A 57,671-nucleotide genomic window follows, 5' to 3' on the forward strand; every position below is an offset into this window, starting at 1 on the left:
AACGTCACGTTCGCTGTGTCCACACTGGTTACCGCCCTGCTGGTGGCGGCGTTGATGTGGGTGCCATCTCCCTACGTTGTGCGCACGCCCGGTCCGACAAAGGACGTGTTGGGTGAGGTGAACTCGCGCCCATTGATTTCGATTTCCGGTGAAGATACCTTCGACCCCAGTGGGGAGTTGCTCCTCACGACTGTCGGGGTTCAAGGTGGCCCCTCTGCTTCCGTCTCATTTGCTCAGGTCATCCAAGGATGGCTAGACCCGAAACGGGCCGTCTATCCCGTGGAAACTGTGTACCCCCCTGAATCAACACAAGAGGAAATCGAGACAGTAAACACGGCCCTGATGGTCACCTCACAGGAGAACGCCACCTACGCCGCGCTGTCTCAATTAGGGTATTCAGTACCAACAACTCTTGCTATTCAAGAGGTTCTTGAAGAATCAGAAGCGACCGGTACTCTGCAGTCCGGTGATGTGTTGGTTTCCCTCAATGGCCAAGCAACTGACACCTATGAGTCATTGGTTGCTCAACTTGATGCAATGGCTGGTGGGGATGAGGTTGACGTTGTTGTGGAGCGAGACGGTGAGCTTGTCTCTGCTCGTTTCCCAACCATTGCCTCGAGCACCTCTGAGGGCGCCCGCCTTGGCCTGACGCTTGACATCACCTTTGATTTTCCCGTGGATGTAGACATTGAGATTGACAACATTGGTGGTCCCAGCGCAGGAATGATCTTCGCGCTGGGGATCATGGACATGATGACGTCAGAAGATGAGCTCAACGGAGAGAAAATTGCGGGCACGGGCACGATGGACACAACCGGTCAGGTTGGGGCCATCGGGGGAATCAGGCAAAAACTGAACGGCGCAGTACGCGATGGAGCGTCCTACTTTTTAGCCCCTGCCAGCAACTGCGAAGAGGTTGTGGGGTACATCCCTGAAGGGCTGGACGTCATTGCTGTCGACACCCTTAGTAGTGCGTGGGACGCAGTCCAAGCTATCGGCGCCGGTGACACCTCTGAATTAACTCGATGCCAATAAAGATGGCCCAGTGTTGGTAACACCAGGCCATCGAAGGTCGCTGCGATATGGGTAACGCACTACACCACGACATCTGCCAGTGTTGATCTCACTGCATCAACGAGTCCTGGAACCAGAGTTGGCCCATGCGCCACGTCAAGGTCATCGTCATTATCACGAGTGCGGATCGCACACCAGGACGGACCAGAGCGCAAAGCGCCTACCGCCATTCGCACATCCTGTCGTTCTGGGTGGGACGTAATGTAGGCAAGCGCAGCGGTGGGATCTTCAGGGATCTCCTCCTCAGCAGTCGGAGGGAGAATGAACCGTTCGGTGACTACTGCGCAACCAGCGACAGTCGGTGGGAAAACAATCGAACCGAGAAGTTCCTCTAACGAATCCACTGCGGGAAGGTTCTCCTGTTCCACCGAGGTGAGATGGTGAGGGTCACGAGCCGCAGCGTCGAGCGCCGATTGGGGGAGTTGGGATGCCACGTCAGGGTCAGCGGCGATGGCATCACGTGTTGAAATTAACGCAAAAAGACGGATGTCACCGTCCCATCCAGCGCGAGCAACATGTCGTTCGATCTCCGACACAGCATCAGCAAGTGCGGCAACGTCTGCAGGCAGGTCAGAGGCATGGGGGCGATTCATAGAACAAGGATGACATGGCGCGAAGAAGTTCGCGTCCTCCGCGCGTCTGACATCTGTGAAGGATCTGTGGGAACCTTTAAGACATGGTCAGAGTTGATCTCTGTGAAGACAATCATCTGACGGTCCACGGATCATCAAGGAGCGAGGAAGCACTGTGGCATTTGCCGCCCAACCACGCAAACAAGCCCCCAAGTCGTCGAGAAAAATAAATCCGCTAGCGGTCACGATCACTGCGGCTGGTGTCCTCATCGCCGCAATTTTCCTTGCCGCTCAATACTGGACTGAGGTTCTCTGGTTCCAGTCGCTGGGTTATCAGCAAATCCTGTTCACAGAGTGGGGCACTCGTATTGTGCTGTTCTCTATTGGGTTCACGTTGATGTCCCTGCCGGTGTATCTTTCCCTATTCTTGGCGTACCGCAATAGGCCCATCTACGCACCATCGACACCTGAGCAGGCGACTCTCGATCAATATCGAGAGGCCATCGAACCGCTACGCAAAGTTGTGATGGTCGGCGCGCCATTGGCCATCGGGTTCTTTGCCGGGTTAGCGTTCCAAGCGCAATGGGACACAGTGCAACTGTGGCTCAATGCCAGCGACTTTGGAGTTACGGACCCAGAGTTCTTCCGTGACTACTCGTTCTACGTCTTTACACTGCCTGTGCTTCGTTTCCTCGCCAACTTCCTCATGGCAATTTTTATTGTCAGCGGAATCGGCGCACTCCTGACTCACTACCTTTACGGTGGAGTGACCTTAGGCATGGAGGGGCGCTCCTCGAGCGCCACGAAGACAGCACGCATCCAACTGTCACTCATTGCAGCTGGTGTCGTCTTAGTGATGGGCGTGAACTACTGGTTGGACCGCTACAGTGTTCTCCTGAAATCGGGAGACCGTTTTGATGGGGCAACCTACGCGGATGTCAACGCTGTCGTCCCGGCAAAAGCCATCATGGCCGGGGTCGCAGTCCTTGTGGCACTCATGTTTATCTTGACAGCTATTCGAGGCAACTGGCGGCTCCCCGCTACCGGTGTGGGCCTGATGATTGTCTCTGCTGTTGCTATTGGAACGGTGTACCCCTCAATAATTGACCGGTTCCAAGTAGACCCCAACCGGCAGCAATTAGAGTCACCATTTATTCAACGCAACATTGACGCTACGCGCTTTGCATTCGGCCTCGATAACATCGAAGTAGAACCCTACGAGGCGAAACAAGTGGCGGAAACTAATGCACTCCGTGAAGATGCTGACACCACAGCGTCAATTCGTCTTCTTGACCCCACGATTGTTAGCCCTTCGTTCAGGCAGTTGCAGCAGCAGCGTGGGTACTACGCTTTCTCCGAAAATCTGTCTGTAGACCGCTATGACATCGACGGGGAAAGCCGGGACACCGTTATCGCAGTGCGTGAACTTGACCTTCGAGGTCTGAGCGACAACCAACGAAACTGGGTCAACGACCACACGGTCTACACGCACGGGTATGGAATTGTTGCTGCCTACGGTAACCAGATTGGTAACGACGGGCGCCCGGCATTCTTTGAGGGGTCTATCCCCACTGAAGGTGCCCTGACAGACATGAATGATGAGCCATACGAACCGCGCATCTACTTCAGCCCACAAGCACCTGAATACTCCATTGTGGGAGCTGAAGAAGGCGCGCAACCTCGCGAACTTGACTACCCCACAGATGACGGCACGGGGCAAGTGAACTACACCTTCCCCACAAGTGAAACAACAGTTGGCCCATCAGTGGGTAATCTGTGGAACAAATTGCTTTACGCGATTCGGTTCCAAGCTGAGCAAATTGTGCTGTCAGACTTGGTCAATGAAGAGTCACAGATCATTTATGAACGTGACCCGGCAGACCGTGTCAAAAAAGTAGCGCCCTTCCTCACCCTAGATAACCGCGTCTACCCTGCAGTGGTCGATGGTCGCGTTGTGTGGATCTTGGACGGTTACACCACAAGCAACGACTTGCCATACTCCACCTCGGAGGCATTGGACGAGGCCACAGCAACAGCAGTGGGCGGCGGAGTGCAAGCACTGCTCCCACAAGAGGTCAACTACATTCGTAACTCTGTGAAAGTCACTGTTGATGCATACAGCGGTGAAGTCACCTTGTACGAATGGGACACACAAGACCCCATTCTCAAGGCGTGGCAGAACGTTTTCCCTGACACGATCAAGCCAATCGATGACATCTCATCGGATCTGATGAGCCACATTCGATACCCAGAAGACCTGTTCAAGGTGCAGCGGACGCTACTAACCCGCTACCACGTGGACACAGCAGAAGAGTTCTTCTCTGGTCAAGACTTCTGGCGAGTACCTGAGGACCCATCAGCAGCGCAAGCCGTCGACGGCTTGCGCCCCGCGCAACCTCCGTACTACTTGACCTTGCAAATGCCAGGTCAGCAGGAGTCTGCGTTCTCATTGTCTACCTCCTTTATCGCAGGTGGCACCAATGACAGAAACGTTCTCACGGGTTACCTTGCAGCAAATGCCGAAGCGGGGAACGTTGCCGGGAAACCAAACGAGGACTTCGGGAAACTCAGGCTCCTTGAGCTACCGCGTGGATCGATTGTTCCTGGTCCAGGACAGGTGCAAAACAACTTCTCCTCAGACTCTGGGATCGCCCAGCAACTCACGTTGCTGAAAAACAACCAGACTGATGTCGTGAACGGTAACCTGCTCACGCTCCCTGTTGGAGGTGGGTTGCTTTACGTGCAACCGGTCTATGTCCAAGCAGCATCTGGTACACAGTTCCCGCTTTTGCGTAAGGTGCTTGTTTCCTTCGGTGACAGGGTAGAAATTGCTGACACTCTCGATGAAGCCTTGGACTCTGTCTTCGGTGGAGAGTCGGGTGCCACCGCCGGTGACGCTGAAGTAGCAGAAGACGACATCGACATCGATGATTCAGCCATTGATGAACCGGCTGCGCCAGGTGGCGCCGATGGTGACGGCGATGGTGAGCAACCAGCAGAGCCAACGCAAGAACCAACGGATTCAACTCCAAGTGAGGAGCCAACGCAGGAGCCAACAGACGCGACACCGCCAGCCGGTGATGCAGACTTGCGTGCCCAACTGGATACAGCACTGCAAGACGCACGCAAAGCCATGGAGGACTCCCAAAAGGCTCTGACAGATGGTGACTTCGCTGCTTACGGTGAAGCCCAGGATCGCCTGCAAGACGCTGTTGAACGAGCGGTTGCTGCTGAAGATGCACTTGAGTAGCACGCGCATCTGACTCACAAGGTCGATGAAGAGGGTGGTCACCGCACATGTGGTGACCACCCTCTTTGCCGTGGGCACACAAGGACACAGGGACGTCTGTCACCGTGAGGTGGTGGGAAAACACGTAGACTTCACAGTGGAAAACACGACTTGCCTGACCATCGGGGCTCAGGTGATAACTCGACAGAAGTGGAACTGCATCAGATGAGCAATGCGTCAACCGACAACACTGTGGTGACCAGTGAGTTGGACTCTCTTCCCACCTATGTACTCACACATGGCGCGAGCGGTTCGCGCGTAGTTATCGCTCGCCGCGGAGCGACTGTCCTATCGTGGGCTGCCCCCTGGAAAGGGGAGATGGGGGACTTCATGGAAGGGTTCATCTCCGAAGAAGACTTCACCGGCCAAGCAGGTATGCGTAACGGTTTGCTCTTCCCCTTCGCCAATAGGCTCCGCGACGCCTCATACACGTGGGATGGCGTCACCTACACAGTGCCGATGCAGTGCGCCGGTGACCCAGAAACCATCCACGGTTTTGTTCGCCTCCACGACTGGGAGCTCGTTGCGTCTGAACTTGACTCTCCAGAAGCGGCGAGACTCACTTTCACGTATTCAATCCGAGAAGGCGAGTACGAGTGGTACCCCTTCTCGCTGGACATTGCAGTGACCTATGAATTGACTGCCACCTCATTGAACGTGTCTTTCGCATACAAGAATGTCGGCACCTCCGATGCCCCCGCGAACTTTGGGTGGCACCCGTACTACAAGATCCCAGGGCACGACGTCATTGATGACCTTGCGCTGCGGGTTCCCGCACACACCCAGGTGGAAACTGATGAAGCCCTCATTCCGCTACCAGGCGACGCTGCGTATTCACCGCTGCCTGGGGAGCTATGGCACGAGACCCTCGAAGATGTTCACTACGACACCGCCTTCGCTGACCTTGTAGCCGACGGCGACGGCATTGTGCGCACCTACCTCACCGAGGGGGACAGGGGCGCAGGGCTCTCCCTGTGGCAAGAACGTGGGACGGTGTTGGTGTACACGGAAGGTAAGTTTCCGCACTACCGTGGCTCCATCGCCATTGAACCAGTTGAGTCAACAACGGATGCGTTTAACCGTGAAGACCGCGATGCAGAGGTGCGTCTAGCGCCTGGTGCAGAGCGGATATTCCGCTTTGGGGCAACGGTTATCGGAGAGTAAACAGGACGCGTTTTCGCTGGTGGTGTGAGTCACAGAGGTGAGGATCACACCGCCAGCGGCTCGTTCTCGATTGATTGCGAAGGCCCAACGTGCCTATAGTGGTCAAGCCGACGCGGGGTGGAGCAGTTCGGTAGCTCGCCGGGCTCATAACCCGGAGGTCGCAGGTTCAAATCCTGTCCCCGCTACGAAAGAGAATTTGTTTGCGGTTCTCTCACGAATGAAAGTTCGTGCTTCAGCAAACTGACGCGGGGTGGAGCAGTTCGGTAGCTCGCCGGGCTCATAACCCGGAGGTCGCAGGTTCAAATCCTGTCCCCGCTACCACCTCAAAAGGGCCGAGAGATTTTCTCTCGGCCCTTTTGCGTGCTCCGATGCAGGGATGGGGACCTACGTCCCCCCGATCGCCATACCCCCGGGCGTATGCTTCAAAAATGGTTGTATCAAAATCTGTTGAAGTGTTTGTGGCCTCGGCAGCGACACTGCAAGCGATAGCTGATCCAGTTCGCCTATCACTCCTCGCGCAGCTCAATGAGGCCGAGAGTAAGTGCGTGTGTGACCTGCAAACCGAACCCCCTATTGCGCAGAACCTTTTGAGCTACCACCTCAAGGTCCTCAAAGAAGCAGGACTCATTAGCGCCACGAAACGGGGGAGGTGGATTGACTACTCGCTCGCCCCAGAAGCACTCGATCGTTTGAGAACTTGCCTTCCGGGTTTGGGTGAGCAAAGCACCGCGCGACGATACATCCAGTTATCGGAAGACTCTCAGAACCTTAATCAGAGTGTGGGCCAATAATCATGGTCCGCCACACTGTCCAACGATTACCGATCGCTGTGCGCCTTGTCCTCCTGGCCCTTGGGGCAGTTGCTCTTTACACATTCAACGAACAGGTGTGGGACGCAGCGTTTGACCTTGCAGGCTGGAACTACAACGGTATGGGTTTTGTGCCAGCGGCCCACTTTTTCTTGTATGACACCGCGAAAATATTCCTCCTGCTCACCGCGATAGTTTTCGCAGTTGGCCTACTACGCGCATCGTTGAACACAGACCGAGTCCGTGACTGGCTAGAAGGTAAAGGATTAGTCGTTGGGCTACTCCTCGCTATCGTGCTTGGCGTCGTTACCCCATTTTGTTCCTGTTCCTCAATCCCGCTATTCATCGGCTTTGTGGCTGCAGGAATCCCGTTATCAATCACGTTGACGTTTCTCATCGCCTCCCCTCTGGTCTCAGAAATCGCTGCTGTTCTCATTGCGACCCACTTTGGGTGGCAGATCGCCGTGGCTTACGTTATGGCCGGGGCTACCATTGCGTTTGTTATCGGGTTGACCCTGTCTCGCTTTCACCTGGAGCCACTCCTGGAACCGCTCGTCACACGGCGTCCGGCTCCGGTCTCACAAGTGAGCGTGCCTGCGGAAACAGTCATAGGGGCGAGCGCAACGAAAATCGCACAGCCACGGGTGACCTGGGCTCTGCGCACCACCATGGCTTGGGATGATGTCAGAGACATTGTGGGCAAAGTATGGCCTTGGATCATCGTGGGAGTAGGGATCGGGGCAGCAATTCACGGCTGGGTTCCTGGGAACTTCTTTGCTCACATAGCAGGGGCTGACAATATCTTTGCAGTCCCGCTGGTGTCGCTTGCTGCTGTTCCGTTGTATGCCAATGGTGGTGCAGTTATTCCCATCGCCGAAGCGCTCTGGGTTAAAGGACTACCAGTAGGCACAATGTTGGCCTTCATCATGAGTGCGATTGCTCTGTCAATACCAGAAGCCATCATGCTCCGGAGGGTCATGAAGCCGCGACTTCTTGCCATCTTTTTCGGTTCAGTAACCCTCGGGATCATCGTGACCGGATACTTCTTCAATCTTGTTTTTTCGTGATCAGCTACCTGTCTGATACTCCAATCCGCAACACCGTGAAAGGGCAACAAACCATGATGACACTCACCGTACTTGGCCCAGGATGCGCTAACTGCACCAAGCTAGAAAAAGAAGTGCACAAAGCCGTGGCCGCAGCAGGAATCGAAGCAAACATCAAGAAAATCACTGACTACACGGACATCGCAGCAGCCGGTGTCACCGCAACACCGGGACTAATGATTAACGGCGAGGTTGTGGTAACCGGGCGAGTACCGCGTGCTGGAGAGATTGAGGAACTGATGACACGGTACAGTGGATGAAGCTCGTAGCCGCGCACGGGCGTCAATAATCACACATCAGAAGCGTCTACCGACCAACGGTAGGCGCTCACCGTGCGCACAAGGAGTATCAATGCACCTGCCATACATCGCAGGCATGACCTGGGGCTGGACTGGAATCCGCGGAACGTGGGGCACACGTGAGGCGCAAGAATCAATGCAACTCATGGAGCAACGCCTTGCCGTGAACTGGACGGCCATCACCTTCGCTGCCCTCCAAGCCACCCCGCAATCCACTCACATCCCTTTTAGCGACGAGCCCACAGTCACCGATGATGAGGTTCGTACAGCTATTGACCGAGCCCACGCACTTGGGCTCAGTGTGTGCCTTAAACCAGTGGTCAATGTGGCCGATGGAACGTGGCGGGCACACATCAATTTCTTTGAACACGATGTTCCCTGTGAACCCACCTGGGGGCAATGGTTCGCTAGTTACACCCAATTCATTGTTCACTACGCCAAAATCGCCCAGGAAACCGGGTGTGCGATGTTTAGTGTGGGCTGCGAAATGGTCAACGCTGACCGCAGAGCTGAAGAATGGCGTGAACTGATCCGCGCAGTCCGGGAGGTCTACACCGGCTCGATCACCTATAACTGCGACAAGTATCAAGAAAGCAACGTGACGTGGTGGGACGCTGTTGATGTCATCTCTTCCTCTGGCTACTACCCGCTTGGCACCTGGGATGATCAACTCGACCGCATCGAGGCAGTGGTGACCCGTGAAAAGAAACCCTTCTTCTTTATGGAAGCGGGATGCCCGTCACGCGAAGGTTCACAACACCTGCCAAATGACTGGAACCTCGTGGGCGAACCGTCAGGTGAAGCGCAAGTTGACTGGTACCGGGAAGCGTTTACCAGCACAGCATCGAGAGAGTGGGTTCGCGGTTTTATGCTGTGGGACTGGCCCGCCACGTTGTATGCAGAAAGCGATGCTCTGACCAATGACGATTACTGCATGTTCGGAAAACCGGCGGAAGCAGTAGTGCGTGAATTTTTCCAGCAACACTCCTGACGTTGATATGACAAAGGTGGCCGCGCCATAACGCGCGGCCACCTCGTTGCATAACTAACCTCTAGTCAGCTAACGCGCACGTCACGCCATTGAGCGAAAATGACGTGGGTGGGGTGTTCTTCGAGGTGTATGCCCCGTTGAACCCAAATTCCACGCTGCCGCCCGCAGGGATCGTTGCATTCCAACCAGAGTTCTTGAGCACAACATTGCTCCCTGACAGAGTCTGAGTTGCTGACCACACGGAACTGATGGTCTGCCCGGAAGGGTAAGTGAACGCCAACGTCCAGCCGTTAATGGGGCTGGGGGAGGTGTTAGTGATGGTTACTGCCCCAGTGAAGCCGCTGCCCCAGTCTGTGGTGGAATAGCGAACCATGCATGAACTGGTATTCCCTGGAGAAGTGTTCCCCACGTCAGGTGCGGTTCCAGATCCACTTCCTGTTCCCGGCTCTGAAGGTTCGCCCGTATCAGTGGACCCGCCAGTGTTGTCGTCGCTGTCAGGGGTTTCAGGCGCCGGTGTGGCCCCTGTATTTCCCGATGCGCTGCCGCTATCTTGACCAGAGGTCGGGGTAGTGGAGGAATCACCAACGATAATGCCGCGACCGTTGGTACCAATGTAGACGCGCCCTTCGACGTCTGGGTCACCTGTGATTGATGCTCCCGTCCAGTACCACTGGTTTTGGTCGTCGTTGATGCGTTTCCAGGTCTTGCCTTCATCGTCAGACCGGAAAATTCCACGAACTCCACCAATCTTGGCGGATGTGAAAATCACCGGGTATCCGCTGCTACTGGTTGCTTTACCGAAACCAACGGCATCACCTTCCTGAACTCCAGATACCTTGGTCCAATTCTTCCCGCCATCAGTGGAACGCCACATCCCATAGGTGCTTCCCGATACTCCACCAGCTAGCCAGAGATGACCTTGGCGGCCCGGCACCGCACGGAAACGAACATTTCCACTGGTGGGAAACCCCGTGAAAGCTGACGCCGTGAATGAAGCCCCACCGTTTGTGGAGTGATAGAACTTTCCGTCAGCGAAGCCGTAAAGAGTATTAGCGTTGACTCGGTCTGATGCGACCTGGGCATTCTGAGGAAGCCCGCTCACCGTTGACCACGAGGAGCCACTGTTGGTGGAACGTCGAGGAGTGGCACCTTCAGGAGCCCACACAATGGATGAACCATTGGCTGACACAGTGATGGAGCCGGGGCCTTTAACACCTGATGGTGTGGCACCAGGTTTCCACGTTTCGCCAGCATCGGTAGAAACACCAACCCATGAGGTGGTTTCCCCAGAAATAGACTTACCTGCACGCACGACAGTTGCAGGTTTGCTTTCGGCGAAGTCAATGGAGGTCACGGTGTCATGGTGTGGGTTCTTGTAGTAGTACTTATTGGGCACCTGAGAGATATCTTTGTGAGTGAACCCGCCGATATCTGCCAGCGCTGAGTACAGGTCAACGTTTCCAGGAGGAGCGGCAAGGTCTTGGGCTGCGGTCTCTTCGATCCCTTGTGCCTTGACAGTGATGTCGACTTTTTTGCCCTTATCCCAGTTAGTTAGGTTCGTTCCGCCATAGATGCCTGCGCCGGTGCCATAGAAAAAGCGGTCGGAGTTATGCGGATCAATCTCGAACGACTGGGTCATCCACCCCAGCTTGGGGTTAGCTTCAGGCTCTTTGGCAGTATTGCCAAAGTCGAGCCAGGGAGCCCCTGAGTAATCGTGGTTGTACCGTTTTGTACGCGGCTGTGAACCGTTCAGTTCCCAGATAGGCGACCACGTTTTCCCCCGGTCGGTGGAGCGATACACATACATGTCAGGCCACCAAGACACTTGGGAAACAACCATGATGGTGTCAGGGTTTTTGCGGTCAATGGCTAAACCGGAGTACCCGAACGCTGAATTCGACGAGGTTGAGGGAATTGGGCTGATTCGAGTCCACTGGCCACTGGAAATATCTAGGCGCCACACATCCCCCTTCGACCCGTCATACGGGCCACCAGTATCTGAGGTCGCGATGTAGAGTTGCTGACCTTTATGGTCAAGCACTCCCTTTTGCGCAAGGAATCCGGTGGGTTGTCCAGGGACCCGTTGCCATGTTGCCCCGCCATCGGTAGAGCGATAAACGTTGTTCTGCTTGTCTGCTACACCCACGTAGATCGTTTGCGTTGTCTGACCAGCTTTCGCTGACGTGGGGTCAAAAGTTACCCACACAACACCTTGGTTTTGCCCGGTGTACGCACCAGAAGCATCGGCGACGTAGTTCCCGGCATTGGGGAAGCTCGTCACTTTGCCCCAGGTTTTCCCGTAGTCAGTTGACTTCCATAGCCCGTTACCCGATTCTGCACCAAAGTACAGGACTTTATTATTGTTGGGGTCAACGGCGAGCCGTTCTCCCATCCCGCGACCCGGCATATTGCCTCCCACACGGAACGGCAGCATCGTCTTTTCCCAGGTCTCGCCTTTGTCCGCGGAACGCAAAATAGCACCGTTTTGTGGATCCCAGTCCATGGAGTACGTGCCCGCTGCAAGGTACACACGGTTGGTATCAACAGGGTCAGTGGCCAAGGACAGAATCCCGGAGTGGCTCCAGTCGTCCCACCCAATATGGTCGGTAAGAGGGATCCAACGACCGGTGGAGTCATTGAGCCGGTACGCTCCACCAATATCTGTGCGGGCATACACCAAGCCTGGGTCTTTCTGGTTAAAGACAATTCCAGGGACAAAACCGCCGCCCACAATCTCCACGTTTGACCAGCTATAGCCGGAAGGTGACGATGAGAAAGAGGGCGGTGCAGTTACTTGCATGGGGGTTGATGTGGCAGCGATGCCACCGGCAGTAGTGGCGAGCAGCGCAGTTAGTGCTGTGGCCACCACGGTTCGTAAACGCATCCGCGTCACTCCTTGGTTGGTCTGTTTGTTCGGTGTGGCAGGGGGTGTGGGCTGTGGGGGTGAAAGGTCAGCGTCTCGACATCGTACGGCGTTTTACCTGATCAGAGAGTGGGGACCGGCACTCCTGCCCACTGTGATGGGGGGATGGCGCGATGCCCGCCTCACCTTGTGTGGACAAGATGGGGCGGGCATCGTAATAACGAGATGTGACACCTTGGTGGGGCCGCCTACGTTTTATTGAGTGGTGCAGGTGGTGCCATTGAGGGTGAAGGACTCCGGTGGAGTGTTCGTGCCGGTGTGTGATCCGTTAAATCCGATCTGCACCGACTGCCCAGGGCTGATAGTGGCATTCCACGCTGCGTTACCGAGCGCGACTGAAGGTCCAGCCGAGTCGAGATCCGCTGACCACACATTGGTGATCTGTTGGCCAGCAGGGTAGTCAAACTCTAGGAGCCACCCGGTGATGGTTTCTTCTGAGGTGTTCTTGACCCCGATGGAGGCGGTGAATCCGCTGTTCCACTCGTTGGTTGAGTAGGTCACTGCGCAGCTGGAAGGCCCCGGTCCGGGATCCGTTGGATCTGTTGGGTCCGTTGGATCTGTTGGATCTGTTGGGTCCGTTGGATCTGTTGGGTCAGTCGGGTCCGTTGGATCTGTTGGGTCAGTCGGGTCCGTTGGATCTGTTGGGTCAGTCGGGTCGGTGGGTTCTTCTCCGCCGCCCGTGCCATCGCCAGGAGTGTAGTCGTCAACATCTCCCACGACTATGCCGCGCCCATTTGTGCCAATGTAGACGCGCCCTTCAACATCTGGGTCACCGGTGATCGATGCTCCCGTCCAGTACCACTGGTTTTGGTCATCATTGATGCGGTGCCACGTCGCACCTTCATCGTCTGAGCGGAAAATTCCGCGTTCACCACCAATTTTTGACGAGGTGTAAATGACTGGGTAGTCGCTGCCTTCCGCAGCTTTACCGAATCCGATGGAGTCACCTTCGTCGACTCCAGTGAGCTGAGACCATGTTTTCCCACCATCAGTGGAACGCCACATGCCGTAGGTTTCTCCAGATTTTCCACCTGCTAGCCAGATGTGCCCCTCGTGCCCTGGGACGGCGCGGAAGCGCACGTTTCCTTCAGCGGGGAATCCGGTTTCTGCCGATGCCGTGAAAGTTGCCCCACCATTGGTTGAGTAGTAGAACCTGCCGTTAGCGAACCCGTACAGGGAGTTGGGGTTTTCTCGGTCTGAGGCGACACGGGCTTCTTGCGGCAATCCGCTCACTGAGCTCCAGGTGGAGCCGAGCGTTGTGGAACGGCGAACTGGCGCACCTTCAGGCGCCCACAAAATGACAGACGCGTCTGAGTTGAGGGCTACGGTTCCAGGTCCAGTGACATCGGCTGGTTTGTTTCCAGCGAACCATGATTCTCCGCTTGACGTTGAAACCCCGATCCAGGATTCTGTCTCGCTGGAGATGGACTTCCCGGCGCGCACCACCGTGGCTGGTTTGTCTTCCGCGAAGTCGATGGAGGAAACGGTGTCATGCTTGGGTTGTGCGTAGTTGAAGGTGCTAGGAACAGTGGAAATATCTGTGTGGGCGAACCCGCCGATGTCACCAAGCGCAGAGTACAGTTCAACATCCCCTGGAGGAGCTGCGAGGTCTTGTACTGATGTTTCTTCAATACCTTGCGCCTTAACGGTGATGTTGACTTTCCCGCCGTTATCCCAGTCGGTGAGGTTTGTTCCGCCGTAGATTCCGCCGCCAGTGCCGTAGTAGAACCGGTCAGAGTTGTGCGGGTCAATCTCGAAGGACTGGGTCATCCACCCAAGCTTGGGGTTTGCTTCTGGCGGCTCAGCTGTCTGAGCGAAATCGAGCCACGGGGCGCCAGAGTAGTCGTGGGTGTAACGCACCAGTCGGTTCGGGTAGTTATCGAATTCCCAAATGGGTGACCAGGTTTCCCCACGATCAGTGGACCGGTAAATGTACATATCGGGCCACCAGGAAATTTGCGAGTTCACCATGATGGTGTCAGGGTCATTTCGATCAATGGTGAGCCCGGAGTATCCGAAGGACGCTTCTTCGCTTGTGGAGGAGATGGGGCTAATTTCATGCCATTCGCCACTTGCAACGTCGAGACGCCATACGTCACCTTTTGACCCGTCGTAGGGGCCGCCAGTGTCCGAGGTGGCGATGTATAGTTGCTGACCCTCGTGGTCAAGCACCCCTTTTTGCGCCAAGTAACCTGTGGGTTGTCCGGGGACGCGTTCCCAGGTGCTGCCACCGTCAGTGGAACGGTACACATTGTTGTCTTTGTCCGCCACACCAACATAGATAGTTTGGGTGGTTTCACCAGCGGCGCTCGATGTCGGGTCGAAGGTCACCCACACGACGCCTTGGTTGTCGGCGGTGTAGTCATAGCTGGGATCTTGAATATAGTTTCCGGGGTTAGGGAAGCTGGTCACTTCATTCCAGGTTTTCCCGTAGTCGGTTGATTTCCACAGTCCGTTGCCGGACTCCGCCCCGTAGTAGAGGACTTTGTTGTTGTTAGGATCAACGGCGAGGCGTTCACCCATTCCCCGGCCCGGCATGTTTCCGCCAACTTTGAACGGAAGTAACGTCTTGTCCCACGTTTCACCGCGATCTGACGACCTTAAGATCGCACCATTCTGTGGGTCCCAATCCATGGTGTAAGTTCCCGCGGCGAGATACACGCGATCGGGGTCTACGGGGTCGGTAGCCAGCGACAGAATCCCGGAGTGGCTCCACTCATCCCACCCAAGGTGGTCTGTCAATGGTTTCCACCGTTGTGACTCTTCATCGAGGCGGTAGGCGCCGCCGATGTCTGTGCGTGCGTAGACAAGCCCTGGTTCGGTTTGGTTGAAGATGATGCCGGGTACAAACCCGCCACCAACAATTTCGACGTTTGCCCAGTTATAGCCAGATGGGGAGGTGCCGTTGGTGTAGGTCGGTGTTGCCGTGAGTAGGGGACTGGCTGTTGCGGCGAGTCCGACCCCGCTGGCAGCGAGTGCTGCCGCGGTGACGGTCGCCAAGGCGGTCCTGAGTCGCATCCGCGTCACTCCTTTGTGTTTGAGCGGTTAACCTGGCCAGAGTCCTGATTATTCGCTGAATCAGGTCTCTCACCTGGGGCGACTCTAGCGAAGCGCTTCGATGAATTGCCACCTAGTGAAACGTTTAAGTCGAAGGCGAATTCTTCGCAACCTGCACCCACACCTGCTTTTTTCACCCACGATGCCCGGGAAACTCATGAAGAGCTGCCCGGGCGTCGTGCTTGTGAAGTTTCTGGAGGTTCTCTCAGCAGAAGTCACGTGAGTGCTGGATAGGTGATGATCACCTTAGGTGCACTGTTGCCCGTTCACAGTGAAGTTGCGCAGGGCGGTGCTGGAGTTACCGTTCTTTGTGGTGTTGAAGTTGAAAGAAACGGACTCTCCAGGCTTGATCGTTTTATTGAACGATGTGTTCGACACGCTCAACCGTTGGCCGTTTTGCGTAAACTGGCCAGACCAACCGGTGGCGAGTTTTTGACCGTCAGGCAATGTTGTTTGCAGCGTCCACCCGTCGATTGGTGTGGTGCCTTTGTTCGCGATGACGATGTCAGTGGTGTAGCCCGTTGACCAGTTCGCCCCAACCTTTGCGCTAATGCCGCAGACGAGCCCAGTTGAGCTACCATTCTTCTTCGCACCCATAGCATTAGCGACGGAAGCTAAAGCTGGTTTGGTTGAGTAGTTGTCGTTCCATGGCAGTGCAGCGTTCCAGCCTGGAGAGACCTGGGGGATCCAAGAGTATTTATCAGAAATTCCCCAGATGGTGACACCGGTGCAACGGCTAATTTCCCAGCAGTTTTTCACTACTTGACCGTACTCAGTGGCGTGTGTCTGCAGAGCTTGCTGCGAGGCAGGTAACTGAATGCGAATGTCTAGCTCGGTAATGCGAACGTCAACGCCAAGATCCGCGAAGCGCTGAAGGTTCTGCTTGTTTGATGCGGGTAGTTGACCAACGATCAAGTGTGTTTGGAAGCCTACGCAGTCAATGGGAACGCCGCGTGCTTTGAAGTCCTTGACCATGTTGTAGACCGCTGTGGATTTGGAGTTGATTCCATCAGTGGAGTAGTCGTTGTAGCACAATTTAGCGTTCGGGTCGGCTGCGCGAGCGGTGCGGAAAGCCTCTTCGATCCAGGAGTTGCCCATAACCTTCTGAAGTTCAGACGGGCGGCGGGAACCGTCCCATTCGAAGGCTTCGTTAACGACATCCCATGCTTCGATCTTGCCTTTGTAACGACCTGCAACGCCTTTGATGTGGTCGTTCATTGCTTTACGCATGTCATCACGGTTCGTGATCGACTTGGCCCAAGCTGGCATCTGTGCGTGCCATACGAGTGCGTGTCCGTAGACCTTTTGATTGTTTGCTGCTGCGAAACTCATGATTTCGTCCGCACCATTGAAGGTGAATTGGCCGCGGCGAGGCTCAGTGGCGTCCCACTTCATGTTGTTTTCCGCTGTGACCATGGAAAACTCGCGCTGGGCGATTGCTTTGTACTTTGCGTCAGAGTTCGCGATGTGCGGTGCGTAGGCAAAGCCGAATGTTTTTCCGCTACGAGCTGCTGCATCACGCAGTGGCTCGTAGTCGTGGCCGATTCCTGGTGTTGCTGCGGCTAGCGATGCTTGGGCAAGTGGAGCTTCTTGGGGAAGCGCTTGCGCTGGTTGCGCAAGGAGCGTCAGTGTCGCCGCGAAGGCGACAAGGGCTGTTCTTTTTCGCATGGTTCCTCCGATGTTGGGCGGGGGTGGGATGCGTTGGACGAGTGGCAGGGCTGTCAACTTCCCCTCCACGGTGACGCTAGATCACAGTCCCATAACAATGGTGGTGGGTCAAGAGGTTCACCCTCGGATATGGAGTGAGTAAACGATATATCAGATTTATCTCATGATATAATCAACAACTTTCAAATTCCTCTCTGTTTTTCAAAGGCGCTCGCCACGACGCGGAATCCGCATGTTTATGCTGAAAAAATCATGAAAGCGTCGAAAAGGCGACCGAACGGTTTGGTAAGTGCTAGCCGAGGCGCCTTGTCGAAGCATTTCCGCGTTGAGTGGCGGGTGTCTACGCACAATGCTGGCAAGCGGTTACCGCTCCCCATCGCAATGCAAAGCCCGGCTACCCCCTTGTTGGGATAGCCGGGCCTTGTTATGCGGAGAAATCGCAAACAGCGAGAACAACGATGACTATGACTCGTCGCACGCAATCCCATTGAGTGTGAACGGACCCAAATCAGCTGACGTTCCCTGATAGGTGGCGTTAAAGCCAATGCCCACACTGTTTCCCGGGCTGATGGTGGCATTCCACGCAGCGTTCGAGGCAACGATGTCATTCCCTGACTGACTAAATTCCGCTGACCAGCCTTGGGTAAGTTGATGGCCTTCTGGCAACCCAATGGTTAGTTCCCAACCATTGATAGCAACGCTACCCGTATTGCGAATAGTCAAATTCGCAGTGTATCCCGTGTTCCACGCATTGACCTGTGGAACAACCGCACACAGTGCGTCACCCGGTGGGTCCGTGGGATCAGTTGGGTCAGTCGGATCCGTTGGATCTGGATCAGGATCTGAAACATGCTGCGCTCCGATGACCTCAGCAAGTTCGCCTAGTGCCGCCTTTGTTGAGTAATCGTCATTCCACGGCAGTGCCGCCCCCTGACCTGGGAAAACTTGCGGAATCCATGAGTAGGAATCCGTGATTCCCCACAAGGTCACCCCGGTGCACCCGTCCACATTCCAACAAGCCTGAAACACCTTGCGGTAATCCTGTGCCTGCGTAGCAAGATTCGCGGCAGAAGGTGGAGTAGACATACGGATATCGAGTTCAGTGATACGAACATCAACACCTAGATCAACAAAGCGTTGCAAGTTCTGTTGGAAATTTGTGGGAACTTGCCCAACAATCAAATGCGATTGAAAACCCACACAGTCAATAGGGACGTTCCGTTCCTTGAAGTCTTTGACTAGGTCATAGATTGCTGTGGATTTCGCGTTGATCCAATCCGTGGAGTAGTCATTAATGCACAGTTTCGCTTCAGGATCAGCAGCACGAGCAGCTCGGAAAGCTTCCTCGATGTAGCCATCGCCCAACACCCGCTGGAACACTGATTGCCGGCGAGAGCCATTGTCCTCGAACGCCTCGTTGACAACGTCCCACGCCGCGATGTCACCTGCGTAACGCCCGGCCACACTGTTGATGTGATCCACCATGACGGTTCGTAACTCAGCGGGGTCAGTCAGGTTAGCTGCCCATTGTGGGAGCTGAGAATGCCACACCAATGTGTGACCGTAGACCTCAGCGTCGTTATCCTGTGCGAACTGCACAACCGCATCGGCCTCTGTCCAGCGGAACTGCCCACGTTGAGGCTCGGTCGCATCCCACTTCATCGCGTTCTCCGCGGTGATTATAGAAAACTCGCGTTCCGCGATGGAGCGGTACTGGCTATCACTGCTCGCCAAGTGCGGTGCGTACGCCACACCAAGGGTGCGACCACTGCGCTCAGCAGCGTCACGTAACGGCTCAAAATTGTGCCCGATGCCCAGTGCGGATTGCGTTGCTTCGCTCGGCGACGCATCAGGCCCGCCAAAAGCGATGACCGCTGGGGCGCACAAGGCAGTAGAGAGAGCCAACGCGCCTGTTATAAGGAATTTCTTCATCACGAAACTCATCCGTTCTGGCAGCTTGTGCCGTTGAGGGTAAAGGACGTCGGAGCAGGATTAGCCCCCGTGTGGGTCCCATTGAAACCAATGGTGACGCTGTCTCCAGGTGCCAACGACCCGTTCCATGCAGCGTTGGACAACGTCACAGTTGACCCCGCTGATGACGCGTTCGCTGACCACACGTTAGTGAGTGTCTGACCACCGGGGAAGGTGAAAACTAGATCCCACGAGGTCAACTGCGCGTCAGAAGTGTTGGTCAACGTGATGGAAGCCGTGAAACCTGATGACCATTGCGAGGCGGTATATGCCACGGTGCATGTGGTTGGCGTGCCGTCTGAACCGTCTGAACCGGAACCGTCTGAACCGGAACCGGAACCGTCTGAACCGGAACCGGAACCGTCTGAACCGGAACCGTCTGAACCGTCGGAGCCTGCCCCGTCGCCTACGGCCTCACTCAGGGATATGCCGGTAGTTGAATTTTCACCACCGAGGGGCACATCGTGATCAAGGGACACAAACTTTCCGTCCTGCGACCACAAAGCCGGCTTGAGGAGGTTGTACTTCGCCTCGTCCCAGGTAACCCAGTCATAGCCGATGAGCCCGCCAGTATCACCAGAGTTTGGGTTGAGTACCCAGAACGTGTGGTGGAGTCGGTTATCAACAATGAGGTCACGCAAAGCCTCCATCCACCGCTCGTTGGGGCCGCCATCGAGGAACCCGCCCCACTCTCCAATGAGAAGGGGAGCGATGTTGTCTTGATGGATGTACAACCAGTTGGGGCCCCATACGTCGTCTTCCAGAGTTTGCCGGTCCCAGGTGCCTTCAAACCACGGTTGTGAAGCAACCAGTGGACCGTAGTCGTGTGGGGAATACACGAGTTGCGCTTGGTGATCACCGAGGTCAATGGGGTAGTTCCTTACACCGCGAAGATTCCCTCCCCACCAGTAGTTATGGAAGTCCGCACCATTGCGTGACGACCATGAGGTGCCCTCTTTGGGGTAGATCTGAATGCCTTCAACAAGGATGAGCATGTTCGGGTTGTGTGCCAGAATCCGTGCTGCCGCAAGTTCTGCGTAGTGCTTGAAGTTATCTTGGTCAGTCGAGTCATCCCACTTTGCACGCTCGGAATCGTTTGCACTGCCGTGGGGCTCGTTTTTTAAGTCAGCGCCAATGATGGTGTCGTTGTCTTTGTATGTTTCAGCGACCCATTCCCACGCATTCAGGGCATCACCGGTAGTGATCGAACCTTTGTACCACATGTTGTAAACGTGTCCGGAGTTGTCTGCCTCTGCTGAGTGCACATCGAGAATGACTTTGAGGCCGTATTTTTCACACAGTTCAAGCCAATAGTCGAAAATTTCGAGATTATTCATGCCGACGAGTTCAGGATTGGCGTAAGTGTTGATGTTTGGTGTGGTCAGTGTTTCACCAGCACGCCATTCCAGGAGGAGCTCTGTTGATACAGGGACACGAACCACATTCATGCCACGTTCAGCCATTTGCCGGGTCAGTGTGTCAATGTTTGCTGTCCACAAACCGTGGAAGACCCGTTCGCTTGCGTTGAATCCAAACCAGTTGACCCCCGTGAGCCACACCGGGTTTCCTTGTGCGTCAACGATCTGGTTGCCATCTGTGGTGAGCCAGTCAGGAGTGTCATTGTGCGGTGCTGCGTGGGCGGCTAGTCCTCCACTTGTCCCTAAAGCGGCGGCGAGCACGATGCCCCACAAGCGTGTGCGTAGATTTCTCACGATGTTGTCCTTCACGACGAGGTGCCGGGCCCACCATAAGGTGGGCCCGGCACAGGGGGAGTGAGATTATGAGCAATCAGCGCCATTGAGCGTGAAGCTCGTTGGGGCTGTATTGGTTCCGTTGTGTGTACCGTTGAAACCAAACTCGATGGTCTGGCCAGCGCCAATGGTGCCGTTCCAACCAGCGTTGGTGATCTTCACTGATGAACCTGATGAAGCGTCCGTAGCGGACCACAGGTTGGTGATTTGTTGCCCTGCAGGGAATGCGAACTCAAGAGCCCAACCGTTGATTGGTGCTGAGGAAGTGTTCTTGATCTTCACCGTTGCAGTGAAGCCTGAGTTCCACTGGTTTGTGGTGTAACTGACTTCGCATGTACCAGGGTCCGTTGGATCTGTTGGATCTGTTGGATCTGTTGGGTCCGTTGGGTCCGTTGGGTCCGTTGGGTCCGTTGGATCGGTTGGGTCTGTTGGGTCCGTGGGATCGGTTGGGTCCGTGGGATCTGTGGGATCGGTTGGGTCTGTTGGGTCCGTGGGATCGGTTGGGTCCGTGGGATCGGTTGGGTCCGCTGGGTCGATGACTGGGTAAGCGTTGGTGACGAGTTCTTGGAACTGTGCAGAGAACCACTTACCAGAAACTGGTGCGCCACCAAGTGCGCCGGTCAACTTCCCATCGAGCTTTGGTGAGTTGAATGTGGGGTCACACATCCGGTCAAATCCCTTGCCTTCATCGTTAGGGATTTCTGATGAGGAGCCGTCAGACTCGCCTGGGGGCTTGATCCACACAAACGCGTCGAGTTGTGAGTTGGGGAAGCCGCTAGGTGATGCTTGTGGCCGTTCTCCGATGCCAGCTCCAGCGGGGTTACACCATGCGCCACGGTGGTTGCGGCGGTCAACGCGTGAGTTGTCGACGTAGGTGTTTAGGTTGTTTGATGTGCTTGCTGCACTTGGACGCTCTGGTCCACCCCAGCCGTTACGGGAAGTGTCGATCAGCATTCCGATGTCTGAGGGGAACCCGGCAGACACGAGTCGGCTGTACAGAAGTGCTGTCCAGTCAGTCTCGTCAAAGGTGGTGTTCCACTCGTAGAACGATGATGATCGGATGGGGCTGCCGCCAACTTGGAGGTTGGGGTTAGGCATGTGGGGCTCAACCAGTGGCGTGGTGTTTGCTGTGTTGGTGACGAACCCGTGGATGGATCCGAAGCCTTTGTCGGTCATGTTGGCAACTTCAACAAAGGTTTCCACAGCGCCTGTGACGTTGTTGTCCCAGCCGAGCCAACCGGAGTGGGCTGCGTCAACGTAGTTGTAGACGTTTGGGATGGAACTGAGTTCGTCGAGTGCGTATGCGACGCCTTCCATGTAGTAAGGCTCAGCGATCACACACTTTGGGTCGTGCATGTTGGTGGTGAGGTTGGGCAGGGAGTCCGGTTCGATGGTGGCTGAGATCCGGATGTCGCGGTATTGGGGCTCGGAAATGATGTCGACGAGTGCGTCGATGTATTCCGTCTTGTAGCGTTCCATGCCTTCTGGGGTTGCGGGTAGTTCACCGTTGGAGGCGAGTGCGTAGCAGTCACGTCCTGGCAAGTTGTACACCACAAGGTTGAGGACGATCGGCGTTGTGCCGACTTTTTGCTCGAGGGCTTGGTCTAGGTGGTAGCGCAAACCTGGGCCGTCAAAGTTACCTTCGATTGCTGAGGTGCGGTCCATCCACACAGCGGTAGGTTCATCTTTGATAGCGCGCATTTTGTTGGCGAGGGTGGCGTTGTCCCCTTCTACTGCAGCGGCCTCTTCTTCGACGGCTTCGCTCCAGTATGAGTTGACGTACCAGGTGGCCCCTGCATATGGGTTATCAACGTTGGTGGTGGCAGCGACAGCAGGTGCTGATAGGGCTGTCACAGACAGTGGTGCGGCAAATAGTGCGCCTACGGCCGCGGCTGCAGCGCCTTTGCGCAGCGTGGTCATGTGTGGTCTCACACAGTCCTCCATAGTCAGATCTTGCGCCACCGTCTTTGGTGACGCTGCAGCGAATGTCGCTACATCAAGTACCCAACCGTAAAATTGTGTTCCAGGTAACACCTTAAAGGTTTAAGGGGTCAACCTTCTTTGGGGGTGCTAACGTTCCCCGCACGCTGACAGGAGGGAGTTCGATGGTCACGTCAGGCGCGGGTTCACCGTCAAGAAGTGCGACGACACTGTGCGCTACGCGTTCGCCGATGCTGGAGAACGGCACGTCGATGCTGGTGAGTGATGGCGCGGCAAGTGTTGCTTGGGGGGAACTTCCTAAGCAAATGATCGAGAGGTCCCACGGGACGTTAATACCAAGTCGCCGCGCAACGTCGAGCACGATCAAGGCGTTGGTATCTGAATCGGTGATGAGCGCGGTGGGTGGATGAGGGGCGGTGAGAGCGGCCCGTGCTGCTGATGCTGTTTCTTCAGGGTGGCGTGCGGTGTGCGTGATGAGGCGTGCGCCGTGGCGCGCGGCGCTGACTCGGGCTGCTTGGGAGTTGCGACTCACAGTGTCGCGGTCTGGGTCTGCGTGGAGGAACGCGACAGTCGAATGGCCGAATTCGCATAGCAGATCACAGGCACCACTGATCGCCAACGGTTCGTTCACCCAGACAGCAGTCAACGGGGAAGCGACGTCGGGATGCCCAAGAACTATACCGGGGATATGCTCACGAGAAGCGACAGTCAATCGGGGGTCGTCTGAGATGAGGTCGTGGATGATAACGGCGTCGAATCGTCGTTCCAACCAACCGGTGCGGTAAACCTCTGCAGCATGGACTTCATCGGCGACGATTCGCAGAGCCAGGGTGTATCCATGGTCGGCTAGTGCGTGTTGGGTCCCTTGGAGGAAATCCATAAAATGCGGAGAATAGGCAGAGGAGGTGTCACGATGGACAAGTGCCAACGCAATGGAGCGTTCGGATGTTCGCAGAGAACGGGCTGCTGCCGAAGGGCGCCACCCATACTCGTCGGCGATCCGTAGCACTCGATCACGCGTTGCTGGAGAAACTCCAGGTCGACCGTTTAACGCATAGGAAACTACGGCGATTGATACGCCTGCAGCTCTTGCGACATCAGTTATCGTTGGACGTTTTCTCGATTTTGACTTAGATTCGGGTGAAGTTTCGGGTGAACTGCGTCTCATCACGAAACAAGCATGCGGGATAAGTTCGGAAATTGCATGCCAACCATGCAGTTCCGTCCGATTACGCAGGTCTTTAGGGGGAGAAGGATCATGGCCGGTGATAGAGGAACAGGTGGAGGGCACGATGGGACAGCCACCTTTGGGGTGTATTCCCCGGTAGTTGGTGGGTTCTATTTCGGGAAAACACTGGCAGGGATAGCTCGTGTTTTGCGTGCAGCGGGCCACAATGTCGTGGCGGTGCAAACATTTGCAGCAGATCTTGATCGAGGGCGATTTCCAGAATCAGCAACAATAGACACCATTCCAGGGAGCGATTGTTTTGATGGTTTTATCATCATCACATCAGCCCTCGAACCAGGTGCGCTGCAAAGTCTCAGTCGCACAGGTAAACCGCTCATTCTTATTGGAGCGCCACGAGATAATTTGGCGGTGCCATCGGCAACGCCAGATAATACTGGAGGTATCCGAGCTGCCGTGGATCACTTAGTGAGTCACGGGCATCGGGATATTGGGTTTGTGGGGAACCTTCAACAACACGATGTTCGTGAACGGTACTCTGCTTACCGTGAGGCATTGGCCCAACGAGGACTTTCAGTGGTCGACGATTGGGTGTTCAAAGCTCACGACAATCAAGAAATAGCAGGGTTGGTTGCCGGGCAACACTATTTGCAACGAGGCCGACCCACCACGGCAACCATTGCGGCAACTGATCGGAACGCGATTGGGTTCGTAAAAGCGCTCCGCCAAGCCGGAATGTCGCTACCTGCGGAGCACGCTGTGATTGGTTTTGACCGGTCCGAATCGGGAGCTAGGTTACGTCCGCGGTTGACGACAGTTGACCCCCACCATGACCGTGTGGGGGAGCTCGCGGCCCGGATTTTGTTGCGTCAGTATGCGGGTGAAACTATTGCGACGCGAGAACATATCTCTGAGTCCACACTGATTACCCGCGAATCGTGTGGCTGCGTTGAGTCCCTACCCGACCGAACTATGGTGGGTAGCCAACCTCATGAGGGCGCCTCTGCCAGCACGCAACTTGCTGAGACCGCACGCCACGTTTTCAACGGGCCAGCAGCGCCCGGACACCCAACGACGCTTCATGTAGGGACATGGACGTCCGCGATGTTGGAGATCATTTCTGCCGCTGCAATGCGCGCCGTCATCCCCAATACAGCTGTGCTGACACGGATCGCGGATGCAACGACCGCTTTGCATCCGCAACCAGAAGCGTTGGAGTCCCTGTTAACCGCCCTGCGGGCAGCAGAAATTGAAACCAGAGCGACGCTTGACGCTACCTGCAAAGCGCAACTGAATGCTTTGACCGTCACAATGACCCGGCTGACCAGCGCTGTGACCAAAGGATGCACCCGTGCGCTGATGAACAGGTCGGGGTCGCTAGAACAGATGTTAAGCCATCAGTACGAGATTGATATCGCGCTCATGCGGGTGGCGGTGTCTGACCCAAGGACTCTGAGTTGGTTACCAGCAACATTTAAGGGCGGCGCAGTCCTTGCCATGTGGGACCGTGATGGTCGCGGAACATCGACAGGAAAACTCAGCATTGCTGGTACCCGTGATGTTGGATCAACTGGTGCCCGCCTGCTGGGGGAGAGCATGGTTGCAGCATGTTTCCCACCCGCGGTTGTGACGCGTGCCGTGGGTAATACACGCTCTGACATTCTGTTTGTCATCCCGGTGACTTTTGCTGGCAGCGACTGGGGCTACCTAGCAGTTTCTGGGGTAGCAGACACTCGCTCAACAAGTGCACGTGATCGGTTTAACCACTGGGCCGCGATGCTCGCGGTTGCTTTGGATCATGAACAATCAACGCGTACCCTCCGTGAGCACACTGCCTCGTTGCAGCAACTTTTAACCCGTAAATCCGAGGTCGCTTCGCAACTGTTGGAAAGTGAAGAGCGGCATGCGATTGCTGCTGCTGTCCACCAAGATGGCATGTGGGATTGGGACGTTATTACGGGGAAGGTGTACTACTCGCCGAGTTGGCGCCAAACCATTGGTGTTGCGGAGCACGAGTCGGGTGCCTCATTGGAGACATGGACATCGCGGGTTCACCCTGAGGACCGCCCCGCTATGCAGATGGCTATTGCCCAGCAACTGGCTGGGCTCAATGAGCCGTTCCACCTGACACAGCGTGTGCGGGACGCCAGCGGTTGCTACCGCCATGTTGCGGTTCGAGCATTAACTTTGCTCAATGACGCGGGAGTCCCGGCACGCATTATCGGGGCGTTATCCCTCGTTCAGTCCACCTTTGACGACCAAGACGGGGACGGGGGAGTCGAGCAAGACACGTTGAGTCGTCGATCCCAGGATGAACTTGCCGATCGGTGAGCGTTTTTTTGATCCCAAAACGATCATGCACGCGCCTATGCGTTCCGCGTGATCGAGGATAGCGTCAGCGACATCAAGTGAATCCGAGCGGAAAGCGATGTCAACGGCGCGGCCTGCTGTGCTGATGAGTTGGGCAAGGTGGGAAGGTACGGGCGCGTCGTCTGGTGCTGGGGTGAGCACAAGCACCACGATGCCCTCACTGCGCCGCTCTGCCTCATTGAGAGCAGCAAAAAAAGCGGCTTCACCTTGCGGGGAATCGTTGTACGCAACCAAGACTGGCACGAGAGCTCCTTTGTTCTCACCTCATCCAAGGATGAGGTTTCTCAGGGTATCGAGATCATTTGCCGACCACTGCTCCTCAAGGGTCACTGCGGCGAGGGCGTCGACGTACTCCCCATGGTACTGATGTCCGTGGCCGGTTGGGACATCACCAGATACCGCCATGTCAAAAGTCACCTGTGCAAAGGTGACAACAGGCAACCAGACCATATCCACTCTCCGGTCAACGCCGGCACGTTCGTGAAGCCAATCTGGGGCTTCAAACAGGAGGTCGGGCGACCACCACACCACCGCATCGGACGCGTGTTGCAGATAGACCACTTTGGGGTCTGTCCATGGTTCTTGCAAATCCCATAACCCTTGTGATGTTCTGGGCGTGGAACTAAAACGTACGGTGCGCCCTTGGTCAAAAACGGGCGTGTTCATAGTGGAACCAGGGTCACGATTGTTTGTGATGAAAGACCAGTTAGGTGTGAAACTTGGTGTGCCAACAAACAGGGCACCATCGGTGCGTTGGGTCATGTCCTGGAGGCCCGAGAACGCGCCTTGCATGCCGTAAGAGCCCAACGATAAACCGGCAACGTAAAGGCGCGGGCGGGAGTCTTCAGGTTGTTTGAGCCACGCTGCGTAGATTTCCTCGAACAGTTCTTTTCCTGCGGCCGGCGGGGTGTCGCGGTCGGAAACAAAGCTCACCCAGCTGGGCAGGTAGGAGTACTGCATGGAGGCGATGGCGGTGTCTCCACCGTGCAGGTATTCGAACGTGTCCGCCATAGCAGGTTGGACCCATCCTGTGCCCGTTGAGGTCACGATCATCAGCGCTTCCCGGTCCCACGCGTTTGTGCGATCTAGTTCTTGAACCACACGTTGGGCTGCACCTTCAAGTGTTCCAACACCGGCTAGGCCAGCATAAACCCGGATGGGGTCGCGTACCTCGCTTGCCTCAACAGCGGAGACTTCTCCAGCGAACGCAGTTAACTCATCACGGGTTGGTCCGGTGCCCACGAATTTTCTGCCCTGGAGCCCTAGAGAGTCCCAGGTTGATTCCGATGCTTGGGAGCCTGAGCGTTCCTCCGCTACGGGTTGGTCGACACCCGGCGGATAGCCAGTGTCAACGTTTGCGTAAATGTCATTCATGGTGCGTAGGGCAAAGGACAGTACCGTGCCATTGACTGCTTGGACAAAAACGAAGGCGACAATAATGGTGGAGGCAAGCACAGCGGCGCGGCGTGGAATCCACCGTGATAGACGGCGCGAACCCCAAACGGCAAGTTTCCGTAATCCGCGTGCTGCGTAGAGCAGCCCAAGCGCAAGACTTAGCGCGATGACTGCTTGGGCGATGATGTGCTGGGGGCCATCAGCGCTCATGCCAAAAAGGCGGCGTAACTCTGTTTGCCAGTGTGCACCGAGGGCCACAAAAATCGGTACGGCAACAATGGATGTAAGTGCAAGAAGGCGCCATAAGGCCTGCGAAATCTGCGCGCCCCAGGTATGACGGAACCCCAACCACCGGAAAAACCACCCCACCGTGGCTCCGATGCCATAGCCAGCAACAGCGGAAAGCCCCGTTGTGAGCCCTTGAAAATACCAGGCGCGAGGAATCAGCGAGGGAGCCATTGACGCGCACAAAAAGAAGAGTGCTACAACCAATCCTGTCGCTGACATTGTGTTGCGCAGGCGGATGAGCCGGGCAACGATGGCGCGCCGTCGAGATTCTAGTGTTTCCGGTGGTGAGGTGGACATGATGTCACTCTATCCGCGTAGCACGGGCGTGCGCGGTGGCTAGAGCAGAAAACACCCGTCCCGTGGGGGTGTGTGTATCGACGAGATGTCATGAAGATGAATTTCTTGATGCCCATGGTGTGGCGTGTGGTTGTGTCAGGATGGCGGCGTACTGTCTGACTTACCAGATGTGATACCAGTCACAAGGAGGATGTATGTCAGACCAGAACCCAGCACCCACCACCGGGCGGAAAACCTACGTACTCGACACCTCAGTGTTACTTTCCGATCCCACGGCCATGGAGCGGTTTGCTGAACACCATGTCGTGCTTCCCATCGTGGTCATCACAGAGCTCGAAAGTAAGCGACACCACCCAGAACTTGGGTACTTCGCTCGCAACGCATTGCGCAGGCTTGACGCCCTTCGCGTTTCCCACGGCGGGCTTGACCGCCCCATGCCCATTAATACCGCAGGCGGCACCCTGCATGTGGAACTTAACCACATTGACCAAACGGTTCTGCCCGCTGGGTTCCGGCTTGGAGACAATGACACCCGTATCCTTGCCATTGCCGCGAACCTCGCTGCCGAAAACCACACGGTGACCGTGGTATCTAAAGACCTCCCGATGCGCATCAAAGCATCCGCTGTAGGTTTGGCTGCCCAAGAGTACCGAGCTGAAGTGGCGAGCGTTGCAGAATGGAACGGAATTGCCACCATTGATGTCCCCCAAGAGCTCATGCAAGAACTCTGGGAACACGAATCACTTCCCTTTCACCGTGTCGAAGAGCACGCCGCCGACACAGCATTGCAACCCGTCTGCCACCAGGGTTTGGTCCTGCATTCATTGCGCGGTTCCGCGCTCGCCCGCATAACTCCAGACAAACACGTCACACTTGTGCGCGGAGACCAGGAACTTTTCGGCCTGCGCGGCAGGTCGGCTGAACAACGCATCGCCATCGACATTCTCTCTGATACATCTGTGGGTATCGTCTCTCTGGGTGGGCGAGCAGGTACGGGAAAGTCAGCGCTTGCTCTGTGTGCCGGTTTAGAAGCAGTCTTGGAACGCCAAAAACACCGAAAGATTGTTGTTTTTCGCCCACTCTATGCGGTTGGCGGGCAGGATTTGGGTTATCTCCCTGGTAGTGAAAGCGAAAAAATGAGTCCTTGGGCTCAAGCTGTCTTCGACACGCTCGGGGCAATAGTTTCTCAAAATGTCATCGATGAAATCATTGACCGAGACATTCTTGAAGTATTGCCACTCACCCATATTCGTGGGCGATCACTTCATGATTCATTTGTCATCGTTGATGAAGCTCAATCATTAGAACGCAACGTACTGCTCACTGTGCTGTCACGCATCGGCCAATCGTCGCGAGTGGTCCTCACTCACGATGTTGCCCAACGTGACAACCTGCGTGTTGGTCGCCATGACGGTGTGACGGCAGTTGTTGATGCGCTCAAGGGGAATCCGCTCTTTGCTCATGTCACGCTCACTCGATCAGAGCGTTCGCCTATCGCAGCGCTTGTGACGGATATGCTCGACAATCTTGATCTTTCCTGAGGGGTGAAAGACATCTGTCGAAAAAGCCTCATTGCTGATTAACCCGGAGGCATCCACCAGAAAAACGAACCTCCACGTTATGATTTGCGAGTGGACTTCTTAGAGCGCGCAGTCGAGCAGTGGACTGACATTGTTCCCGAACATGACCTATCCCCATTTCTCACAACGGGGCGAATACTTCGAATGGCATCGATCATCACGCATGCCTCGGAAAAAAGACTCGCCCAAAGCGGAGTTAATCGGGGTGAATTTAACCTCCTTTGTGTCATGCGTCGCAGTGGAAAAACCTGCCGTGCCTCTGAGCTCTCCGCCCTCACCGAATCGTCGGGTGCTGCCATCACTAAACGCCTTGAACGGCTCTCCGATGCAGGGTTTGTGGAACGCCAAGAACTGCCACGTGACCGTCGGGTAGTCCTGGTGAACCTCACCGAACATGGCAAACAGTTCGTTGATGACCTCTTTCCGATGATGCTCCTCACCGAAAATGCCTACCTCGATGTCCTCAGCGAGGAAGAACACGCAGCCCTTGCGGGGATTCTTGGCAAGCTGCTTGCAGTGCTTGACCCAGCGGATTACTAACCGTCACGCCAACACAGAAGGAGGGGCGCCCGCGCAGTGTGGGCGCCCCTCCTTTGTGACCTGAGTTGAATGTTACGTCAGTGCTGACCGGTCATCGTTGAAACGTCGAGAGCAGTATCCAACTGGTCCTCTGTAACCTCGCCACGTTCTACAAAACCTAGATCAATGACCGCTTCACGAACCGTCATGCCTTGCGCGACTGAATGCTTCGCGACTTTCGCCGCAGCCTCGTAACCAATGACCCGGTTTAACGGGGTGACAATAGAGGGAGAGGATTCAGCTAAAGCGCGGGCTCGGTCAACATTCGCAGTAATTCCAGTGACGGTTTTATCTGCCAAGACGCGTGACGCGTTGGCAAGAAGGCGAATTGACTCAAGAACACCTTGCGCAATAACGGGAATTTGAACGTTCAATTCAAAGGAGCCACTTGCACCAGCCCACGCCACTGTGGCGTCATTTCCCACAACGCGTGCAGCGACCATCAGCACAGCCTCGGGGATAACCGGGTTTACCTTACCCGGCATGATGGAGGAACCAGGTTGAAGGTCAGGGATAGCAATCTCGCCAAGCCCAGTGTTTGGGCCAGAACCCATCCAACGCAGGTCATTGCAGATTTTCGTCAAGGACACCGCGATTGTGCGCAGCGCCCCAGAAACTTCCACCAAACTGTCGCGTGCGGATTGCGCTTCAAAGTGGTTGCGAGCTTCAGACAATGGAAGGCCGGTGTCTTCGGTGAGGAGTTCAATAACCCGCTGAGGGAACCCCTGAGGGGTGTTGATTCCCGTTCCAACTGCGGTGCCGCCCAGTGGCACTTCACCCACACGGGGCAGAGCCGCTTGAAGGCGCTCAATACCGTAACCCACCGCAGCAGCGTACCCACCGAACTCCTGCCCCAAGGTCACAGGGGTGGCATCCATCAGGTGTGTGCGTCCAGCCTTCACAACATCGGCGAACTCGGTGGCCTTAGCGTCCAACGCACTGTGCAGGTGCTCCAATGCGGGAATCAACGTGTTGAGCACACCAGCGGTTGCAGCCACGTGCACCGACGTGGGGAACACATCATTGGACGATTGTGACGCGTTGACGTGGTCGTTTGGGTGAACCTCGCGCCCCAAATCTTTCGTTGCGAGAGTGGCGAGAACCTCGTTCATGTTCATGTTGGACGAGGTGCCCGACCCTGTTTGGTACACGTCAACAGGGAAGTGCGCGTCAAGGTCGCCAGCCGCAACGAGGTCAGCAGCACGCACAATAGCATCGGCGATATCGGAGTCAAGCACTCCAAGCTCAGCGTTCGTGCGCGCAGCTGCCTTCTTCACCCGCGCTAGAGCTTCAATGTGGGAGCGTTCAAGCGGGGTACCAGAGATAGGGAAGTTCTCTACCGCGCGTTGTGTTTGGGCGCGGTAGAGGGCGTCCGCGGGGACACGTACTTCACCCATCGTGTCGTGTTCGATCCGGTAATCCACGGTGACGTCAGTGTCAGGTGTAGGAGTCATAAGACCATCCTGCCGTATCTGACCTCGTGTGGCGAAACCGACACGGACTAGATCATTGCAGCCTCGCTGCCAGCATCATCAGTAATGGAACCGATGGACCCAATGAGGTGTGCCTGACCATCATTGAGGTCATATTCCAACCCGATAACTGCGCACCGGCCCTCGTCAATGGCGCCGCGCACACTCGCTGAGTAACCGTGCAACATTTCCATGGTGTGCTGCACGTGGACGCGGCGCAGTTCATCAGCGGACACAGACTCAATCCCACCCTCAGCGGTAGTCATCGCCACAATTGAGGGAATGATTCGATCAGTTACTGCACGGACGAACCCCGGAGGCTGCACACCGGTACGTAGCGCATCAGTTGCCGCCTGAACCGCGCCACAACTGTCATGCCCCAACACCACGATGAGGGGAGTGCGCAACACTTCAACCGCGTACTCAATGGACCCAATGACGGTGGTGTCCAAGACATGCCCAGCAGTGCGCACCACAAAGAGGTCACCTAAGCCCTGGTCAAAGATAATTTCAGCAGCAACACGGGAATCAGAGCACCCAAAAAATGTGGCAATGGGGTGCTGTGCCACCCGCAACTCTTCGCGGCGGTCAAACCCCTGTGCAGGGTGCTCCATGGAACCACCCACAAAGCGGTTGTTTCCGTCTTTCAGTTGCTTCCACGCCTGTGCTGGGGAAAATCCAGTGGGCATCATGACCCCTCTCGGTCGACACAACGGCAGCGCAGTACGGGCCTAACGCTGCATCACTTAGCCCGAACAAAACCGGGCGGGCAAGAACACTGTTAATGTACCTGCCCACCCGGCTGGATGTGTAGCGATGCTTACCCTCTGAACATGGGGCCTACGTCAATTCACGATGCGATGAGTTCACTGCGCCACGGCGGGTTGGCCCCAGCACGCGACACAGTGATCGCCGCTACCGCCACGCACTGATCGATGACTTCGCGTAGTTGCTCAGGAGAAACGCCACGAAGAGCTTCACGCTGGGCAGCACCAAGGAGGTCGCGTTCCCATAGGCCATGGATGAGTGCCCCCATGAAGGAGTCACCTGCACCAACTGTGTCAGCAACGTCCACTCGGGGAGCAGAAACTTCCACTGATTCACCTGAACCAGTTACAGCCACAGCGCCATCGCCGCCAAGAGTGACCACCACAAGAGATGCACCAAGCGTCACCCAACGCTGGGCAACGTCATGTGGGCGCTCACCCGGATACAACCATTCCAGATCTTCATCAGACACCTTCACTACGTCACACAGCGCAACGTAACCCTCCACCTGCGGGAGAACATCATCAGGGGCACCCATCAGCGAAGGCCGCATGTTGGGGTCATAAGTCAACGTTGCATACTGCTTCGCGGCAGCAAGAATGTCACGCACCACAGTGCCACCGGGGGCCAAAACTGCCCCAATGGAGCCAGTGTGGACCACCACAGCGTCGCTGGGGACGGTGTGGTGAGCTGGCGCGTTCCACTCAAGGTCAAACTCGTAGGTTGCCCCACCCGTCTCACCAATCAGCGCATGTGCCACGGAAGTTCGTTCAGCACCAAAAGAGGCCGGATCAACATCCACATGAGAGTCCTCCAACCACTGGGTCACAGTACGACCGCGATCGTCACGCCCCAACCAGGTCAACAGTGTTGACGGGCGCCCAAGACGCCCCAACGTCAATGCCACATTTGCTGGGCTACCACCGGGGTGCTCAACCGGGTCCTCACCAGGCCTACTGACGGCATCAACAAGCGCCTCACCGATGACATACGCAATGGGTGAGGAAAGATCTCGCGACATAGTCCCTACATTTCTTCGTCGTTGAGTTGTTCGGAATGCGCGCGGACTTTCTCGAGGCGTGTACGCGCCCCGTCTAACCATTCTTGGCATCGATGAGCCAAGGCTTCACCACGTTCCCACAATGTGAGAGAGATCTCAAGGGACTCATTGCCCGTTTCAAGGCGCTGCACAATGGCAATGAGCTCATCACGAGCCTGCTCGTAGGAAAGCTCGTCAACAGGGGTATCAGAGGTGCTATTTGGCATAATGTTCTCCACAATGTTGAGGGCCATACTATAAATTCAATGAACCACGATGAGTTCAGTTAAGGGGAGCGCTCCGGCTCACAAGCGCTACTCAGCGCCCTGATGAACGGCAGAATCCACAGCAGTCACCGTTACGGTCAAACTTCCGTCACTCAAACGAACCTGAACACTGTCGTTCACACTCGCATCCTGCGTTGAACGCACAACACCACCATCACCGCCCTGCACAATCGCATAACCACGAGCAAGAGTCGCAGCCGGCGACAACGCAGTAACCTGCGCGCGCAATTGCGACAACTCAGCACTACGGCGAAGAAGCACCCGATCCAAAGCATGATGGCTGCGCGCAACAACCTGACCAAGCTGCTCACCAGCAACATCCAAGGCACGTTCCGGATTTGCGACACTCGGACGGGACCGCACCGACGCCAACCCCGCCTCCTCACGCTCCACCCAAGCCGTCAACGCACCACGAATACGCGACACCGCCTGATCGACAAGAGCCTGCTCCTCAGCAACCATCGGAACAATACGTTTCGCAGCATCCGTCGGCGTCGAAGCACGCACATCAGCAACAAGATCAAGGAGCGGAGTGTCACGCTCATGACCAATAGCCGACACAATCGGGGTCCGAGCGCCAGCAACCTCACGCACCAACGCCTCATTGGAAAACGGCAAAAGATCCTCCACCGCACCACCACCACGAGTAATCACAATGACATCAATGTCCTCACGGGCATCAAGTTCCCGCAACGCTGTGGTGACCTGAGGGACAGCATTAACCCCCTGCACAGCCACCTCACGCACCTCAAACTGCACCGCAGGCCACCTCGCCTGAGCATTCACCAACACATCATGCATCGCCTCCGAAGCCCGCCCACAAATCAACCCCACACGGTGAGGCAAAAACGGTAGCGGCTTCTTCCGGTCCGAATCAAAAAGCCCTTCACCCGCCAACTGAGCCTTCAACTGCTCAATCCGGGCCAATAACTCCCCAACACCAACCTGCGACACCTCACTAGCCTGCAGTTGAAAACTCCCACGCTTCGTCCAAAACGTCGGCTTCACCTGCGCAACAACATGCGCACCCTCACTCAACGGACCCGCAGAAGCAAGATTGCGCGCAAAAATCGACACCGGCAACGACACATCCTGCTCCGTGTCACGCAACGTCAAAAAAGCCATACCCGCACCAGGGCGTTTATTGAGTTGCACCACCTGCCCCTCAATCCACAGAGGCACCATGCGATCAATATACTCAGCAATCTTGGTGCTCAGAACCCGCACCGGCCACGGATTGTCCCGCGTCGTTTCCGCCGCCTTACCAGCCAACTCGCGCCGCGGATCCATCGTCGGAACACTCACGTCACCACCAGGCAAAGCATCACCACCGCCGCGACCATTACCGCGAAGAGGGCTCGTCGAAGAAGAAGAATCATTGTGCACGCCTACCAGCCTGCCTCATCCCCCTGACATCTGCCCAATACGCCGCCTGAGACTCCTCATGAACTGCGCATGTCGTGGAAAAAGTGGGCAGTGGTGAGCATCGTGCGCATGACCACACCACTTTGTCCTGACAGTGTTCACACAGCCCACCTAGACTAGGGGTGTGAACAACAATGCGTCCACGACCCCAGCCCCTGTGTCTTCGCTGCACGCCCCCATCGACACCCCAGCACGCCCCGTCACTGAACCCATGGAAAGCGAGAACGGCAAACGTGTGCTGCTCGCCGCCCCACGCGGGTACTGTGCTGGTGTTGACCGTGCCGTCATTGCGGTAGAGAAGGCACTGGAAGTGCACGGTGCGCCCGTGTATGTCCGCAAAGAAATTGTCCACAACAAGTACGTGGTCGAAACCCTCACTGACCGTGGCGCTGTGTTCGTCAACGAAACAGATGAAGTCCCTGAAGGTGCCCGCGTGGTGTTCTCCGCCCACGGTGTGTCACCTGCGGTTGTTGAATCAGCGAAACAGCGCAACCTGCAAACCATTGATGCCACCTGCCCGCTGGTGACCAAGGTCCACAAAGAAGCCGTGCGCTTCGCCTCAGATGACTACGACATTTTGCTTATTGGCCACGACGGTCACGAAGAAGTTGAAGGCACCGCCGGTGAAGCCCCCGACCACATTCAGGTTGTGAACTCACCTGATGAGGTGCACAAGGTTGTGGTGCGTGACCCAAATAAGGTCGTGTGGATTTCACAGACCACCCTTTCAGTGGACGAAACAATGGAAACCGTTCGCCGGTTGCGCGAGCGTTTCCCCACCTTGCAAGACCCACCCAGCGATGACATTTGCTACGCAACACAGAACCGCCAAGTAGCGGTGAAAAAGTTTGCGCCACACTGCGACCTCGTGTTGGTGGTCGGTTCACGCAACTCCTCGAACTCTGTGCGCCTCACTGAAGTTGCCGTTGACGCTGGTGCCCGCGCCTCATACCTCATCGACTACGCAAAAGAAATCGATGAGGCCTGGCTTGAAGGCGTTGACACCGTCGGTGTGACGTCGGGTGCATCAGTGCCTGAAATCCTTGTTCAAGAGGTGCTGCGCTACCTCTCAGAACGTGGATACGGCGACGTTCAAGAGGTCCGCACTGCGACAGAAGACCTCCTGTTCTCGCTGCCACGGGAACTGCGTGCGGACCTCAAGAAGGCCGGCGTTGACGACGGGCGTCCAAAGCGAGGCTCACGTAAAGCGTTGAGCGTGTCAACAAACTAAGAATCGCGCCGGGGTTCCGTGCCCAACGGGACGGCAACTGGTGGAAAACGTGTGGGGTGGGTGAGCCGGTAAGGCTTACCCACCCCACACGTTTTTAGCTGGAGCCGATGTTTCTTGGGCGAACAGGGGAGTGGTGACGGGGTGCGTGGTGACGGGCTGCGTGGTTACGGGGTGGGAATCTCGGCAGTGAATGACGGGGTATCAACCTGGCGTGGAGCCACCGTGACAGGTTCGGCTTGAGTGATACCCGCATCAGTCACACCAAGTTCCTGGAACCTACGCGCTGACACAAAGACACGCGATTCAAAGGACCCAACAGTTTTGTTGTACGTCTCAGCGACACCCTGAATGCTGCGCCCCAACCGGTTCAGGTGCTCGGCAAGAGTCGCCAACCGCGAATGCAGTTCCTTCCCGATCTTCAGCACCGCCTGAGCGTTCTCAGTGACAGATTCCTGACGCCACGTGTACCCAACCGTTTTCAACAACGCCATCAACGTTGTTGGCGTAGCAATCACCACGTTGCGTGAGAACGCGTGATCCAACAGGGTGTTGTCAACATCCAACGCGGACGCCAAAAAAGACTCAGCAGGCAAAAACAACACCACAAATTCCGGTGAATTCGTGAACTGATCCCAATACTTCTTATCAGCAAGCATGTCCACGTGCTTACGCACGTGCTGGGCGTGAGCTTTCAACCGCTCCAACCGCACCTTTTCAGTGTCCGCATCACGGGCATCGAGAAACCCAATGAGTGCAACCTTAGAATCCACCACCACGTTCTTGCCACCAGCAAGGTGAATAACCATGTCAGGGCGCAACACCCCATCATCGGTGCGCACCGACAACTGCTCAGAGAAATCCACATGCCGCAGCATGCCCGCGGACTCCACCAAACGGCGCAACTGGGCTTCACCCCACGACCCACGAACATCAGGTGTACGCAACGCAGCCACCAACGACTGGGTTTCCTTACGTAACTGCTCAGAAACGTTCGCCATGGTGCGAACCTGCTCACCAAGAGTCGCCGCTGTAGAAGCACGCGCCTGCTCCGCCTGCCCAACAAGCAGGGTGAGGTCCTTCAATGAATGCCGCAACGGCTCCACCATCTGCTCCACCGCAGTAGAGCGCTGAGTGATCTCTGTGCGCCCACGCTCATGCAACGTCACCAAATGCTGCTCAGCAAGATCCAAGAACTGTTCATTATTCGCCGCCAACGCCTCAGACGCTAACGCCCGGAACTGGTGAGCCAACCGGGCTTGCTCATCCTGCACAGAACGCAACCGGTCATTGTTCAGTTGCTGTTGCGCATCCAACGCAGCCGATGCCCGCGCAGCGTCACTGCGCGCCTGCACCAACTGCGCTTGACCACGGGCCGATGCGACAAGCCACGCAGCCAAAGCCCCCACCACGCCACCGACAATGAACACCACAACACCAATTCCCCAACTCATGAAACCAAGTGTCACCCACCCCTGTGACAAAGCGGGGGAGCGGCGCGCGACCAGCCACAATGGAGTCCATGTGACACGTGCGGTGTGTCGCCAACTACCACCGAACACGCGTAGGCCCGTAGACTTACCTCTTGTGGCTCTTACTATTGGAATTGTTGGTCTGCCCAACGTCGGAAAATCTACCCTCTTCAACGCGCTAACCCGCGCACAGGTTCTCGCAGCGAACTACCCGTTCGCCACGATTGAACCAAACGTCGGGGTGGTTCCTCTTCCCGACGAACGACTCAACAAACTCGCGGAGATTTTCTCCTCCGAGCGCATCCTCCCCGCAACAGTGTCATTTGTGGACATTGCAGGGATCGTGCGCGGAGCCTCCGAAGGCGAAGGGTTGGGAAACAAGTTCCTTGCGAACATTCGTGAAGCAGACGCCATTTGCCAAGTGACCCGCGCCTTCGCGGACCCAGACGTCATCCACGTTGACGGCAAAGTGTCCCCCAAAGACGACATCGAAACCATCAACACCGAACTGATCCTCGCGGACCTGCAAACCCTCGAAAAGTCGCTGGTACGCATGGAAAAAGAAGTAAAAATCAAAAAGGGCGACCCAACACTCCTCGAAGCCGGGAAGCTCGCCCAAAAAATCCTTGAAGAAGGCACCACACTGTACGCGGGCGCAGCCAAAGCTGGGCTTGACCTCAGCGAAGTTTCAGCCCTACAACTCATGACCGCGAAACCATTCATCTACGTGTTCAACACCGATGACGAAGGCCTCGCCAACAAAGAATTCCAAGCCGAAATCCGTGACATGGTTGCGCCAGCACAGGCGATCTTCCTCGACGCGAAGTTCGAATCAGAACTCGTTGAACTTGAACCCGACGAAGCCGCTGAGATGCTCTCCGAAACCGGCCAAGAAGAAGCCGGCCTCGACCAACTCGCACGCGTCGGATTCACCACCCTCGGCCTGCAAACCTACCTGACCGCTGGCCCCAAAGAAGCCCGCGCCTGGACCATCCGCAAAGGCTGGACCGCACCACAAGCCGCCGGAGTGATCCACACCGACTTCGAACGCGGATTCATCAAAGCTGAAGTGATCTCCTTCGACGACCTCGTCGACACCGGATCAGTCGCAGCCGCCCGCTCCGCAGGCAAAGCCCGCATGGAAGGCAAAGACTACGTCATGCAAGACGGGGATGTCGTTGAGTTCCGTTTTAACGTGTAGCAATGGGGGTAAGAAGTGACTGTTAGATCGGAACGCGAGAACTTCAAGGACACAGTCCGCATGACCGTCGCGCGCAAGGCGATGTATATCTGCTCAAACCCGGACTGTCTCCGTGTGACCGGCTACGTCACGACGAAGGGAAAGCCCCGTGCTATCGCTCAGGCCGCGCACATCGCCGCGGCCAGGGGCAGCGGGCCGAGGGGTAAGGACTTGGTTCGTATGCCTGACGGATCTCCGGTCTCTCGCGGAGATGAGGCCAACGCATTGTGGTTGTGTATGCCTTGTCACGGCAGAATTGACGCGGACGAGGAAGCGTTCCCTACTGAGCTACTAGTGGCCTGGAAGCGCGACCATGAGGAGCGCGTGTCTGGGTTGGTGGGCCTGGATCTAGAGCAGAGCCTCTTGCGCCTTGCGGAAGTGCGCCTCTCGCATGATCATGCGCGCGATCTCCTCCAGTGGCTCGACGGACACAGGTTCATGTATTTCGAGGACTCGAGAGAGTTCCCGGATCAAGTTTGGAAAGCGGTGCTAGAACTGCGCTGGAAGATTTCCAATCTCCGAGGCAGAGTCACTGACTCTGAGTCCCAGTTCGGCGTGGTTCTTGCCGCCATCGATGATGCCGTCCATGAGTTCGTGGTAGCGCTGAGCGATATTCGCGTGAACGAAATTACGGTCGTTTCTGGATACCCGGAGTTCGAGAGATTCTCCGAGGCGCTAAGAATCCTCCGTATCAGAATCCTTGAGGTTGCTGCGCCCCTTGCGCATCAGGAGGGTTTCCGATTCAAAAGGATCCCGGAGAACGCGATGCCGAAATCCGACGGTAACGCAGCGGAATTCCGCTTTCAAAGTACCTCTGGGAACAAGAAGTGACTGAGTTCGATGTGCTGCTTTGGGGGATGATCGCCACTCTGCTGGGCGGGAACGAACGCGTCGCGTTCAAGGAGGCGGCCGCCGGACTCACGGTCCTCGGCACGGAGCTTGGAAACGACTGGTCAGGGGCGTTGGTAGGACTGGTCCACGATAGGAAGAGGGACATGGAACAAGAAGTGAGCGCTTCTCCGTCGGGAGGTCGTGGCCGTGGCTGAATCGACGACAGAGAACCTGTTTCGTGAGTTCTATGGAGCCTCGACGTTTATCGAGAAGCGAGATATCCCGAAGAGCTTCGGGTTCCAGTCGAAGCGGAAGGGGTCGACGGATGGCGGGTACCCAGACTTCTTCAAAGACATGGGTAGTTGGCTGATCATCGTCGAGGCGAAGTCTGGAGAACTTGGTCCGAAGTCTGACCATGCGGCAGCGATGGCCGATGTGCGCGGCTATATGACAACCAACGCCGTGCCCCACGTCGACATCATCGGCATCGCCGTGTCCGGTCAAACACAAGAGTCGCTTCAGGTTACCTATCTCTTTCGGAAAGGCGAGACTAACGAGATCGAAGAACTCGACAACCTGCGAAGTCTTGTGAGTCTCGGAACCCTGACGAAGCACTACGAGGCGACAGCTCACGGCGATCCGCTCTCAGATGCTGAGTTGCGCCGCTTCCTCGCGCGCTTGAATGAACGGTTCCACAAGGACTCGCGTGTGCGCGACACCGAGCGTTCGCTGTTCTTCTCGGCACTCATGATCGCGCTGGACGACCCACAGTTCAGGGCTGTTTACAAGTCCCAGGTCGTTCCGGAGGACACTCGGCTCGTTGAGGCGCGCTACCTTAACGACCAGATTGTTGAAGCAGTCAAGCGGCAGTTGGTCAAGAAGGTGAACTCTGAGTCCAAACAGATTGACTGGGAAGACCGATTCGCCTTCGTTAAGACGGTGGATATTCCGCTCGGTGAATTCAAGGCAATCATCAGCGATATCGATGAACATGTTCACCAGCCATCTAAGCGGGCAATGAAGCGGGACATCCTTGGCCGCGCGTACAAGATCTTTCTCTCCCGCGCGGGCAAGATGGACAACAAGAACATCATTCTTACGCCCGACCACATCAAGTCGCTCATGGTCGACCTTGCGCGTCTGGAGCGCGACGATGTCGTGCTGGACACGTGCATGGGCTCTGGCGGGTTTCTGATGGAGGCAATGGAACAACTCGTCGACAAAGCTCAGGGTGACGAGAAAAGAATCGAACACATTCACGACCATCAACTCATCGGAGTGGAACTCGACCCCATCTTGTTCGCTCTGGCTTGCTCGAACATGTTCCTCCACGGTGACGGCCGGTCGAACTTGCTGTTCCGCGACTCACTCGTGACGCGCGACAAAACGTTCACCGTAAAGAAGTCCGACGAAAAGCTTCGTGACTATGTCAAGGGGCTTCAGCCGACGAAGTGCATCATTAACCCGCCTTACGAACACGACAACCCAGCTAACTTTACCGTGTCGGCCATCGAATACCTCGAAGAAGGCGGTCGGCTGATCATCATCATGCCCGTGAACACTCTGTCCAAGGACGAGAAGACAGCAACTGTGATTTTGGGGAAAGCGCGGTTGGATTTCGTCATTGACATGCCGCAGCAACTGTTCTTCGAGCAGGGCCGCGCCGTTAGGACCTCGATCTTCGGTTTTACGAAGACGAGCAACGGCCATGAGCGCGACGCCATGGTCACCTTCGTCGACTTGTCGGACGATGGCCATGAGGTCCGTGTCGGTCACGGACGGCAAGATAGCGGCCGGTGGAGTGCCATTTCTATGCATGTGAAGAGGGCGATTCGGGATGGCTCCGAAAATGGGGATGCGCGTTCTTGGCGAGCCCCAATTTTCGACGCCACGGGCGTCCTTGACGCCCGTGGCGTCCGCCGCAACCCTTGGCCTCAGGCCCAGACGCATGATCTTGACTCGGCGGTGGCCGAATGGCAGGAAGCGCGAGCCCAACGAGACCATGCCTTTGCAGAAATGGTGCAGACGTTGAGTGTGGCAGGTATTGGGGGATTTGATGTCTAAGTGGCCGCTTGTGCTGCTCAGTGAGCTTGTCTCTCAGTATGAACCCGTGCAGGTCAGGCCTGAGCCGGACGACCGCATACGGTTCGCGGGCGTCCGCTGGTACGGTGCGGGGCTGTTCGTGCGAGAAGAGCGAGCAGGCTCAGAGATCAAAGGCAAGTGCTACGCCTTGAAGCCGGGAACTCTGATCTATAACAGGCTGTTCGCTTGGAAGCAATCATTCGCGGTCGTTAGCAACGATTACGACGGCGTCGTTGTGTCCAATGAGTTTCCTCAGTTCGATGTTAACCCTGAGATGGCGACCGCGGAGTATCTCGCGCTCTACTGTTCCTCACCGATCTTCGCCAGTAAGGCTCTCGAGCTGTCTACGGGGTCGACTGCCGTCAGCCGCAATCGCCTCAAAGAGGCCGACTTTCTCGGGATGCCGGTAGCTCAGCCACCAGTTCGGGTCCAGCGCCGGCTGGTCGAAGTCATTGCCACGGTGGATCGGTACATCGAGGCCTTGGAGGTAGAAGAGTCCTCACTCACTGTATTGCTTGCTGCGGTTCGACAGTCCTTGCTCGCTGATTGCCCCCGGGTCCCGCTGAGTTCGGTGTGCGCAATCGAAGCTCGGCTTGTGGATCCAAGGGAGAACAGCTACGAGAACCTCATTCACCTCGGTGTCGACTCCATTGAAAAGTACACAGGACGTATCGTCGGTGGGCGTACCGCACGCGAAGACGGCGTAATAAGCGGCAAGTACCTCGTCGGTGAGCGCGACGTGGTCTACTCGAAGATCCGCCCGGCGCTGCGCAAGGCAGCGTTTCCTGGCCATGTCGCTCTCAGTAGCGCCGACGCCTACCCTCTGACGCCCCTTGATGGCTTCCCACCGTCGCTCTTGCGAGAGGTTCTTCTCGAAGACGTGTTCACTGCGCAGGTGACTGCGTTATCAACTCGTTTGAAGATGCCTAAGGTAAATCGGCGGGAGCTGTTCTCAACGAGCGTCTCGATGCCTGCGACAGAGGAAGAGCGGCTTCAAGTCGCAACGACGTTGGATAGCATGCGCTCTCAGCTCGAGGCGGTTTCCTTCGAGATTGCTCGAATCCGGACCGCTCGCGCCGCGTTGCTTGATGCTCTCCTAACACGGACAGTCGAGGTGTCGATCTTGATCGACCGACAGGAAAATGACAGCACGGCCGAGGATGTCGCCTGACACCGGTTGGATCTGAGATTCAGCTACAAGCCCACGTCTGTGGGTAAGAGAGTGTCTTCAGTTGCCCCTGTATTACCGCCATCAACCTTCGAATCGGTCTCGATCAGGAGTCGGGCTCGTCCGTAACTTAGCATCAGAGCTAGGACTGCGAACCACATGTTTGTTCCAGAGTGGGCCATCGTTCAGGAATGTACTACTTCAATCAATATGGTGGACACAACAAAGTTTTACCGATCGCGGGGCTGGGTGAGTAGGTCCAGATCTGAGCCTGATACAAGCAATGCTTCAGTGGGGACCATGCGCCATAACGCTCCGTAATCAAACGAATCGATGCCAAGCATCAGGGGGCAATCGGGTCTACTCGGCGTTCGTTCTTGAATCAAGCAAGTATACGCGTTGTCACGAACGGATCAGCTTGGCCAGTTTGGGTAGGTTTGAAAGCTTTTCGGGAGGACGGCTGCCCTTGACTGCTGATGCAGTCTCTTCACTTGGCGAGAACTAATTCACATCATCCCAGATTCGGTCATCACAAGATTGAGCTATTTGCAAAATGCGCCTAGAGAGTCTGAGAATGGCGCGATACCCGTCGTCAGCTACGCATCTGGTGCGTCGGCGCAGTTGCCCAGCCTGGGACGTACATGAGGTTCAGATTCTGGCTCCTTCTTGCATGAGTGGGATGCTCGCTGATCTGAGCACCGAGGGCGGCCAGCACCCATAGGCGAAAGCTGCTTGGCAACAGGGCCTACGTAGAATAAGCGGCGGTTCTCCAGACGCTAGAAGGTCAGCGGCTCGGAATTTAGACTGTCAATCTGACATCTGGCAGCGAGACAAGAAGGAGTCCAAATTGAGAGCATGGCGTCCAACGAAGGCTCAGGTGAACTCTATTTCGGACTGTCGAAGGCGATATTTAGCTGCCTCCAAGGTTATGCATAGTTAGGATGTGCGCAGCCTGAATGGAATATGTCTTGTATTCAGGCAGAAGAATGCCCCGCGGTTAAGTTCTCCGCGGGGCATTCTTCTATTTGTGGCACATATTTGAGTACCCTGAATCGCTGTTCAGGACCAATCCTTCTTGCTGTAGAGCGTGTCGATAACCATCTTCTTGTCCTCAAAGGTCAGGTCCTTATCACGCATGTCTAGGACCACATTCTTCCAACGTCTGCCGTCGTCTCCGAGGTATGTTGCGAACTGTTCGGCTTCACCTTCCGAATCGAACTGCAAGAAATCCCCGCCGGTTGTAGTCCAGCCTTCGTTACATAAGATGGTCTCGCACAATCTGGCAGTGTTCTCTTGGGGGTTTAATGACGAACTGTTGGTGAGAAGGCTCTTGACCTGGTTGTTCCCGCCGGAAGTGAGCCCACCTAGTAACCAAACACTCAAAGCCGCGAGAAGTGCGACGATTGCCAACCCACTCGCTGCGACTAGCCAAACTTTTGACTGCGGCCGTCGTGGTTTAGTTGTTGTCGACAATGTCGATTCCCGTTCTAGTAGCGGTTTGCTGTAGTCCAGTTGCAGTGGTGTTTGATAGCGCCGAAAGTCCAGTGTTTTCGGGTGGGGCAGAAGCGTTCGAGGGTTCACCGACCTGCGATTGCCGCACCCAGAGTGTGGCAATCAAACTGCTGATTCATAGGAGCCGTTCCGCGCAGCGCATCCTTGACGGAATAGGTGCAGTTCTGAGAAAGCTACCGCCTAGCGAGGTCATACGATTTTAGAGAGGCTGAGACCCCCGCTCTATTTCGCTGAGGCGAAGAACCGAGCAGTCGAACACAAAGACTAGCCGTGGTGCCTCGTCGAAAGGCGCGACTGGTAACTAAATCATAACTCCCTGTCCTACGGAATATATTTACGCATCGAGTAGTATCAGGTGAATTCGCACAACTATGAAAGAAGTAGAGTCATGCACTATGTCGTTTTGCAGGTAGTCCTCAAAGAGAAGTTCTTGGGGACAGGTTCAGTCAATCTATCTTCCCTGGAGCAGGCAATTAATGAGCAGGCAGCTAAGGGCTATCGGCTCCACACGATTACTACTGCAAGTAGTGGGAGCAAGGGGATCGGCGGTGGCGACCGCACCCAGGCGACGATGGTGTTTGAGAGCCTCAGCTAAACCAAACTATGGCGAGAGTAGTCGCCATAACGATGCGATGTGCCTGCTATAGTCGTCATAGGCGAGGGAGGGGACTATGGCTGGCTATCGCATCGATGAGCAACTGAATGAGTTCGGGGAGCACGTGCGTGGCTGGCGCATGGTGCTTGGGTTGACTGCCCAGCAGGTTGCCGAACGTGCGGGCATCACCCGCGACACCTTGCGGAAGGTGGAGTCAGGAGACCCGAGAGTGGGTTTCGGCAACGTCGCCCAGGTGCTTCGCGCCTTGGGTGTACTAGACCAAGCCGTTAACAGCATCGATCCGCTCGAAAGCGACATCGGTCGACTACGGGCGGGCAACCTCGATAAGAAGCGTGCCCGATGACTGCCGTCGAGGTTTTCATCGATCGGGCAGGTTCCCCGCTTTTGGTGGGCCAAGCGTACTTTACCCGGCAGCGAGGTAGGCTCTCGACGACTTTCCTGTACGACGCGGGCTATCTAGCTGGTGACGGGACGAGCATCGACCCTGCGCTACCGCTTGTCACGGGGGCGCAGCACCAACCCGGGCTTGTGCGCGCATTCGCGGATAGTGCGCCAGACAGATGGGGCCGCAACCTGATCGAGAAGGCAGAACGTTCACGTGCCCGTCTCGAAGGTCGAGCACCACGCCGTTTGGATGACCTAGATTTCCTGCTCGGCGTTAGTGACGATACTCGCCAAGGCGCATTGCGGTACCGGCGCGTCGGAGAGGACGTCTTCATGGGGCCGCCAGCTCACGTTCCCCAGTTGATTTCACTTCCCGAACTACTCAACGCCGCCGACGAGCTTGCCTCAGATGCGGACCCTGCGGCCGCAGTGAAGCAACTCCTCGACACGGGCACCACCGGGCTTGGTGGTGCCCGGCCAAAGGCTTCCATACGCCTCGAAGACGGTGTGTTAGGGATTGCAAAGTTCCCACACTCCAGTGATCAATGGGATGTCATGGCTTGGGAGGCCACTGCGCTGGACCTGTTGGAGGCGGCAGGTATCAAGGTTCCGCAGCGTCGGTTGACGCGGGTTGGGGAGCGAAGCGTGCTCATTTTGCGCCGTTTTGATCGTGCCGACCAAGGGGGCCGACTCGGCTATATCAGCGTCATGACGGCGCTGGGCGCCAACGACGGCGATCACCGCGACTACGCCGACATTGCGGGAACCGTCAGAGATCTCTCACGCTCACCCAAGTCGGATCTTCATGAGCTGTTTGATCGAACTGTTGCCAGCGTCGCACTCGGAAATACAGATGACCACCTGCGTAACCACGGTTTCCTCGCTGACCGAGGCGCTTGGACGCTCAGTCCAGCCTTCGATGTTAATCCAAACCCTGATCTGTGGCGTGCGCGCGCGACCTCGATTATGGGAGCTGACACGATATCCGACGAGGCTGGAGCCCTACTCGCGTTGGCCGATGAGTGCGACCTCAGTATCGAGCAGGCTAGCGACAGAGTTTTACGGATCACAAAAATCATTAGTGGATGGCAGGAAGCAGCACGCAGGAATCGGATCAGCGAGCAAGAAATTACTATGATGTCCTTATCGATTGGCCCGCGACTTGAAGCAATTGAGGCATCTGTTCATGCCTGATGGGGTGCTTCTGGCTCAACAACGGTGTGTGCCGGTACGCGGTGGAGTTCCGCTTCAACCGCCTACCTGAGCTACTAGTTTTGCAGCGATAGTCCATGGTGTGGTCTACCCATGCTTTACCCTTCCTGGGCTGCAGTTATACTTCCTTGGAACGTAAAATTTGCGGCTTCGAAAACTTGTTGACAGCAACGATGTTCGTTCTGACCCCCTCGATCAGTGAGGTTTGTAGATCACAGGCAAGGAGTCGGGGTGTCACAACAGGTATGGGCAGAGCGTAGTTGGCGGTTTGAAGTTTTAGAGAGAGTGGAAAAATACTGTGCCTTTTTTGTTTTTGCTGATACCGGTACTTTTCTTTGTGGTGGGGCTCGTTATTGCGCTGATTACCAACCCCATCGACACTATGCAGAGGGTTGGTTCATGGGCTTGTAATTTCATCGGGATCATGGCTCTGGTCTTCTTTTTGCTTTATATCTTCTATGCAGATGACACCGAGCCTATGCGCGTAGGAAAGATTGTTATGTGCGGTGCAGTGATGGTCGTGGCTGCCGGGGTCGGAGGTTGGTTGAGAGATCGTCGTCTACGTAATCACTACATCCGTGACTTCAGGGTGCAAGAGGAAGCTCTGGCGGTACTCGAACGGCATCGTCGCTAACGCGATTGGCGTTGTGTGGATCTCGGCGGCGACGTGTGTGAGCGGCCGTTAGTTTGGCTGGCTCTTCGATAGACCACATGAAAGGGCAATTGAAGAGCCAAAGCCATCCGCCTGCCTGACGGTGTGACAGAAGTGATCACTGATGAGCGAGCCAGGTGTCGCTTTCCATGTTGCGGAAATAGGATAATTCCATGTACTCAAGGAATTTAGTCAAAAACTCGGTTTTGGTCGCTGTTCTCGTGGTTTCACTCGCAGCGTGCGGAACCGGTTCAAGTGCGCAAGATGACATGGATTTCCCACACACCGAAACGCAACTGGATGGGTACCCTGAAGCGCTCTTGATCGGTGACTTGGTCATCGAAAAAGTTGATGACAGTTATTGTCCTCGTGTTGAGTCTGAAGAGGGAACCACGCATTTACTCGTGCTGCCGCCCTCCGCAAAAGTTGACGCGAACAGCGTTACGGTGGGTGATCAGGTGCGTAACCTTGGCGCCGTTGAGGTTGGTGGCGGCGTCATGGGTGGTGAATTTGACGATGCAGGGTGTGAACGAGGCACCGAACCATGGCTGGTTTCCCCATAACAACACAATGCGTCACCATTTAGCACTCGCCGTCATCGTTGGAGCTACTCTCACAGGGTGCGCTCCATCAACCAGCGCGCCAAACAATGAAGGACCACTGGAAATGTCGAGCCCGGAGCCTGGGGCGCGCATCGTGACACTGATCGCTGAGAGTGATGGCCGCGAGCGCGCGGTCGGTAACATTCGTGCGGTGAACACGTCTGATTCCGGCAACGTGGTGATTACAGATGTGACGGCTCATGAGCCGCTCAACGTCGAGATTGGTGTGGCAAAGATGTTGCGACTCAACAATCCGGGTGTTGAGGTTGCGGGGACTGGTTACCCGATCCCGCCTTTACCCGCCGATGATGGGTTTGAGACCACCTACCCCGCATGGGAGGCAACCATTGACGCACGCGGTGCTGAAGTTTTTCCAGGTGAGCGGGTCAATCTTGTTGTTGGTATTCAGCAGGTTGATGAGTCTCGGTGCAGCATCATCAATGGTGTTGATGTCACGTATGAGGTCAATGGGGTTGCGTACGTGGAGGCGTGGAACACGGCTTATGTCATTGAGGTGGTTGATGGTGACGGGTGCATGCGGGACTCGTAAAGCCCTCAACATCACCGGCGACTGACCTCACTCGAGTGTCTCGGTGCAGCATGCAACACCTACGTTGTGCAGTTTTAGATCTGGCTGATGCGTGTTGTGAGCCTCTGTTGAATATTGTTTTCGAGCGTGGAGGAGGACACCGTCTTCTTCACCCGGATGAGTTCGTTCTGAACGGCGGCTTTGTGGGCTGAGAGCGAGTTCTCTGTGAAACTTTCCTTGATCTCTCCCAACATGTTTATGGTTCTTTCTGCGGTTCGAGGGTCTGTGAACGCGTAGGTTAACAATTGGTCCATGGTGAGTTGGAGAAGGTCCACAAAGCTGGGTAGTTCTACGCGCAACCTGGGGCTGCCATGATCATCTGTGATGGATTTCGGCCCGGTAATGCGTGTAGTCAGGTAGCACAAGACGGCGGAAATATGGCCGAGTGCGTGCACTGCGGTTGTGGGGTCATTAATACCTGGTGATAGTGCTTTGTCTGTGACATCAAGGAGTTGCTGTAAACCAAATGATGGGTCTTGTGTTGATGTTCGTTCGAACCCAATCTTGATCCCTTGATGCAGTGCCTTTTCAAGGTGTTGGAGTTGGTCTCTGTCCACTGTTGTGTTCTCGATGGGCCAAGCCCGCGCGATCGGCAGCCCTGAGATGATGGAGGTGCCAGGTGCTATGTCAACAGAAATGAAGCATTGGGATCGTTGTGCAGCAGCGGCTAGTGCTTTGTCGTCGATGCGTGTCACAAACCCGGAGGCTTGGGCTTTCAATGGCCAACTTTGGGTCTGGGGGACGGGGTGGCCGTTTTGGGTCTGGCGTTTTTCGCTATACACCCGAGCGAGGGTAGTTGTTGTGTCGCTGTGAACATTTTTCAGCATTGTTTCTACGCGAATCTGGCGTGTGAGGTGGGCTAGAAAGAGGATGAGTCCCACGACGCTTGCAACAGTGAGGAGGAACGCAACGGTGACCGAAATTTCTGGGACGAAGCCGTCACCTTCGCTTGTTTCTACTCGAATGCTCCGCAGCACTGTCAGCGAATAAACGAAAGTGGCGAGAAAGAGTGCCAGGGTGTTGTGAACGAATCGGTCCTGTGTGAATGTGCGCAGCAGCCGGGGCGAAAACTGGCTGCTCGCTAGTTGAAGGGTTACTACTGTCAATGAGAAAGTCAGCGACGTGACGGTGATGAGTGAACCGGCAATGGTTTCCAGCATCGAGCGGGCAGCTTCGGGGTCTCCACCAAAAAGGACACCAGAAACAGCGGGTGGGAGGCTGTCATCAGTGATGCGGTCAATGTGGGGCAGTAGTTGGCCGAGTGTTACTGCAATGGCGATAAAGAAAACTGGTACAGGCCACAATTGTGTCCGAAGCGATTCACGCGTTGACTGCACATCTAGTTTTGCCATGGTGATGCCTCATCGTTGACTAATCAAAATACTGGTTCATTATCCGTTGTTATGCTGAAACCCCGCGACTCCAGCAAGTGATGATCCGTTGCCAAGCGAACCTTTCTGAATGACACTGATTTTGCCGTTTGTTTCTAAGACCACAGCTGCAACGTTGGTGGTGTCACCGGCTCCTGCGCCACGGATTGCCTGGAGAACTTCAGATTCAGTGAGCCGGTTTCTCCGTAGTTCGTCTGTTTGTAGGCGCCCGTCAACCACAAGTGCTGTTGGCCATGCGGTGATTGCGTTGCGCGCACCGGGTAGGCGGGTGGACACCCACGCCATCACGAGTTGTAGGCCGGCGAGAAGGAGGAGTGCGGTCAACCCTTCAACGTATGAAACGTCGCTACTGAGCAAAATGCTGGCAAGCGTGGAACCCAATGCGACAGTAATGACGAAGTCGAAAGCGTTAAGTTGGCTCAGAGTTCTTTTGCCGGAAATCCGCAACAACCCTATGAGCGATGCGTATGTCACGGTCCCTACGAGGAGGACACGGAAGACGTCAGCCCACGAATCAAACCACATGACAACTCCTGAGAACTCGACTAACTGGTGTTAGTTGAGCCTGACACATCACCCATGAGTCTGCGACCTGCGGTTGTTAGAAACGGCGTTCCCTTCGGCGCTGGGCAACGCAACATAGATCCTTAAACCGCCATGCTCCCGTGGCGCCAAGTCCAGTTGGCCGTTGTGTGATTCCACGATGCGCGCAACGATTGCTAGCCCTAACCCGACCCCGTTTTCGGCGGGGCCATGTGTGTAGCGGGTGCGTTCGCTGCCGCGTTGGAATGGTTCGGTGAATGTGGCGACCTGAAGGGGTGACAGGTGGGCGCCGCTGTTCTCAACGATGAGCACGCATCGGTCAGCCACCATACCTGTGCGGATGTCAATAGTTCCACCATCAGGGAGGTTGTGCATGATCGCGTTGTGCACAAGGTTTGTTGCGAGTTGCGTCAGCAAAACAGGCTCACCCATGACCAGCGCCGTATTGCAGTCGGTTGTGATGGTGATGCCTGCTTTTTCCGCGAACGGTATGAGTGTTTCCACTGCTTCTTCAGCGACGAGTGACAGATCTGTCACGTCGCGTTTGTCGAGTGATGCGCCTGCTCGGCTGAGCATGAGGAGGGATTCGGTGAGGGCAATGGCTCTACTGTTGACTTTCCACAGGCGGGCTAAGTCTTCGACATGGTCAGGGTGGGGCCGTTGCTGCGCAACTTCAAGGACTGTCTGGGTGATGGCGAGTGGTGTGCGCAATTCGTGGGAGGCGTTGGCTGCGAATCTTTGCTGTTCCAGCACTTGTTTTTCGATGCGTTCCATCATGGTGTCAAACGCGTCGGCAAGTTCTCGAAACTCATCTGATCGTCCAGGCAAGTTGATGCGATGAGACAGCGATCCTTTGGCTGCGTCCCGTGTTGCCTCGGTGATTTTGGTGAGGGGGCTGAGCATGCGCCCTGCCAGTAACCATCCGCCAGTCACTCCAAGAATGAGCAGGAGCGTGAAAGTTATGGATGCGGCGGGGATAAAAGCATTCATGAGGTCGTAGCGGTTTGGAACAAAAACATTCGCGGCTCTAATGAGTGTGTCTGGTACGTACCGCAGGAGAAATAGCCACACCACGCCAAAGAGGAATCCTCCAGTGACGATGAGGAACCCGGCGTAGCTAAAAGTAAGCTTCCATCGGACGCTTAACCCGCGGCGCCTAACCACGGTCCGCCTCCTCAGAACCCTCGGGGGCATCGTCAATGTCAATGCGGTAACCAACACCGGGAACGGTAGCAATTAACCAGGGCTCTCCGAGGCGTTTGCGCAAAGCGGACACGGTGATGCGAACAGCGTTGGTGAACGGGTCAGCGTTCTCATCCCACGCCTTCTCGAGCAACACCTCCGCACTGACAACCCCACCTTCAGCAGCAACCAGCACTTCAAGAACCGCGAACTGTTTACGCGTCAACGCCACGTACCGGCCGTCCCGGTAAACTTCCCGGCGAAACGGATCAAGCCGAAGACCCGCTATCTCAATCACAGGAGGTCGGCGTTGCCCACGGCGCCGATCAAGTGCCCGTAACCGGAGCACTAACTCTTTGAGTTCAAAGGGTTTGGTGAGGTAGTCGTCGGCCCCAATCTCAAAACCGGAGGTTTTGTCATCAAGGCGATCAGCGGCGGTCAGCATGATGATCGCTGTGCCGCTGCCACTCGTCACGATGTGGCGTGCAATGTCATCGCCTGAGGGGCCGGGTATGTCCCGGTCCAGGATGGCAATGTCGTACTCATTAACGCCTAACAGTTCCAGTGCACTGTCACCATCGAGCGCAATGTCTGCGGCGATGGCGGCCAAACGCAGCCCATCGCGTACCGCTTCAGCCATGAGGGGTTCATCTTCGACGATCAGTACGCGCATACCCCAAGGCTAACGGCACCGATATATCGCCGGCATATCAAAAACTTCATACGTTCTGGTGACACCAAGCACCGTTGACTTAACCCATGGCCCGCATGACTCAACCAACTTTGCATATTTTGACCTCCGCTGTTGCCCACAACGTGGCCACAGTGCGTGCCCGCACCCACGCTGCGGTCATGGCAGTTGTGAAGGCTGACGGTTACGGGCACGGGGCAGTCACCGTCGCCACATCAGCGGTCGCGGCAGGGGCAACTCAGCTGGGGACAACAAGTCTGCGTGAAGCAGTCACCCTTCGTGAGGCAGGGCTGCGTGAACCCATCGTGGTGTGGCTCAACCCGGAGGGCCTGGACGCCGAAACAGCAGCCGCGCACAGGATTGATGTCGCGGTTGGTTCGGTGGATGAGCTCACTGAACTTCTGGCCACACCGGCGAACAATCCGGTGGGTGTGCACTTGCATGTTGACACCGGAATGGCACGGGAAGGTTGCCCCCGCGCGGAGTGGGAAAAGTTCTTCGCCCTTGCCACTAGTGCCCAACAGCAGGGGCGCATCACCGTGGTTGCGTTAATGGGCCACCTCCCTCGAGCTGACTACGGCGACCCAACCCACAATGCCGATGCGGTTGCTCAGATCCGGGTGGCACAAGCGCTGGCAGCCGCAGCAGGCCTGGGCACGCCGCCCACCCACATGGCAGCAACATCGGGCGCACTCACGGACCCGTCCACCCACTTCGACACCGTCCGAGTGGGGGCAGGTCTCGTTGGCATCGACCCATCAAACATGGTGGCACTCCACGGTGCTTCGCGCCTAACAGCGCCCATCGTGCATTCCGCGACGCTGGACGCTGGTACTCCTGTCGGGTACGACGGCTCCTACGTCACCACCCACACAACGCACGTCAGCGTGCTGCCCGTGGGGTACGCCGACGGCATCCCACGATCAATTTCGCCTGGCGCCCACGTCGCTGTCCACAACCAGCGCTACCCGGTCATCGGCAGGGTCTCCATGGACCAAATTGTTATCGACACCGGCGAAACAAGTTTCCCCATCGGCACAAAAGCAACAGTGTTTGGCCCCAGCGGTGGGGCAACCCCAACCATCCAGGAGTGGGCGACATGGGCAGGGACCATCCCTCACACCATCGTGACAAGCATCGGACCACGAGTACAAAGGACAGTTGTATGACACGGCGAGTAGTAGTTATTGGTGGAGGAGAAAGCGCCGAACATGACGTTTCACTCGGGACTGCAGCAGCTATTAGTGACGCACTGACCCGCCTGGGATTCCACGTTGATGACATCACCATCAACAAAAATGGGGTGTGGACCTACCGAGGCAAACCGTTAGGTGAAACCCCACGAGCCTCAGTAGCAGGGGCGCTCACCCTCTTTGACACCGCAGACACCATTTTCCCAGCGGTCCACGGTGTCCTGGGGGAGGACGGAACACTGGCAGCGTTATGCGCAATAACCCACACCCCCATGGTTGGGTCCACCCTGGGAGCAGGGGCACTCGCAATGGACAAGTGGGCCACAAAACTAATCGCTGAGGCATGCGGTATCTCCACCGCATCGGGCGTTTGTGTGACAGCTGCCGAAGCTGAAGAGCTTCTCTTCACCCGCGACGTTGTCGTGAAACCCGTGATGGCAGGGTCCAGTTACGGGGTGACGTTGGTGCGTGACCACCATGAGTTCGCCGATGCGATCCGAGTAGCAGCACAACACGACAATCGCATCCTCGTAGAAGAAGCAATCCGGGGCCGTGAAATAGATGTTGCAGTCCTACGCCAAGCAGACGGCACTCTCGTGGTTGCGCCGCCACTAGAAATCCATGCCGCAGGCCTGTTCGACACTGCCGCAAAATATGGGGGAAACCCACCTTTCACCGTTCCAGCGGTTTTAACAGAGCGTGAGGAACAAGACCTCACCAACGCCGCCCGCATCATGTTTAACGCGCTGGGCTGTCGCGGAGTAGCACGCATCGACTTCTTCCTCACCGATAACGGTCTGGTCCTCAACGAAGTCAACACAATCCCAGGTATGACCCCTGACTCGCAGGTGCCACGCATGTTCGCTGCTGGCGGTGTTGACTACACCTCTTTCATCGCTGAACTCGTTGCCACCGCACAGTCACCTGCCCCCATAAGCACTGCTGATCTGGTTTTCCACGGTGAGTAAAACGAACCGTGACGGGTGGCCAGACCTCGCAAAAGGGCTATGCATCATCCTTGTCGTCCTGTGGCATGTGGTGACAAAACACGTCCAACACATTGACTGGGGGAGCGGGGAATCTGCGGCATCGCTGTGGGGTGTTGTGAGCGCACAATTGCTGCCACTGCGCATGCCCCTGTTTTTCCTCATCTCAGGCGTCTTTGCAGCCAGTATTGTGTACGCGAATAACTATGAACGGATCGTGCGCCGCTCAGGTGGGCTCCTTGCCTTATACGTGGTGTGGGTGCTCATTCAAACCGTTCTTTTCGCGTGGATCGCACCTGAGTTCGAGACAGCGCGCGCCCACAGCGTCAGTGAACTATTCGCGCACCTCACCTATAGCCCCACCAACCTGTGGTACCTCCAAGCACTCGCTCTCTACCTGCTCCTTGCCCGCGCAACGCGGCGGTTACCACCGGTAGTGGTTTTGGGCTGTGCCTTCGTGATCTCAAGTGCCGCTGCTGCCGGGGCGCTCCCTACGTGGGGCAACTTTTGGCAGGTAGCCCAAAACGGTGTTTTCTTCCTCCTTGGCCTGTACGGGCGGCAGAGAATACGCGATGCCGCCGCCACAATTACGGGGAAGTGGGCGATCGGTTTATGTGCGCTCTTTGGTGTGGGGCTGATCCTAGTGGGGGCACTCGACGCCCGGAACATTCTCGGGGTGTGGCCAACAGTCAGTGCGCTCGCAGTCGCAGCGGGCGTCAGCGTCTGCGTTCTCGGCGACCGCCACGCCAGCGGTGTGACACAACCGCTGCGGTGGTTAGGGCAACGCACCTTACCTATATACGTGCTCCACATGATTCCGCTGGCAATCATCCACAACGTTGTTGCCGACCACAACGCGATCATCCGCCTACCCGGCGCGGTCGTGTGGGAACCACTCGTCGTGACCGTACTCGTTGTGGCAGTCAGCATCGGCCTGTACTACGCGCTGCGTTACTTGCGGTTAGGGCGACTCTTTCGCCCTGACATCCCCTACCGGTCCAAACATTCCATTGCACCCACGCAGACCAGCTAACCTGTGAGAGAAGTTTTTAGCGTGCCTCACCTTGGCTCACCGGGCTATTTCAGCGCTTGGCGTCAGTGCCTTGCCGGCCCGGTGAGCTGAGTGAGGCCCTGCCACCATGCGATGGAGTGACGTATCAATGTCTGACGTTTTACCTGCCTGCCCACAGTGCACCGAGTCTTACACCTATGAGCAAGGTTCACTACTGGTCTGCCCGATGTGCGGCCACGAATGGTCCGCCCAGCAAGCAGGGGAGCCCGCCCCTGGGGAGGCGGTAGACGTCATCAAGGACGCTGTGGGCAACCCGCTTACGGACGGCGACACTGTCACCATCGTCAAAAGCCTCAAGGTGAAAGGCGGCGGCGGTGGTGTGGTGAAAATTGGGACAAAGGTGCGCGGTATCCGCCTGATCTCTGACGGTGTGGGCGACCACGACATCGACGCAACCGTTCCCGGATTCGGGCGTATGCAACTCAAATCCAGTGTTGTGAAGAAAGCCGTCTAACTTGTCGATGGATGACACACCCGGCGCGACGACGCCCGTTGAGATTCGTAGGATGAGGCACGACGATGCCACTGACGTTCTGCAGGCATTCCAATCCGCCCCGGATATGTCCCGTCAGGGCGACGTAAAAACACTTCACGATGCCACAGAGTATGTGGCCCGCCTCATCGCACCGGGTGCAGCGCATCATCCATGGGCTATCACAGCAGATGACACCCTCGTCGGGTTGGTGTGTGTAAGTGTTGATTCAGGAAACCGCAACGGATGGTTCTGGTATTGGATGGCGCACCGCGCTCGCGGCCACGGGTGGACAAGGCGGGCAACGAATTGATGTCGCTACGTATGGCAGGTTGCGCAGTGACCCACACCCCGACTATGAACCAATAACAATGCGCACCACGTGAAGAGCCCGCTAGGGTAGTGCGGTGATTTCCGAACCTGCTACACGCCCGCAGCGCATCTGGATTGTTGGTGTTTCCGGCTCAGGGAAAACCACCCTGGCGCGTCACGTTGCACAAACCCTTGGTGTTGCGCATCTGGAGTTAGACGCTGTTTTTTGGCAAGAGAACTGGACGTTTCGTGACATCGATATTGCACAGCAAACGATCGTCAAGTTCTGTGAACAACACCCTCAAGGCTGGGTGATGGACGGTAACTGGACCAACCGGCTCGACGGGATGCTCACCCCAGGGCAACCAGGCGGCGCTGACGTCATTGTGTGGCTCGACCACCCACGTTATGTGACAATGACACGGTTGATCACCAGGACCGTTGTCCGCAGAATCACACAAAAACCGTTGTGGCACGGTAATACTGAACGAATCCGAGGCTGGTTTAGCGCCAACCCAGACAAAAACATCGTCATTTTCGCGTGGCGGCAACACAAGACTCTGCGTGAGCGCTGGTCACCATTAGCGGCAACTGAACCATGGGTGATCCGCCTTTGTGGGCAACGCCAGGTCAAACAATGGCTCGCCACGTTGAACTAATCTCGCACCCTCGACTCAACCACCGCGCACCCCTAGCCGCCGAGATCCTACCTCTCGCACTGAAATCCTTGCCCAGGCCAAGGATCTCAGTGCCGCAACAAGGATTTCATTGGGCGCAGCGCTGCACAGTAGGTGATACTGCAAGGCAAGGAGGACCAATGACACACCCCACGATTCCGCCAGCAGTGTGGTTCATCGCCGCTGGCGCCGCGCAACACGTTTTTGCCCCGCAACGTAAAACGACCCGTCGCTCCCGTATCACCGCTAGCGTGATCGCCGCT

General features: G+C 56.2%; 49 protein-coding genes and 2 tRNA genes (2 of these 51 cut by a window edge). 30 read left to right on the forward strand and 21 right to left on the reverse strand.

The genetic code is table 11. The annotated features are described in order from the left end of the window. Window positions 1-1,035: the 3' portion of a YlbL family protein gene (locus G538_RS0105665; protein ID WP_029068562.1), read on the forward strand. 42 nt of this gene lie to the left of the window's left edge; only the last 1,035 of its 1,077 coding nucleotides appear in the window; its start codon lies off the left edge, out of view; it ends in the stop codon at window positions 1,033-1,035. Window positions 1,036-1,094: 59 nt separating this feature from the next. Here G538_RS0105665 and G538_RS0105670 read toward each other — a convergent pair whose 3' ends face one another. Next, window positions 1,095-1,667, reverse strand: a complete 573-nt coding sequence (locus G538_RS0105670) for a PPA1309 family protein (RefSeq protein ID WP_029068563.1) — start codon at window positions 1,665-1,667, stop codon at window positions 1,095-1,097. Between the two features lie 154 nt (window positions 1,668-1,821). Between G538_RS0105670 and G538_RS0105680 the strand changes: the two genes are divergently transcribed. The 8 genes from G538_RS0105680 (at window position 1,822) to G538_RS0105715 (ending at window position 9,304) form a co-directional block, all read left to right on the forward strand. Next, window positions 1,822-4,896 carry a UPF0182 family membrane protein gene (locus G538_RS0105680; RefSeq protein ID WP_029068564.1) on the forward strand — a complete coding sequence of 1,025 codons (3,075 nt, stop codon included), beginning with the start codon at window positions 1,822-1,824 and terminating at the stop codon, window positions 4,894-4,896. Window positions 4,897-5,100: 204 nt separating this feature from the next. After that, window positions 5,101-6,099, forward strand: coding sequence for an aldose 1-epimerase (locus tag G538_RS0105685; protein ID WP_035833441.1), 999 nt, complete (start codon window positions 5,101-5,103; stop codon window positions 6,097-6,099). A 111-nt stretch (window positions 6,100-6,210) separates the two neighbouring features. Further along, window positions 6,211-6,284: transfer RNA gene (locus G538_RS0105690), tRNA-Met, on the forward strand. 59 nt (window positions 6,285-6,343) lie between these two features. Beyond that, a tRNA-Met gene (locus G538_RS0105695) sits at window positions 6,344-6,420 on the forward strand. A 107-nt stretch (window positions 6,421-6,527) separates the two neighbouring features. Further along, on the forward strand, window positions 6,528-6,890 hold the full coding sequence (locus G538_RS18515; RefSeq protein WP_169514102.1) for an ArsR/SmtB family transcription factor: 363 nt from the start codon (window positions 6,528-6,530) through the stop codon (window positions 6,888-6,890). 2 nt (window positions 6,891-6,892) lie between these two features. Further along, a complete protein-coding gene (locus G538_RS0105705; protein WP_035833443.1) occupies window positions 6,893-7,975 on the forward strand; it encodes a permease in 1,083 nt (360 codons plus the stop codon). 53 nt (window positions 7,976-8,028) lie between these two features. After that, entirely contained in the window at window positions 8,029-8,274 is a 246-nt protein-coding gene (locus G538_RS0105710) for a thioredoxin family protein (RefSeq protein WP_029068567.1), read from the forward strand. Window positions 8,275-8,365: 91 nt separating this feature from the next. Continuing rightward, complete coding sequence (locus G538_RS0105715) at window positions 8,366-9,304, forward strand: glycoside hydrolase family 113 (RefSeq protein ID WP_029068568.1); 939 nt, start codon at window positions 8,366-8,368, stop codon at window positions 9,302-9,304. 61 nt (window positions 9,305-9,365) lie between these two features. On the opposite strand, the gene G538_RS0105720 is transcribed toward G538_RS0105715, so the two are convergent. From G538_RS0105720 to G538_RS0105750, 7 genes are all read right to left on the reverse strand, one after another. Continuing rightward, window positions 9,366-12,188, reverse strand: a complete 2,823-nt coding sequence (locus tag G538_RS0105720) for a cellulose binding domain-containing protein (protein ID WP_029068569.1) — start codon at window positions 12,186-12,188, stop codon at window positions 9,366-9,368. A gap of 234 nt (window positions 12,189-12,422) precedes the next feature. After that, window positions 12,423-15,245 carry a cellulose binding domain-containing protein gene (locus tag G538_RS0105725; protein ID WP_029068570.1) on the reverse strand — a complete coding sequence of 941 codons (2,823 nt, stop codon included), beginning with the start codon at window positions 15,243-15,245 and terminating at the stop codon, window positions 12,423-12,425. Window positions 15,246-15,530: 285 nt separating this feature from the next. Then, on the reverse strand, window positions 15,531-16,952 hold the full coding sequence (locus tag G538_RS15285) for a glycoside hydrolase family 10 protein (RefSeq protein ID WP_035833617.1): 1,422 nt from the start codon (window positions 16,950-16,952) through the stop codon (window positions 15,531-15,533). A gap of 462 nt (window positions 16,953-17,414) precedes the next feature. After that, entirely contained in the window at window positions 17,415-18,884 is a 1,470-nt protein-coding gene (locus G538_RS0105735) for a glycoside hydrolase family 10 protein (RefSeq protein ID WP_029068571.1), read from the reverse strand. An 8-nt stretch (window positions 18,885-18,892) separates the two neighbouring features. Then, the gene (locus G538_RS15290; protein ID WP_051196722.1) at window positions 18,893-20,635 is read right to left on the reverse strand and encodes a cellulase family glycosylhydrolase; all 1,743 of its coding nucleotides are present in this window, start codon (window positions 20,633-20,635) and stop codon (window positions 18,893-18,895) included. Window positions 20,636-20,701: 66 nt separating this feature from the next. Then, window positions 20,702-22,594, reverse strand: coding sequence for a glycoside hydrolase family 6 protein (locus G538_RS0105745; RefSeq protein WP_035833449.1), 1,893 nt, complete (start codon window positions 22,592-22,594; stop codon window positions 20,702-20,704). A gap of 115 nt (window positions 22,595-22,709) precedes the next feature. Beyond that, window positions 22,710-23,783, reverse strand: coding sequence for a LacI family DNA-binding transcriptional regulator (locus G538_RS0105750; protein WP_084618131.1), 1,074 nt, complete (start codon window positions 23,781-23,783; stop codon window positions 22,710-22,712). 90 nt (window positions 23,784-23,873) lie between these two features. Between G538_RS0105750 and G538_RS15295 the strand changes: the two genes are divergently transcribed. Beyond that, a complete protein-coding gene (locus G538_RS15295) occupies window positions 23,874-26,132 on the forward strand; it encodes a substrate-binding domain-containing protein (protein WP_051196619.1) in 2,259 nt (752 codons plus the stop codon). Here G538_RS15295 and G538_RS17715 read toward each other — a convergent pair. Together G538_RS17715 and G538_RS0105760 are read right to left on the reverse strand one after the other, a co-directional pair. Continuing rightward, window positions 26,031-26,414, reverse strand: coding sequence for a universal stress protein (locus G538_RS17715; RefSeq protein WP_084618136.1), 384 nt, complete (start codon window positions 26,412-26,414; stop codon window positions 26,031-26,033). The genes G538_RS15295 and G538_RS17715 overlap by 102 nt on opposite strands. Before the next feature lie 21 nt (window positions 26,415-26,435). Continuing rightward, window positions 26,436-28,151, reverse strand: coding sequence for an alpha/beta hydrolase (locus G538_RS0105760; protein WP_051196620.1), 1,716 nt, complete (start codon window positions 28,149-28,151; stop codon window positions 26,436-26,438). 194 nt (window positions 28,152-28,345) lie between these two features. Between G538_RS0105760 and phoH2 the strand changes: the two genes are divergently transcribed. Next, window positions 28,346-29,692, forward strand: coding sequence for an RNA 5'-3' helicase PhoH2 (phoH2, locus tag G538_RS0105765; RefSeq protein ID WP_029068575.1), 1,347 nt, complete (start codon window positions 28,346-28,348; stop codon window positions 29,690-29,692). Window positions 29,693-29,782: 90 nt separating this feature from the next. Continuing rightward, window positions 29,783-30,271 carry a MarR family winged helix-turn-helix transcriptional regulator gene (locus G538_RS17720; RefSeq protein WP_084618138.1) on the forward strand — a complete coding sequence of 163 codons (489 nt, stop codon included), beginning with the start codon at window positions 29,783-29,785 and terminating at the stop codon, window positions 30,269-30,271. A gap of 77 nt (window positions 30,272-30,348) precedes the next feature. Here the strand turns inward: G538_RS17720 and G538_RS0105775 are convergent, their stop codons facing one another. The 5 genes from G538_RS0105775 to xseA form a co-directional block, all read right to left on the reverse strand. Next, window positions 30,349-31,764 carry a class II fumarate hydratase gene (locus tag G538_RS0105775; RefSeq protein WP_029068577.1) on the reverse strand — a complete coding sequence of 472 codons (1,416 nt, stop codon included), beginning with the start codon at window positions 31,762-31,764 and terminating at the stop codon, window positions 30,349-30,351. A 47-nt stretch (window positions 31,765-31,811) separates the two neighbouring features. Beyond that, window positions 31,812-32,471, reverse strand: a complete 660-nt coding sequence (locus G538_RS0105780; RefSeq protein ID WP_029068578.1) for a carbonic anhydrase — start codon at window positions 32,469-32,471, stop codon at window positions 31,812-31,814. Between the two features lie 161 nt (window positions 32,472-32,632). Further along, a complete protein-coding gene (locus G538_RS0105785) occupies window positions 32,633-33,571 on the reverse strand; it encodes a carbohydrate kinase family protein (protein ID WP_029068579.1) in 939 nt (312 codons plus the stop codon). Window positions 33,572-33,576: 5 nt separating this feature from the next. After that, window positions 33,577-33,843, reverse strand: a complete 267-nt coding sequence (locus tag G538_RS0105790; protein WP_425402180.1) for an exodeoxyribonuclease VII small subunit — start codon at window positions 33,841-33,843, stop codon at window positions 33,577-33,579. Between the two features lie 60 nt (window positions 33,844-33,903). After that, window positions 33,904-35,262 (reverse strand): exodeoxyribonuclease VII large subunit, encoded by a 1,359-nt coding sequence (xseA, locus tag G538_RS15300; RefSeq protein ID WP_245566802.1) that lies wholly within the window; start codon window positions 35,260-35,262, stop codon window positions 33,904-33,906. A 250-nt stretch (window positions 35,263-35,512) separates the two neighbouring features. Here xseA and G538_RS0105800 point away from each other — a divergent pair, with 250 nt between their 5' ends. Further along, window positions 35,513-36,532, forward strand: coding sequence for a 4-hydroxy-3-methylbut-2-enyl diphosphate reductase (locus G538_RS0105800; RefSeq protein WP_035833632.1), 1,020 nt, complete (start codon window positions 35,513-35,515; stop codon window positions 36,530-36,532). 164 nt (window positions 36,533-36,696) lie between these two features. Here the strand turns inward: G538_RS0105800 and G538_RS15305 are convergent, their stop codons facing one another. Further along, window positions 36,697-37,983, reverse strand: coding sequence for a DNA recombination protein RmuC (locus G538_RS15305; RefSeq protein ID WP_157544312.1), 1,287 nt, complete (start codon window positions 37,981-37,983; stop codon window positions 36,697-36,699). 133 nt (window positions 37,984-38,116) lie between these two features. On the opposite strand from G538_RS15305, the gene ychF reads away from it, so the two are divergent. The 4 genes from ychF (at window position 38,117) to G538_RS17270 (ending at window position 43,325) form a co-directional block, all read left to right on the forward strand. Beyond that, complete coding sequence (ychF, locus tag G538_RS0105810; RefSeq protein WP_029068582.1) at window positions 38,117-39,202, forward strand: redox-regulated ATPase YchF; 1,086 nt, start codon at window positions 38,117-38,119, stop codon at window positions 39,200-39,202. Between the two features lie 60 nt (window positions 39,203-39,262). After that, window positions 39,263-40,072, forward strand: coding sequence for a hypothetical protein (locus G538_RS17260; RefSeq protein ID WP_051196623.1), 810 nt, complete (start codon window positions 39,263-39,265; stop codon window positions 40,070-40,072). Window positions 40,073-40,279: 207 nt separating this feature from the next. Further along, window positions 40,280-42,136, forward strand: a complete 1,857-nt coding sequence (locus tag G538_RS17725; protein ID WP_157544313.1) for an HsdM family class I SAM-dependent methyltransferase — start codon at window positions 40,280-40,282, stop codon at window positions 42,134-42,136. Beyond that, window positions 42,129-43,325 carry a restriction endonuclease subunit S domain-containing protein gene (locus G538_RS17270; protein ID WP_029068584.1) on the forward strand — a complete coding sequence of 399 codons (1,197 nt, stop codon included), beginning with the start codon at window positions 42,129-42,131 and terminating at the stop codon, window positions 43,323-43,325. Before G538_RS17725 ends, G538_RS17270 begins: the two co-directional genes overlap by 8 nt. A gap of 1,056 nt (window positions 43,326-44,381) precedes the next feature. Here the strand turns inward: G538_RS17270 and G538_RS17970 are convergent. Beyond that, window positions 44,382-44,600, reverse strand: coding sequence for a hypothetical protein (locus G538_RS17970; protein WP_157544315.1), 219 nt, complete (start codon window positions 44,598-44,600; stop codon window positions 44,382-44,384). 622 nt (window positions 44,601-45,222) lie between these two features. Between G538_RS17970 and G538_RS0105855 the strand changes: the two genes are divergently transcribed. The 6 genes from G538_RS0105855 (at window position 45,223) to G538_RS0105880 (ending at window position 48,850) form a co-directional block, all read left to right on the forward strand. After that, window positions 45,223-45,429 carry a DUF4177 domain-containing protein gene (locus G538_RS0105855; RefSeq protein WP_035833454.1) on the forward strand — a complete coding sequence of 69 codons (207 nt, stop codon included), beginning with the start codon at window positions 45,223-45,225 and terminating at the stop codon, window positions 45,427-45,429. Between the two features lie 76 nt (window positions 45,430-45,505). Next, complete coding sequence (locus tag G538_RS0105860) at window positions 45,506-45,793, forward strand: helix-turn-helix domain-containing protein (protein WP_029068587.1); 288 nt, start codon at window positions 45,506-45,508, stop codon at window positions 45,791-45,793. Then, window positions 45,790-47,028, forward strand: a complete 1,239-nt coding sequence (locus G538_RS0105865) for a type II toxin-antitoxin system HipA family toxin (protein ID WP_029068588.1) — start codon at window positions 45,790-45,792, stop codon at window positions 47,026-47,028. Before G538_RS0105860 ends, G538_RS0105865 begins: the two co-directional genes overlap by 4 nt. A gap of 316 nt (window positions 47,029-47,344) precedes the next feature. Next, entirely contained in the window at window positions 47,345-47,680 is a 336-nt protein-coding gene (locus G538_RS0105870; protein ID WP_029068589.1) for a hypothetical protein, read from the forward strand. 191 nt (window positions 47,681-47,871) lie between these two features. Further along, complete coding sequence (locus tag G538_RS0105875; protein WP_029068590.1) at window positions 47,872-48,261, forward strand: hypothetical protein; 390 nt, start codon at window positions 47,872-47,874, stop codon at window positions 48,259-48,261. Window positions 48,262-48,268: 7 nt separating this feature from the next. Then, the gene (locus G538_RS0105880) at window positions 48,269-48,850 is read left to right on the forward strand and encodes a hypothetical protein (protein WP_157544316.1); all 582 of its coding nucleotides are present in this window, start codon (window positions 48,269-48,271) and stop codon (window positions 48,848-48,850) included. Between the two features lie 74 nt (window positions 48,851-48,924). Here G538_RS0105880 and G538_RS15325 read toward each other — a convergent pair whose 3' ends face one another. Genes G538_RS15325 through G538_RS0105900 form a run of 4 tightly spaced genes read right to left on the reverse strand, consistent with a single transcriptional unit; the run spans window position 48,925 to window position 52,678 of the window. Then, window positions 48,925-50,241: a DUF2254 domain-containing protein gene (locus G538_RS15325; RefSeq protein WP_051196624.1), complete on the reverse strand. Its 1,317-nt coding sequence runs from the start codon at window positions 50,239-50,241 to the stop codon at window positions 48,925-48,927. Between the two features lie 39 nt (window positions 50,242-50,280). Further along, a complete protein-coding gene (locus G538_RS0105890; protein WP_029068592.1) occupies window positions 50,281-50,805 on the reverse strand; it encodes a DUF421 domain-containing protein in 525 nt (174 codons plus the stop codon). 48 nt (window positions 50,806-50,853) lie between these two features. Then, window positions 50,854-51,987 carry a sensor histidine kinase gene (locus tag G538_RS0105895; protein ID WP_029068593.1) on the reverse strand — a complete coding sequence of 378 codons (1,134 nt, stop codon included), beginning with the start codon at window positions 51,985-51,987 and terminating at the stop codon, window positions 50,854-50,856. After that, entirely contained in the window at window positions 51,980-52,678 is a 699-nt protein-coding gene (locus G538_RS0105900; RefSeq protein ID WP_029068594.1) for a response regulator transcription factor, read from the reverse strand. The genes G538_RS0105895 and G538_RS0105900 overlap by 8 nt, the downstream gene beginning before the upstream one ends. A gap of 86 nt (window positions 52,679-52,764) precedes the next feature. Between G538_RS0105900 and alr the strand changes: the two genes are divergently transcribed. The 7 genes from alr to G538_RS0105935 form a co-directional block, all read left to right on the forward strand. After that, window positions 52,765-53,865 carry an alanine racemase gene (alr, locus tag G538_RS15330; protein ID WP_035833455.1) on the forward strand — a complete coding sequence of 367 codons (1,101 nt, stop codon included), beginning with the start codon at window positions 52,765-52,767 and terminating at the stop codon, window positions 53,863-53,865. Continuing rightward, entirely contained in the window at window positions 53,862-54,857 is a 996-nt protein-coding gene (locus G538_RS15335; RefSeq protein ID WP_035833457.1) for a D-alanine--D-alanine ligase family protein, read from the forward strand. Before alr ends, G538_RS15335 begins: the two co-directional genes overlap by 4 nt. After that, complete coding sequence (locus G538_RS15340; RefSeq protein ID WP_051196625.1) at window positions 54,850-55,908, forward strand: acyltransferase family protein; 1,059 nt, start codon at window positions 54,850-54,852, stop codon at window positions 55,906-55,908. Before G538_RS15335 ends, G538_RS15340 begins: the two co-directional genes overlap by 8 nt. A 127-nt stretch (window positions 55,909-56,035) precedes the next feature. Beyond that, window positions 56,036-56,401 carry a zinc ribbon domain-containing protein YjdM gene (locus tag G538_RS0105920; protein ID WP_029068595.1) on the forward strand — a complete coding sequence of 122 codons (366 nt, stop codon included), beginning with the start codon at window positions 56,036-56,038 and terminating at the stop codon, window positions 56,399-56,401. Between the two features lie 52 nt (window positions 56,402-56,453). Further along, window positions 56,454-56,732, forward strand: coding sequence for a GNAT family N-acetyltransferase (locus G538_RS15345; RefSeq protein WP_051196626.1), 279 nt, complete (start codon window positions 56,454-56,456; stop codon window positions 56,730-56,732). A 94-nt stretch (window positions 56,733-56,826) separates the two neighbouring features. After that, window positions 56,827-57,390 (forward strand): AAA family ATPase, encoded by a 564-nt coding sequence (locus tag G538_RS0105930; RefSeq protein WP_029068596.1) that lies wholly within the window; start codon window positions 56,827-56,829, stop codon window positions 57,388-57,390. Window positions 57,391-57,548: 158 nt separating this feature from the next. Beyond that, window positions 57,549-57,671: the start of a methyltransferase family protein gene (locus G538_RS0105935; protein WP_029068597.1), read on the forward strand. Its footprint extends 366 nt past the window's final position; the window shows 123 of its 489 coding nt (coding positions 1-123); it begins with the start codon at window positions 57,549-57,551; its stop codon lies off the right edge, out of view.

The sequence above is a fragment of the Jonesia quinghaiensis DSM 15701 genome (genome assembly GCF_000423205.1).
In the GTDB taxonomy this organism is placed as follows: domain Bacteria; phylum Actinomycetota; class Actinomycetes; order Actinomycetales; family Cellulomonadaceae; genus Jonesia; species Jonesia quinghaiensis.

Excerpts from the sequence above, each read along its gene's own strand:
- G538_RS15285 (WP_035833617.1), bottom strand. The coding sequence starts at position 16,952 with ATGCGAAAAAGAACAGCCCTTGTCGCCTTCGCGGCGACACTGACGCTC.
- G538_RS0105855 (WP_035833454.1), top strand. The coding sequence starts at position 45,223 with ATGCACTATGTCGTTTTGCAGGTAGTCCTCAAAGAGAAGTTCTTGGGG.
- G538_RS0105785 (WP_029068579.1), bottom strand. The coding sequence starts at position 33,571 with ATGTCGCGAGATCTTTCCTCACCCATTGCGTATGTCATCGGTGAGGCG.
- G538_RS0105800 (WP_035833632.1), top strand. The coding sequence starts at position 35,513 with ATGGAAAGCGAGAACGGCAAACGTGTGCTGCTCGCCGCCCCACGCGGG.
- G538_RS15335 (WP_035833457.1), top strand. The coding sequence starts at position 53,862 with ATGACACGGCGAGTAGTAGTTATTGGTGGAGGAGAAAGCGCCGAACAT.
- G538_RS0105760 (WP_051196620.1), bottom strand. The coding sequence starts at position 28,151 with ATGTCCACCTCACCACCGGAAACACTAGAATCTCGACGGCGCGCCATC.
- G538_RS0105890 (WP_029068592.1), bottom strand. The coding sequence starts at position 50,805 with ATGTGGTTTGATTCGTGGGCTGACGTCTTCCGTGTCCTCCTCGTAGGG.
- G538_RS0105790 (WP_425402180.1), bottom strand. The coding sequence starts at position 33,843 with ATGGCCCTCAACATTGTGGAGAACATTATGCCAAATAGCACCTCTGAT.
- G538_RS17260 (WP_051196623.1), top strand. The coding sequence starts at position 39,263 with ATGACCGTCGCGCGCAAGGCGATGTATATCTGCTCAAACCCGGACTGT.
- G538_RS0105725 (WP_029068570.1), bottom strand. The coding sequence starts at position 15,245 with ATGCGACTCAGGACCGCCTTGGCGACCGTCACCGCGGCAGCACTCGCT.
- G538_RS0105900 (WP_029068594.1), bottom strand. The coding sequence starts at position 52,678 with ATGCGCGTACTGATCGTCGAAGATGAACCCCTCATGGCTGAAGCGGTA.
- G538_RS18515 (WP_169514102.1), top strand. The coding sequence starts at position 6,528 with ATGGTTGTATCAAAATCTGTTGAAGTGTTTGTGGCCTCGGCAGCGACA.
- G538_RS0105780 (WP_029068578.1), bottom strand. The coding sequence starts at position 32,471 with ATGCCCACTGGATTTTCCCCAGCACAGGCGTGGAAGCAACTGAAAGAC.
- G538_RS0105710 (WP_029068567.1), top strand. The coding sequence starts at position 8,029 with ATGATGACACTCACCGTACTTGGCCCAGGATGCGCTAACTGCACCAAG.
- G538_RS0105865 (WP_029068588.1), top strand. The coding sequence starts at position 45,790 with ATGACTGCCGTCGAGGTTTTCATCGATCGGGCAGGTTCCCCGCTTTTG.
- G538_RS15325 (WP_051196624.1), bottom strand. The coding sequence starts at position 50,241 with ATGGCAAAACTAGATGTGCAGTCAACGCGTGAATCGCTTCGGACACAA.
- G538_RS0105745 (WP_035833449.1), bottom strand. The coding sequence starts at position 22,594 with ATGACCACGCTGCGCAAAGGCGCTGCAGCCGCGGCCGTAGGCGCACTA.
- G538_RS15305 (WP_157544312.1), bottom strand. The coding sequence starts at position 37,983 with ATGAGTTGGGGAATTGGTGTTGTGGTGTTCATTGTCGGTGGCGTGGTG.
- G538_RS0105750 (WP_084618131.1), bottom strand. The coding sequence starts at position 23,783 with ATGAGACGCAGTTCACCCGAAACTTCACCCGAATCTAAGTCAAAATCG.
- G538_RS0105860 (WP_029068587.1), top strand. The coding sequence starts at position 45,506 with ATGGCTGGCTATCGCATCGATGAGCAACTGAATGAGTTCGGGGAGCAC.
- G538_RS15345 (WP_051196626.1), top strand. The coding sequence starts at position 56,454 with ATGAGGCACGACGATGCCACTGACGTTCTGCAGGCATTCCAATCCGCC.
- G538_RS0105670 (WP_029068563.1), bottom strand. The coding sequence starts at position 1,667 with ATGAATCGCCCCCATGCCTCTGACCTGCCTGCAGACGTTGCCGCACTT.
- G538_RS0105880 (WP_157544316.1), top strand. The coding sequence starts at position 48,269 with ATGCGTCACCATTTAGCACTCGCCGTCATCGTTGGAGCTACTCTCACA.
- alr (WP_035833455.1), top strand. The coding sequence starts at position 52,765 with ATGGCCCGCATGACTCAACCAACTTTGCATATTTTGACCTCCGCTGTT.
- G538_RS0105715 (WP_029068568.1), top strand. The coding sequence starts at position 8,366 with ATGCACCTGCCATACATCGCAGGCATGACCTGGGGCTGGACTGGAATC.
- G538_RS0105875 (WP_029068590.1), top strand. The coding sequence starts at position 47,872 with ATGTACTCAAGGAATTTAGTCAAAAACTCGGTTTTGGTCGCTGTTCTC.
- G538_RS17270 (WP_029068584.1), top strand. The coding sequence starts at position 42,129 with ATGTCTAAGTGGCCGCTTGTGCTGCTCAGTGAGCTTGTCTCTCAGTAT.
- G538_RS0105920 (WP_029068595.1), top strand. The coding sequence starts at position 56,036 with ATGTCTGACGTTTTACCTGCCTGCCCACAGTGCACCGAGTCTTACACC.
- G538_RS0105705 (WP_035833443.1), top strand. The coding sequence starts at position 6,893 with ATGGTCCGCCACACTGTCCAACGATTACCGATCGCTGTGCGCCTTGTC.
- G538_RS0105720 (WP_029068569.1), bottom strand. The coding sequence starts at position 12,188 with ATGCGTTTACGAACCGTGGTGGCCACAGCACTAACTGCGCTGCTCGCC.
- G538_RS15295 (WP_051196619.1), top strand. The coding sequence starts at position 23,874 with ATGGCCGGTGATAGAGGAACAGGTGGAGGGCACGATGGGACAGCCACC.
- phoH2 (WP_029068575.1), top strand. The coding sequence starts at position 28,346 with ATGTCAGACCAGAACCCAGCACCCACCACCGGGCGGAAAACCTACGTA.
- G538_RS0105685 (WP_035833441.1), top strand. The coding sequence starts at position 5,101 with ATGAGCAATGCGTCAACCGACAACACTGTGGTGACCAGTGAGTTGGAC.
- G538_RS0105775 (WP_029068577.1), bottom strand. The coding sequence starts at position 31,764 with ATGACTCCTACACCTGACACTGACGTCACCGTGGATTACCGGATCGAA.
- G538_RS0105735 (WP_029068571.1), bottom strand. The coding sequence starts at position 18,884 with ATGAAGAAATTCCTTATAACAGGCGCGTTGGCTCTCTCTACTGCCTTG.